This is a genomic window from Allobrachymonas sp., from assembly GCF_041912815.1.
Taxonomy (GTDB): Bacteria; Pseudomonadota; Gammaproteobacteria; order Burkholderiales; family Burkholderiaceae_C; genus Brachymonas.
The window spans coordinates 1-56280 of record NZ_JAYRLV010000015.1 but is presented as its reverse complement, the minus strand read 5'-3'; the positions used below and the strand labels follow the sequence as shown (position 1 = coordinate 56280).

Genomic DNA, 56280 nt, shown 5'->3' with positions numbered 1-56280 from the left:
GCCCGGCAGCATGACCCAGTAGTCGACGCCGTCGAGCGGGATGCGCAGCGCCAGCGTGCCGCCCGCCTCGCGCCGCCAGATGACATCTGCCCCCTGCACGGCAAGATGCCGGGAGACGGCACGCACCATGAGCCGCTCCAGCGGGGCGAGCTCGGTCCAGGAGGGATCTGTCTCGCGCGAGGCCACAGGCACGGATACCGGAGGCTGCTGGGCATTGAAGCGGGCGACAAAGGCGGCACGCTCCTGGGGAGGCAGGCCCACCAGACCGCTGCGCAGACCGTCGACGGTGTGCGCCAGCCCTGCAGCAACCTGGTCGAGCCGCGGCTTGAACAGCAGCTCGCGCACGAGCAGTCCGCCCACGATCTGCCCGAGCACGACGAGGGCCACGATGAGCAGCAGGTTGCGGCCCAGCAGGGTGCGGGGCAGGAGGCTCATGCGCGGGTGTCCGGCGCATCGGCGCCGTCGGGCACGAACATGTAGCCCGCCCCCCAGATGGTGCGGATGTGCTGCGGACGGGCAGGATCGGCTTCGATGAGCTTGCGCAGGCGCATGATCTGCACGTCGATGCTGCGATCGGTGGCGGCGTGTTCGGGGCCGCGTGCCAGGGCCATCAGGCGGTCGCGCCCGAGTGTACGGCGGGGGTGCTGCGCCAGTGTGCGCAGGAGGGCATATTCGGCGCTGGTGAGGGGAATGTCCTGGGGGTCGCCCGCGGGGGTGAGGCGCAGCAGGCGGCGGGCATCGAGATCGAGGGTGTAGCGCCCGAAGGTGAGGGTGCCCTGTGCGGGGGCGGCCCCTTCGTAGGCCCCGAGCAGGCGCTGGCGGCGCACCAGGGCCTGGATGCGGGCGAGGAGCTCGCGCGGCTCGAAGGGCTTGGGCAGGTAGTCGTCGGCACCCATTTCGAGGCCGATGATGCGGTCGAGCGGATCGCCCCGTGCGGTGAGCATGAGGATGGGGATGGTTTCGCCCTGGGCGCGCAGGCGGCGGCAGACGGACAGGCCGTCCTCGCCCGGCATCATCACGTCGAGCACGAGCACGTCGAAGCGTTCGCGGGCGAGCAGACGGTCGACGTCGGCCGCGCCGGCGACGGTGCGCACGGCACAGCCGTGGTCTCCCAGGTAGCGCTGCAGGAGCGCGCGGAGATCTGCCTCGTCGTCGGCGATCAGGATGCGGGCCAGGGCGTCGTTCATGGCGCCATGATAGCGGCGGGCTCGCCACAGGCGCCCTGCCCTCCGGCACGGACGGCGCCCGGATGATGACAAACCGTGACAGCGGGGGCCTGCCGTCACGTCCGCTCATGAAGCAGGGGGTGGCGCTCACGCGCTGCTCACATCTGGCTGCGACAGTGAGGGTGCGGACCGAGGGAGCCTCCATCAGGAGCTCTGCGGTCCGGTGGAGCGGCGGTTCCTGCCGGGCGATGGGCCACGACAGGAGGCGGCGGCTCCGTTCATCACGTCAGGCTGGGCGGCGGGTTGGCCGCCTCAAGGAGTTGATCATGTCGATGCGTCGTGCAATCCCGGTGGGAGTCATCATGGTGCTGGCCCTGGCGGCCAGTCAGGCAGAGGCCGCGCGGCTGCGCTATGCCCGCCCCAATGCGCAGGGCGGTGTGACAGCGGGCACGGTGTCGGGCTACAGCGGAGCGCGCGGCTCGATGGTGCGGGGTCGCGGCGTCACCACCAATAACGCGGGGGGCGCCACGGCCGTGAGCGGCATGGCAGTGCACGGTGCCCAGGGAGGCTATGGCGCACGGGCCGGCACCACCACGGTGGGGGCGGATGGCTCGGTCACCCACCGCAGCGGCCTGAGCGCGACGAGCGCCCAGGGCAGCACGGTGCAGAGCTCAGGCAGCGCCACGCGCAATGCGGACGGCACGGTCTCGCAGAGCCGCACCACCAACGCCACCAATGCCGTGACGGGCAAGACGGTGAACAGCAGCACCTCGTACAGCAACAGCACCGGGCTGACGCACAGCGCCACCTGCTACGACGCCTCGGGCGCCGTGACGGCCTGCCGCTGAGGCGGGGCAGATGGGAACCCGCTTGTTTTTTCAAGGAGCTGTCATGCCGTTCACGACACCGATATTTCTCTCTTCGACGCGGAGCCGGCTGATGCGGGCCGGGGTGGCGCTGGCCCTTGGGGCCACGGCGCTGCTGGCCGAGGCCCAGACACCTACGGCCGCGCCAGCCACCGCAGGAGCGCCGTCGGATGCACGCATCGCGCGCCTGCAGGGTGCCCTGCAGAAACGCTTTGCCGCCGCAGACGCCAACCACGACGGGCGCCTCACCCGCCAGGAGGCCGAGGGGCACATGCCCTGGGTGGCGAGCCACTTCGAAGCCATCGACACGGCGCACACGGGCAGCGTGAGCCTGCAGGACATCGAGGCCTACGCCGCACAGCAGATGGCCCGGCGCCGGGGCGGCAAGGCGGCCGGCGGCATGGGTCTGGCACCCTGAGGAGCCCGCCATGTTCCTGTGGCTGCTGCATGGCCCCATGCCTGCCGAAGCGATGCCGCCCCATGCGCGGCTCTGGCTGGCCGCCCTGCTGGCCACGGTGCTGGTGGCTGCCACGCTGGAGGGCGTGGTGCTGACGGTACGGCATCGGCACGGACGGGGGCCGGGCTATGACTGGCGCGCCTCGGCCGCCTCGCTGGCCGATCTGGTGGCGCGCCGCAGCGTGGATGCGCTGGGGCTGTCGCTGGCGACGCCGGTGCTGCTGTGGGCCTGGGCGCACCGGGTGCACACCTGGTCGATGGCGGGCCCCGGGGCCTGGATCGCCCTGCTGCTGGGCGAGGAGCTGTGCTACTACGTCTACCACCGCATGGCCCACCGGGTGCGGTGGTTCTGGGCGACGCATGCGGTGCATCACTCGTCTCCCACGCTCACGCTGGCGGCGGCGCTGCGGCTGGGGTGGACGGGCAAGCTCACGGGATCGGGACTGTTTTTTGCGCCGCTGCTGTGGCTGGGGTTTGCGCCGTGGGCGGTGTTCGGCATGGTGGCAGCCAACCTGCTCTACCAGTTCTGGCTGCACGCGCCCTGGATTCCGTCGCTGGGCCCGCTCGAATGGGTGTTCAACACCCCGACGCACCATGCGGTGCACCACGCCTGCAATCCGGAATACCTGGACTGCAACTATGGCGGGGTGCTGATCGTGTTCGACCGGCTCTTCGGCAGCTTTGTGGCGCGGCGGCCGGACGTGGTGCCCCGATTCGGGCTGACCGATCCGCTCGTGAGCCACAATCCGCTCATCATTGCCTTCCGCGAATGGGAGCGCCTGCTGCGCGACCTGCGGCATCCGCCAGCCGGACGCAGCCGCTGGGCCGTGCTGTTCGGCCCACCCGGCCCGGCGCCGCATCGCTGACCTTTTTCCACCGGGAGCACCTGCCATGCCATCTGCCGCATTCCGATTCCGCCCGGCTTCGGCCGCCCTGCTGCTGGCGCTGGGTCTGGGCGCCACCTGCTGCGGCACGGCCGTGCAGGCACAGGGGGCATGGGCCTCGGGCCTCGACGAGCAGGACGCCCTGCCCGGCTCCGCATCGGCCCTGCCGGCCGGTGTGCGCCGCCTGCCCGATGTGCCCTATGGCCCCGATGCCCGCCAGCGCATCGATGTGTACCTGCCCGCCCACCCCCATCCCGGCCGGACGCCGATGCTGGTGTTCGTGCATGGCGGGGCCTGGATGGCCGGCGACCGGGTACGTGCTGCCCGCCTGCCTGCCAAGCTCACGCACTGGGTGGCGGAACGCGGCTGGGCGATGGTGTCGGTCGGCTACCGGCTGGTGCCCCGGGTGACGGTGGCCGACCAGCTGCAGGACGTGGCCGCTGCCCTGGCACGGGCCCAGCGTGGAGCGGCGGACTGGGGAGCCGACCCGGACCGGGTGCTGCTCATGGGGCATTCGGCCGGTGCGCATCTGGCGGCGCTGCTCGCGGCCCAGCCCTCGGCGTTCCGGGCCATGGGAGTGCGCCGCTGGCGCGGCACGGTGCTGCTCGACAGTGCCGCGCTCGATCTGCCTGCCGTGATGGCGCAGCGCCACTGGCGTTTCTATGACCGAGTCTTCGGCGCCGATCCCCGGGACTGGCAGGCTCTGTCCCCCGCCGACCGGCTCGCCCCCGGCGCGTCCCCGATGCTGCTGGTGTGCTCGACCGTGCGGCCGGATGCTCCCTGCCGCGACGCACGCCGCATGGCGAAAGCTGCCCAGACCCGTGGCGTGCGGACCGAGGTGCTGCCGCAGCCGCTGTCGCACCGCGACATCAACGCCCTGCTGGGGCTGCCCGGCCCCTACACCGAGGCCGTGGACCGTTTTGCAGCCTCGCTCGGGCTGCGCTGACTCACGCCCCCGCCCCGTCAGAAGGCATGGGGGCTGTGAAGGTCGATTGATGCGGCGCAGCGGCCGGACGGGCATGGCCTCGCCACGCTCCGCCCCTCGCAGCCATGTCGGTTCTGACCTCCCCGATCAGGCCCCGGGCATCGTCGCCGCACCAGACGCGGCGGCAGCGGGTACGCCTGCGGTACCTGCAGCCTGCGCGGCGGCCGATTCTGCCTGCGGTGTGAGCGGCCCCCAGCCCCCGCCCAGCGCCGCAATGAGGGCCACGGCAGCGGTGTACTGGCTGTTGCGCACGCTCCAGAGGGTGTTCTCTGCCGTGAGCCGGGTGTTCTGCGCCGTGAGCACGGCCAGATAGCTCACCATGCCGTAGCGGTACTGGTGCTGGATCACGGTTTCGGCCTGCCGCGCAGCGGCCACGGCGGCGGCCTGCTGCTGTTCCTCCTCGGTGAGGATGCGCTGGGCGGCGAGATTGTCTTCGACGCCCTGCAGGGCCGACAGCACGGTCTGGCGATATGCGGCCACGCTCGCGTCGTAGGTCGCACCGGCATTGGCCACGGCCGCCCGGCGCTGGCCGCCGTCGATCAGCGAAGCCGCCAGCGCCGCCCCCAGCGACCACACATGCTGCGGCGCCGAGAGCAGCCCCGACAGGGCCGATCCGCTGAAGCCACTGCTGCCGCTGAGCGTGAGCGAAGGAAAGTACGCCGCCTCGGCCACTCCGATCTGCGCATTGGCAGCCGCCATGGTCCGCTCGGCTGCCGCAATGTCCGGCCGGCGCTGCAGCAGCGTGGACGGCAGCCCCGGCGGAATGTACGGCAGGGTGAGGGGGGCATGCGCGGCCGGCAGCGCGAACCCGGCCGGCGGCACCCCCAGCGTGGCCGCAATGGCATGCTCCAGCTGGGCGCGGGTGAGCTGTCTGGCGACCCATTGGGCCTGCTGCGACCGCACCTGGGCCTCGGCCTGCGCCACGGTGTCCGGGGCTACCACGCCGGCCTTGAGCTGGTGGCGCGTGAAGGTGAGCATGGCCTGCAGCGTGTCCACGCTCTGGCGGAGCTGCGCGAGCTGGCGGTCGGTGACCACAAGCTGCAGATAGGCGGTGGCCAGCTGGGCCTGCAGGCTCAGGCGTGCCCCGGCCAGCTGGGCCGCGCTGGCCTGCACCTTGCCACGCTGGCTCTCGATGCTGCGGCGCACGCTGCCCCACAGGTCCGGCTCCCAGCTTGCGCTCAGGCCGGTGGCATAGACGCTGGCGGTAGCTCCGCCGGGCGTGCTGTGGCTGCGCGCGGCCGAGCCCGACAGCCCGAGCGTGGGCCACAGCCCTCCCTGGGCCTGCTGCAGCAGCGCCTGCGCGGCCCGGTACTGCGCCTCGTACTCGGCGAGTGTCTGGTTGCCCTGCAGGAGCTGCTGCTCGAGCCGGTCGAGCGTGGCATCTCCGAACACGCGCCACCACTCACCGCGCGGGGCCGTATCGGCCGGAGTGGCCGGCACCCAGATGCCGGCATCGGTCAGCGCCCGGGCCGATGCAGCAGCCGCAGGCGCGGGCACATCTTCCCGGTAATGGTCGGACAGGGGGGCATCGGGCCGGTGGTAGTCGGGCCCCACGGCACAGCCGGCCAGAGCAGCCGCCAGGGCCACGCCCAGCGCCGTCAGGGCCCCAGGACGCAGCCGGGAACAACGGAAAAACGGATCAGACTCAGACGGACGCATGGGAGGAGGCCTCTTCGGCGGCAGGACCCGCGCGGCGGCGGGCGAGGCGAGCACGCACCGCCAGCCGCAGCCGGTCGAGATGGAGATAAACGATCGGGGTGGTGTAGAGCGTGAGCAGCTGGCTCAGGAGCAGCCCGCCCACAATGGCGATGCCGAGCGGCTGGCGCATCTCGGCCCCGTCCCCGCGTCCGAGTGCCAGCGGCAGCGCCCCCAGCAGCGCAGCGGAGGTGGTCATCATGATGGGGCGGAACCGCAGCAGGCATGCTTCCTGAATGGCCTCGCGCGGATCGAGCTGACGCTCGCGTTCGGCCGTGATGGCGAAGTCCACCATCATGATGGCGTTCTTCTTGACGATGCCGATGAGCAGCAGCACCCCGATGAGCGCGATCACGTCGAACTGGCTGCCGAAGGCCATGAGCGCCAGCAGCGCCCCCACCCCGGCCGAAGGCAGCGTGGACAGAATGGTGAGCGGATGCACCCAGCTCTCGTAGAGCATGCCCAGCACGATGTACACGGCCACCAGCGCCGCGAGAATGAGCATCGGCTGGCTGTCGAGCGAGCTCTGGAACGATTTGGCCGTCCCCTGGAAGCTGCCGTGGATCGCGCTCGGCAGCCCCACCGCCGCCACCGCGCGGTCCACCGCCGCCGTGGCCTGCGACAGCGACACGCCCTGCGGCAGGTTGAACGACAGGGTGCTCGCCGCGAACTGGCTCTGGTGGCTGACGGAGAGCGCGGTGTTGTCGGGCTGCCAGCGGGCAATGGCCGACAGTGGCAGCGGCTGGCCGGTGCGGCTGGTGAAGTAGATGTTCTCCAGCGCCTGCGGGCTCTGCCAGAACTCCGGCGCCACCTCCAGCACCACGTGGTACTGGTTGAGCGCGTTGTAGATGGTCGAGACCTGCCGCTGCCCGAAGGCGTCGTACAGAATGCTGTCGGCCTGCTGCTGGGTCACGCCCAGCCGCGCCATGCTGTCGTGGTCGAACACCAGCGTGGTCTGCAGGCCGCGCGCATCCTGGTCGGAGCTGAGATCCTTGAGCATGGGCACCGATTCGAGCGCATGCTGCACGCGCGGCGTCCAGTCGCGCAGCTCCTCCAGACTGTCGCCCTGCAGGGTGTACTGGTACTGGGCATTGGCCGGACGCCCGCCCATGCGGATGTCCTGCACCGACTGCAGAAAGAGCTGTGCCCCGGGCTCGTGCGCGAGCTTGCGCCGCAGCCGCGCGATCACCTCGTCGGCATTGACGCGGCGCTCGGCCAGCGGCTTGAGCCCCACGAACATGCGGGCCTCGTTGCGGTTGCCCCCGCCGGTGAAACCCACCACCGTGTCCACCGCCGGATCGGTGCGCACCTGGGCCATCACGCTCTGCAGCTTGCCGCGCATGGCCTGAAAGGAGATGTTCTGGTCCGCCTTGAGCGTGCCCATCAGGCGCCCCGTGTCCTGCTGCGGAAAGAAGCCCTTGGGCACCACCACGTACAGATAGCCGGTGAACACGATGGTGGCAGCCAGCAGCCCCAGCATGAACGCCCCATGCCCCAGCGCCCAGCCCAGCGAACGGCGGTAGCCGCGTTGCATGGCGTCGAGCGCGCGGCCGCTCCAGCGCAGCAGCAGATTCTCGCGCGGGGGCAGCTCTCCAGCCGCCGCACGAGGCCGCAGCCAGCGCGCGCACAGCATGGGCGTGGTGGTGAGCGACACCGCCAGCGACACCAGAATGGCCGTGGAAAGCGTGACCGCGAACTCGTGGAACAGCCGCCCCACGATGCCCCCCATGAGCAGAATGGGCGTGAACACCGCAATCAGCGACACGCTCATCGACAGCACCGTGAACCCTACCTCGCGCACCCCGGCAATGGCCGCCTCGAAGGGCTGCTCCCCCTGCTCCAGATGCCGCGCGATGTTCTCCAGCACCACGATGGCGTCATCCACCACGAAGCCCGTGGCAATCGTCAGCGCCATGAGGCTCAGGTTGTTGAGCGAGAAGCCGGCCAGATACATCACGGCAAAGGTGCCGATGAGCGACACCGGCACCGCAATCGCCGGAATGGCCGTAGCCCGCCCGTTGCGCAGGAACAGGTAGACCACCAGAATCACCAACCCCACCGAGATCAGGAGCGAACGCTCCACGTCGCTGAGCGCGGCCCGGATGGTGGGACTGCGGTCCATGACCACCTGCATGTGGATCGCGGCCGGAATCTCGGCCTGCAGCCGTGGCAGCGCGGCCTTGACCCGTTCGATGGTCGCGATGATGTTGGCCCCCGGCTGCCGGAACAGGATCAGCATCACGCCCGGCTCGCCGTTGACCAGCCCCGCGTTGCGCAGATCCACCACCCCGTCGCGCACCGCCGCCACGTCGGAGAGCCGCACGGCCCCGCCCTTGCTGTAGCCCACGATGAGTGGCAGATAGTCGGCCGCATGCGTGGCCTGGTCGTTGGCCTGCACCTGCCACAGGCGGTCGCCCCCCTGCACCACGCCCTTGGGCCGGTTCGCGTTGGTGCCCGCAATGGTCGTGCGCACCGACTCCAGGCTGATGCCGTAGCGCGAAAGCTGCAGCGGGTTGGTCTCGACCCGCACCGCCGGCTGAGCCCCCCCGCCCACGGTCACATCGCCGATGCCCTCGATCTGCAGCAGCTTCTGCCCGATGATGGTGTCGGCCGCGTCGTACATCTGCCCCGGCGTGAGCGACCGCGACGTGAGCCCGATGATCATGATCGGCGCATCGGCCGGATTGGCCTTGCGGTAGGTCGGGTTGCCCGGCATGCCCGTGGGCAGCAGGCCCCGCGCCGCGTTGATGGCCGCCTGCACATCGCGCGCCGCGCCGTTGATGTCGCGGCTCAGGTCGAACTGCAGCGTGACGCTGGAGCTGCCCAGCGTGCTGGTGGAGGTGATCTCGCTCACCCCGGCAATGCGCCCCAGCGCCCGCTCCAGCGGCGTGGCCACCGTGGCCGCCATGGTCTCGGGGCTCGCCCCCGGCAGGCTCGCCCGCACCTGGATGGTGGGGAAATCCACCTGCGGCAGCGGCGCCACCGGCAACAGCCGGAACGCCACCACCCCCGCCAGCACCACCGCCAGCGTGAGCAGCACGGTCGCCACCGGCCGGCGGATGAAAGTCTCGGACAGCATCAGCCCTCTCCCCGCCCGGCCGCTCCGCCCGGCGCCGTGCCGGAAGACGCACCCGCAGCCGCTGCGTCCGCACCGACACCAGCCCCAGTCACCCCTCCTGCCGCCGCCCTGCGGCGCAGCCGCGCACCGAGCCGGTCGAACCACAGGTAGATCACGGGCGTGGTAAAGAGCGTGAGCAGCTGGCTCATCAGCAGTCCCCCCACCATGGTCACGCCCAGCGGGTTGCGCAGCTCGCTGCCCATGCCCGAGCCCAGCAGCAGCGGCAGCGCCCCGAGCAGCGCCGCCAGCGTGGTCATCAGAATCGGGCGCAGCCGCAGCAGGCAGGCCTGGGTGATGGCCGCCTCGGGCGCAAGGCCCTGCTCGCGCTCGGCCTCCAGAGCAAAGTCCACCATCATGATCGCGTTCTTCTTGACGATGCCGATGAGCAGAATGATGCCGATGATGGCAATCACGCTCAGGTCATCGCCCGCCATGAGCAGCGCCAGCAGCGCCCCGATGCCCGCCGACGGCAGCGTCGAGAGAATCGTGATCGGGTGCACATAGCTCTCGTACAGCACCCCGAGCACGATGTACACCGTCACCACCGCCGCCAGAATCAGCCACAGCGTGCTCGTGAGCGAGGCCTGGAAGGCCATGGCCGCCCCCTGGAACCGCGTGTCGATGCCCACCGGCATGCCGATGGCCGACTCGGCCGATTCAATGGCGCGCACCGCCCCGCCCAGCGAGGCCCCGTGCGCCAGGTTGAAGGACACGGTCGCCACCGGAAACTGCCCCAGATGGTGCAGCGCCAGCGGTGCGCGGCGCGGCTCGATCGTCGCCACCGCATCGAGCGTCACCGGCGTGCCGCTGCCGCTGGCCACATAGATGCCCTTGAGCGAGGGCAGCCCCCCGTGCAGCGCCGGGTCGGCCTCCAGCACCACGCGGTACTGGTTGGTCTGTGTGAAGATGGTCGAGATCAGCCGCTGGCCAAAGGCGTCGTAGAGCGCATTGTCGATGGCCGCCGTGGTGATGCCGAGCCGCGAAGCCGCATCGCGGTTGATCCGCACATAGGCCTGCTGCCCATCGTCGGCCATGTCGCTCGTCACATCGGCCAGCTCCGGCAGCCGGCGCAGGCGCGCCACCAGCTGCGGCACCCACTGCGACAGCTCGGCCGCCTGGGGACTCTGCAGCGTGAACTGGTACTGCGTGCGCCCCACCGAGGTGTCGATGGTCAGATCCTGCACCGGCTGCAGGTACAGCGCGGGCGCGTCCGGCATGTCGGCCGCCATGCGCTGCAGCCGCGCCATGACGGTACGGATGTCGTCGCGCTCGCCCTTGGGCCTGAGCATGATCTGCAGCCGCCCCGCATTGAGCGTGGCGTTGGTGCCGTCCACCCCCACAAAGGACGTCACCCCCTGCACGGCCGGATCTTCCATCACCCGGCCGGCGAGCCGCTCCTGCAGCGTGGCCATGGCCCCGTAGGACACCGCTCCCGGCGCCTCCGTCACCCCCTGCAGCACGCCCGTGTCCTGCAGCGGAAAGAACCCCTTGGGCACCACCGCATACAGCACCACCGTGAGCACCATGGTGCCCACCGCCACCAGCAGCGTGAGCGGCTGATGGCGCAGCACCACTTCCAGCAGCCGCCCGTAGCCGGCAGCCAGCCGGTCGAACAGGTTCCCGGCCGCATGGTAGAAGCGGCTCTGCCGCTCGGCCGGCACATGCCGCAGCAGGCGCGCGCACATCATCGGCGTGAGCGTGAGCGACACCACCGCCGACACCAGAATCGTCACCGACAGCGTGATGGCAAACTCGCGGAACAGCCGCCCCACCACATCGCCCATGAACAGCAGCGGAATCAGCACCGCAATGAGCGACACCGTGAGCGAGATGATCGTGAAACCGATCTGCCCCGCCCCCTTGAGCGCGGCCTGCAGCGGCGTCTCTCCCGCCTCGATGTAGCGTGCAATGTTCTCGATCATCACGATCGCGTCATCGACCACGAACCCCGTGGCAATGGTGAGCGCCATGAGCGTGAGGTTGTTGATCGAGAAGCCCGCCAGATACATCACCCCCAGCGTGCCCACCAGCGACAGCGGCACCGCCACCGCCGGAATCACCGTCGCCGCCACACTGCGCAGGAACACGAAGATCACCCCCACCACCAGCACGATCGACAGCAGCAGCTCGAACTCGGTGTCCTCCACCGAAGCGCGGATGGTCTGGGTGCGGTCGCTGAGCACGCGCACCTGCACCGCCCCCGGCAGCGTGGCCTGCAGCTGCGGCAGCAGCGCCTTGATGCGGTCCGTCACCTCGATCACGTTCGCCCCGGGCTGCCGCTGCACGTTGAGAATGATGGCCGGCTGCTGCCCTGCCCAGGCCCCGAGCCGCACGTTCTCGGCCCCGTCGATCACCCGCGCCACATCGGAGAGCCGCGTCACGCTCCCGCCCGACCCGGCCGTGGCCCCCACCGCCTGTGTCGCCGTGCTGCTGGTGGTGGTGCCGGCGGTGCTGCTGCCGCCCGTCGTGGCGGTGGACGTGGTGGACGCACTCCCCACAATCAGCCCCCGGTAGTCGGCAGCCGAACGGAGCTGGTCGTTGGCGTCGATGGTCGACGCCTGGAACGCCCCGTCAAAACTCCCCTTGGGCGCATTCACATTGGCCGCCGCCACCGCCGTGCGCACATCGGCCAGCGTGAGCCCGCGCGCCGCCAGCGCCTGCGGACTGGCCTGCACCCGCACCGCCGGCCGCTGCCCGCCCGCAATGCTCACCAGCCCCACCCCCGACACCTGCGAGAGCTTCTGCGCCAGCCGCGTATCGGCCAGATCCTGCAGCTGCGTGAGCGGCAGCGTGGAGGAGGTCACCGCAATGCTGATGATGGGCGTATCGGCCGGATTGACCTTGTTGTAGATCGGCGGATTCGGCAGATCGCTCGGCAGCAGGGTATTGGCCGCATTGATCGCCGCCTGCACCTCCTGCTCGGCCACATCGAGCGAGAGATCGAGCCCGAACTGCAGCGTGATCACCGACGAGCCCCCCGAGCTGCTCGACGTCATCTGCGTGAGCCCCGGCATCTGCCCGAACTGCCGCTCCAGCGGCGCCGTGACCGACGACCCCATCACATCGGGGCTCGCCCCCGGATACAGCGTCACCACCTGGATGGTGGGATAGTCCACCTCCGGCAGGGCCGAAATCGGCAGCAGGCGCCAGGCCACCAGCCCGCTGAGCACAATGGCCAGCATCAGCAGCGTCGTGGCCACCGGCCGGAGAATGAAATGGCGGGAAGGATTCATGCCGCAGCCTCGCGCGGGTCAGTCAGAAGCAGTCTGAACATGCAGCTGCAGAAAAAGGGAGAAAGGAGCCACACGCCGGCACGGCCCCGGTCAGTGGCTCGCAGCCCGGCGGGCAGCCGAGGCCCCCGGCGCGGTTCCGGCAGCCGCCGCCCCTGAAGCCGAGGCTCCGCCCCCCGGCGCCGAAGCTGCGCTCCCGCGATGGCCGCCGCCATACCCGGCACGTCCAGCCCCCGAGAACGCCGCCGCCCGCTGCGCCGAACGGTCCACCCGCTGGATGCGGGCCCCGTCGCGCAGCTTGTCATGCCCATCAACCACCACCAGCTGTCCCGGCTGCAGCCCCTGGGCGATCACCGTATTCGTGCCCGACACCGGCCCGATCGTCACCGCCTGGACACTCACCGTGCCATCGGCATTGACCCGGTACACATAGCTCCCCACCTTGCCCATCTGGATCGCCGCCGTCGGCACCATCACCGCCTGTGGAATCGCGCCCAGATCGAGCCGCACATTGACGAACTGGTTGGGAAACAGCTGGTTGCCCACATTGTCGAACCGCGCCTTGAGACTCAGCGTCCCCGTGCTGGTGTTGATCTGGTTGTCCACCGCCAGCAGCGTGCCCTCGGCCAGCCGCTGGGTGTTGTCGCGGCTCCATGCCTCCGCTCGGAGACCCGGATGGGCCCCCCGCGCCTGCTGCAGCCGCTCCACGTCCGCCTCCGGCAGGGCAAACAGCACATGAATGGGCTGCGTCTGCGTGAGCGTCACCAGCCCGTTCGTGTCCGACGGCGTCACCATGTTGCCCGGATCCACCTGCCGCAGCCCGGCCCGGCCGGTCGCCGGTGCCACCACGCGCGTGTACGACAGGTTCACGCGCGCCGTCGCCACCGCTCCCTGATCGAGTCGCACCGTGCCCTCGTACTGCCGCACCAGCGACGCCTGCGTATCCACCTGCTGCGTGGCAATCGCATTGAGCGCCTGCAGCTCGCGGTAGCGCCGCAGATCATTGCGCGCATTGGCCAGCAGGGCCTGGTCGCGCTGCAGCTGCCCCTCGGCCTGCATGAGCGCAGCCTGCTGCGGCCTCGGATCGATCACCGCCAGCACCTGCCCCTTGCGCACCCAGTCCCCCTCGTGGAACAGCACCTGCTGCAACGGCCCCGTGATCTGCGCACGCACCACCGCACTGTTGCTGGCCGTCACCGTGCCCAGCGCCGAGAGCTGCTGGGGCGCATCGCCACGCACCACGGGCGCCACGCCCACCGCCACGGCCCCACTGCGGCCGCCCCCCTTGCCCCCGGACGCGGCCGACGCCGCTCCTTCGGCTCCCGAGGCAGCAGCCCGGTGCATCCACCACCAGCCCCCGCCGGCTGCCAGGGACAGCGCTGCCACCACGGCAGCCCTCGAGAAGCGGGAAAAACGCCTTGCGGCGACAGTCTCGGCCATGAAACGCTTTCTGAAAAATCGCAGCTCGCGCCCCTTCCGCACGAAGTGCGGCCCCGGAGCGCCATCCGGGCATCCATCGACACCCGCCACGCGCGGGGTTGGAACCCGCCGCCATCATAAAGTTCCCCACCCCTGCGCGCACCGTGCCGGTCATGCGCTGTCATCATTTTCTGCCAGCCCCATCGCTGGCCGCCGTCTGCGCTGGCTCAAGGTTCTGCCCGCTTCAGGCCGCCAACATTTGCGTATGGCCGTCAAAACTCTCTATAGTGTCCTGAGTTGACCCGCCGGCGCCCTCTCCGCCCGCCGCGCTCTCTGCACTTCCCTTTTCCAGGAGCCTTTCATGACACGCATCATCGACATCCAGTCCCCCGATGGCACCGGCACCTTCCATGGCTACCTCGCCACCCCGCCCAGCGGACGGGGTCCCGCCGTGGTCCTCTGCCAGGAAATCTTCGGCGTGAACGCCGCCATGCGCGCCCTAGCCGACCAGTTCGCCCGCGACGGATACGTGGCCGTGGTGCCCGACCTTTTCTGGCGCCTCGAACCCGATGTCGAGCTCGGCTACACCCCCGAGGACTGGGAACGCGCCATGGCCTTCATGCAGAACTTCGACCAGGACGTCGGGGCCCAGGACATCGCCGCCACCCTGCAGCAGGTTCGCGCCCTGCCGGAATGCGCCGGCCACCCGCAGGTCGGCGTGGTGGGCTACTGCCTCGGCGGCAAGATGGCCTATCTCGCTGCCTGCCGCACCGATGCCGCCGTCTCCGTCGGGTACTACGGCGTCGGCATCTCCAGCGCGCTCGACGAGCTGCCGCAGATGCACGGCCGCCTCGTGCTGCATCTGGCCGCACAGGACGAATTCAGCACCCCCGCCGAACAGCAGACCCTGCACGCCGCCACCGCAGGCAATCCCCAGGTCACCCTCTACGACTATCCCGGCATGCACCACGCCTTCGCCCGCCCGCGCGGCGACCACTACGATGCCGCCGCCGCCACCCTGGCCCACCAGCGCACGCTGGAGGCGCTCCGGCAGGCACTCGGGGCCTGATCCCTGGCACCGCTTGGCAGGCTGAAAACGGAAAATCGGAAAATCCTCGGCACTCCGCGCGCAGGCATTTGGCAAAAATGCAAATTACATATTCTGAATATGCGCCAATGCTATTATTTCTTTCCGTTTTCCGGCCCTGATGGAAGGTCATGTTCCAGGCCATGGGGGAGCCGGTATCCGACAGGGAGCCACCACAACCATGACTTTTCAACGACGCACATTCACCCTGGGCCTTGCGCTGACTGCCTTCAGCGTGCCCGGCTGGTCCACCGCCAGCGCCCTCAGTGACGCCATCAACAAATCCGGCCGCCAGCGGATGCTGACGCAGCGCTGTGCCAAGGCCTATCTGGCCCTGGCGCTGGGCGTGCCCGCCGCCAAACCCCGTGCGGTCCTGACACAGTCGGTGCAGCTGTTCGACCAGAGTCTGGCCGAGCTGCGCACCACGGCCGCTACCCCGGCCTTTGCCCAGGCCGTGCAGCAGATGGCTGCGGCATGGGTTCCCTACCGGGCTGCACTCACCAGCGCAGCGCCTTCCATCAATGGAGGCGCCAAGGTCGTCTCCCTGTCGGCTCCCGTCCTGGCTGCCGCCCAGCGCGCCACCCAGCTGCTCGAAGGCACGTCCACCTCGCCCATCGGCCGCCTGGTGAACATCTCCGGCCGCGAGCGGATGCTGTCCCAGCGCATGGCCATGCTGTATTACGCCTCCATGGCCAAGATCGGTGCCGCCCAGGCCCAGAACGAGATCAGCGTGGCCCGCAACGAGTACCTCAAGGCCTTCGACACCCTGCGCAACGCCCCGCAGGCCACCCCGCGCATCAAGCGCGAGCTGCAGATGGCCGCCACGCAGTGGCTGTTCTTCAACGCCGCCATCGACAGCATGAAGGACGGCCCCAACCCCCGTCACTACCAGGAAGTGTTCAGCACGAGCGAAAACATCCTCACCGTGCTCAACAACGCCACGGCCATGTACGCAGCCCTCGGCTGACCCGCCCTTCGGCACATCCCCTCGCTCACCCCGGCCATGGCCGGGGTTTTTCGTTACCATGGCTGCAGCCACTCCCCTTTTCTGCAGTCTTTTCCCTGTCCGAGGTTCCGCCATCATGTCCCGCATTGCCGCCCGCGACTACACTCCCGTTCCTCCCACCGACGTTGCATTCATCGGGCTGGGCGTCATGGGCTACCCCATGGCGGGCCACCTTGCCCGCGCCGGTCACCGCGTCACGGTCTACAACCGCACCGCAGCCAAGGCCCAGGCATGGAGCGCGGAATTCGGCGGCCGGCACGCCCCCACCCCGCGCGAGGCGGCCAGCGGCGCCCGCATCGTCTGCTGCTGTGTGGGCAACGACGACGACCTGCGCAGCGTGGTGCTCGGCCCTGACGGCGCCTTTGCCGGCATGGACGCCGGCGCCGTGTTCGTCGACCACACCACCGCCTCGGCCCGCGTCGCCCGCGAGCTCGACGCGGCTGCACGCGAAGAGCGGCTCCACTTCATGGATGCCCCCGTCTCCGGGGGACAGGCCGGAGCCGAAAACGGCCAGCTCACCGTGCTGTGCGGCGCGGAGCAGGCCACCTTCGATCAGGTCGTGCCCGTGCTCGGCGCCTATGCCAGGGCCTGCACCCTCATGGGCGGCACCGGCACCGGCCAGCTCGCCAAGATGGTCAACCAGATCTGCATCGCCGGACTGGTGCAGGGCCTGGCCGAGGCCATCGCCTTCGGCCAGAAGGCCGGCCTCGACATGGCCCTCGTGCTCTCGGCCATCGGACAGGGAGCCGCCCAGAGCTGGCAGCTCGACAACCGTGGCCAGACCATGGTCGAGGGCCGCTTCGACTTCGGCTTTGCCGTGGACTGGATGCGCAAGGACCTCGGCCTCGTGCTCGACGAGGCACGCCACAATGCCGCCCGCCTGCCCGTCACCGCCCTGGTCGACCAGTTCTATGCCGACGTACAGGCCGCCGGCGGAAACCGCTGGGACACATCCAGCCTCATCACGCGGCTCAAGTAGGCCCCTCACCCGCAGGCCTGCGCAAGCGGAGCGGGCGGGAGATAATCGGGGCTTGTCGACCCTGTCGACCCCACCTTCCGTATCTCCCGCACTCCATGATCCGCTATCTCACCGGCATCAACACCACCGGCACCCCCCACCTGGGCAACTACGTCGGTGCCATCCGCCCGGCCGTGCAGGCCAGCCTGCGCTCCGATGTGCGCAGCTACTATTTCCTGGCCGACTACCACGCCCTCATCAAATGCAGCGATCCGGTGCGCGTGCAGCGCTCCACCCTCGAAATCGCAGCCACCTGGCTCGCCTCGGGCCTGGATCCCGAACGCGTCACCTTCTACCGCCAGAGCGACATCCACGAAATCCCCGAGCTCAACTGGCTGCTCACCTGCGTCACCGGCAAGGGGCTGCTCAACCGCGCCCACGCCTACAAGGCCGCCGTCGACCGCAACACCGAAGCCGGTCAGGATGCCGATGACGGCGTCACCGCCGGCCTGTTCATGTACCCCGTGCTCATGGCCGCCGACATCCTCATGTTCAAGGCCCAGAAGGTCCCGGTCGGCCGCGACCAGATCCAGCATCTCGAAATGGCGCGCGACATCGCAGCCAGCTTCAACCACCTCTACGGCAAGGACCTTCTCGTTCTGCCCGAGGCCCAGGTCGACGAACAGGTCTCCGTGCTCCCCGGCCTCGATGGTCGCAAGATGAGCAAGAGCTACGACAACACCATCCCGCTGTTCGTGCCCCAGGAAGAGCTGCGCCGACGCATCCTCTCCATCGTGACCGACTCGCGTGCTCCGGGTGAACCCAAGGACACCGAAGGCTCTGCCCTGTTCCAGATCTACCGCGCCTTTGCCACCCCCGAAGAAACCGCCGCCTTCGCCGACGCCTATGCCCAGGGCATCGCCTGGGGCGAGGCCAAGCACGCCCTCTTCGAGCGCATCGACCGCGAAATCGCCCCCATGCGCGCACGCTACGCCGACCTGCTGGCCCATCCGGCCCAGGTCGAGGACATCCTGCAGGCCGGCGCCACCCGCGCCCGCGAGGAATCGGCTCCCTATCTGCGCGAGCTGCGCGCCGCAGCCGGCCTGCGCAGCCTCTCCGCACTGCACCAGTCCGCCCCGGTCCCGGTGGCCGATCCGTCTGCTGCCCCCGAGGCCCCCCCGGTCTTCAAGCAGTACCGCGAAAAGGACGGCCTCTTCTACTTCAAGATGACCAACGCCCGCGGAGACGTCCTGCTGCAGAGCAAGGGCTACGCCAACCCGCGCGATGCCGCTGCCGCCATCGCCCACCTCAAGTCCCACGGAGCCGCCGCCGTCGACACCCTGGCCGAACAGATCGAGCCCCCCCAGGACGGCATGCTCCACGCCGTGCGCCGCGCCCTCGACGTGCTCCTCACCCTGCAGGAATAAGCAGGAGGCAGGAGATACTCCTGCCACACGGAGCGCGCCATCACCGTCACCGGCGCGTTCCGCACCGCATGCAGAGACGCCCACCAACAGAAAACCCCGGCCACCTCACGGTGCCGGGGTTTTCTGCAGGGTCCGTCGCCCGGTCGATCAGGCGCGACGTGCCAGTTCTGCCGCCTTGCCGACATAGGTGGCCGGCGTCATCTCCAGCAGGCGCTCCTTCTCGGACTCGGGAATCTCCAGCCCACGAATCAGGGCATGCAGATCCTCAGGATGCACCGTCTTGCCGCGCGTCACGGCCTTGAGCTTTTCGTAGGCCCCCTGCACACCGTAGCGGCGCATCACGGTCTGGATCGGCTCGGCCAGCACTTCCCAGGCGTGGTCGAGATCTTCGGCAATGCGCTCTTCGTTGATCTGCAGCTTGCCCATGCCCGTCAGCAGCGACTGCTGGCCCAGAATCGCATAGCCCAGTGCCACGCCCATGTTGCGCAGCACGGTCGAATCCGTCAGGTCACGCTGCCAGCGGCTCACGGGCAGCTTTTCGCTCAAGTGCCGCAGCAGGGCATTGGCCAGACCGAAGTTCCCCTCGGCATTCTCGAAATCGATGGGGTTGACCTTGTGCGGCATGGTCGAGGAGCCGATTTCCCCTTCCTTGAGCCGCTGCTTGAAATACCCCAGGCTGATGTAGCCCCACACATCGCGGGAGAAGTCGACCAGGATCGTATTGGCCCGCGCCACGGCATCGAACAGCTCGGCCATGTAGTCGTGCGGCTCGATCTGGATGCTGTAGGGCTGGAACGTAAGCCCCAGACCCAGCGGCTCGGCGGTTTCCACCACTGCCTTGCTGAAGGATTCCCAGTCGATCTCGGGCGCAGCGCTCAGGTGGGCGTTGTAGTTGCCCACGGCACCGTTCATCTTGCCCAGCAGGGCCACGCCTGCAATGCGGGCACGCGCCTTCTCCAGTCGCACCAGCACGTTCGCCAGTTCCTTGCCCACCGTGGTCGGGCTGGCCGTCTGGCCATGCGTGCGGCTCAGCATGGACACGGCCGCAAACTGCTGGGCCATGCCGCGCAGCGTCGTGCAGATCGCATCGATGCCGGGCAAGAGCACCTGCTCGCGGCACATCTTGAGCTGCAGGGCGTGGCTGGTGTTGTTGATGTCCTCGCTCGTGCAGGCAAAGTGGACAAACTCGGAGGCGTTCTGCAGCTCGGAACGGCCGTCGAACTTGCTCTTGATCCAGTACTCGACCGCCTTCACGTCATGGTTGGTGGTCTTCTCGATGTCCTTGATGGCCTTGGCATCCTCCAGGGAGAAATTCTTGACCAGCTCCAGCAGATACTTGCGTGCCCCGGGCGTCAGGGGCTTGAACTGCTCCATGCCCGCATCGCTGAGGGCCATGAACCAAGCCACTTCGACCTGCACGCGGCAGCGCATGTAGCCGTATTCGCTCATGCTGGCGCGCAGAGGGCGCAACTTGGCCGCATACCGCCCATCCAGCGGAGAAATGGCGGTGAGTGGGGTAAGTTCGAGAGGTGTAGAAGTCATTCGCTGATTGTAATTTGTTGCATTCGCTCACGCTTTGTTTTGTCTTTGTTTTGTGCCACATGTCCTGTCGACCTCCCCCGAATGGCCGAACCTTACCGTTGCATGCACGCCGCATCGCACCTGGCCTCCTTCGCAGACAGGCAGCGCATCCCCCGGCAACTCCCGATTCCGACCCGGCGGGCTGCATTCCTGCGTGCCTTCCCGGCATTTACACTTCTTCCTGCCCCCTTTCAGCCGACCCCGATACAATCGTTTACTCCTCATCAGGCAGCTCTCCGGTTCGTTTTCGCATGAAGCTCTACGGTTCCACCACCAGTCCCTATGTCCGCAAGGTACGCGCCGTCCTGGCCGAAAAGAAGCTGGAATACCAGTTCGTACCCGAAAACGTCTGGGCGGCGGATACCCAGATCACCTCGCTCAATCCGCTGGGCAAGATCCCCGTGCTCGAACTCAAGGCCGGTGACATGGTCTACGACTCGCGCGTCATCGTCGAATACCTCGACACCCTGAGCCCCGTAGGCAAGCTCATCCCGTCCGTGGCGCGCGACCGGCTCGAAGTCAAGGTCTGGGAAGCCCTGGCCGATGGCGTCCTGGATGCGGCCGTCGCCGCCCGTCTCGAAGCCACATGGGAAGGCCGCAGCACCCTGCAGCGCTGTCAGCCCTGGATCGAGCGCCAGATGCACAAGGTGGATGCCGGTCTGGCCGAAATGGCCCGTCTCCTCGCCGACAAGCCCTACTGCATCGGCGGCGTGCACCCCACCCTGGCCGACATCGCCGTCGGCTGTGCACTGGGCTGGCTGAGCTTCCGCTTCCCAGATCTGGACTGGCGCAGCCGGCATCCCACCCTGACCCAGCTGCTGACCAAGCTCGAACAGCGTCCGAGCTTCGTCGACACCATGCCCGGCTGAGCGTCGCCCCCTCCCGCCAGCTTCCGTTCCGCCTGGGGCGCCCTCCGGCCTTGTCAGGAGACAAGTGGGTACACTAGGGACACTTTTCGTGTTCCGCTGCTGGTGTTGCCATGGCCTCCCCCTCTCCCACGTCGATCCGCATCTGGGATCTTCCCACCCGCCTGTTCCACTGGACGCTCGCCGCTGTGGTGTGCGCCCTGCTGGTCACGGGCATGACCGCAGGAGACTGGATGGAATGGCATATGCGCCTGGGAGAAGCCGCCTTGGCCCTGCTGCTGTTCCGGCTCTGCTGGGGACTGGTCGGCGGGCGGTGGTCGCGCTTTTCCAGCTTCCTCTACAGCCCCGCCCATCTGCTGCGCTATCTGCGAGGCCACAAGACTCCGCTCGATGAAGTCGGCCACAGCCCTGCAGGCGCCCTCTCGACCTTTGCCCTGCTGCTGGCCCTGCTGGCTCAGGGCATTCTGGGTCTGTTCTCCAACGATGACATCGCATTTGCCGGCCCCCTGTCGCACCTGCTCTCCGATGGCCTCGTCGATCGCCTCACCGGCTGGCACAAGCTGGGCAAATATGTCATTCTTGCGCTGATCCTGCTGCATCTTGCCGCCATCGTCTGGTATAGCCTCGTGCGACATCGCCCCCTGGTCTCCGCCATGCTGACCGGAAACAAGTCCCTCCCGCCCTCCACTCCGGCGAGCCAGGATGGCCCGGCACGCTGGCTGCTGGCCCTGGTGATCGCTGCAGCCTGCGCAGGACTCCTGTGGTGGATCCACGGGCTCGGCGCCCCCATTCCTCCCGCAGGCGGCAACGGATTCTGATCCGCACTCCTCCGCTCTCTGCTTTCCTCTGCCATGCCGGATTCTGCCCCGCCCCCTCCCCAGGTGCACATTCTCCGCGCCGACACACCCACCCTGCTCACCGAGGCACGGCAGCTGTTCGTCGAGTACGCCGCCAGCCTGCCCATCGACCTGGAGTTCCAGCAATTCGAGCAGGAGCTGGCTTCCCTCCCGGGCGACTATGCCGACCCCGTCCGGGGGGCCCTGCTTCTGGCCACCATCGATGACGCCATAGCTGGCTGCTGCGCTCTGCGCGCCCTGCCCGACACCGACTACGACGATGCCGCCGAAATGAAGCGGCTCTACGTGCGCCCCCAGTTCCGCCGCTTTGGCCTGGGCAGAGCCCTCACGGAAGCCACGCTCGATGCCGCCCGCCTGCTGGGTTACCAGCATGTGCTGCTCGACACGCTCGACGACATGGAAGCCGCCCGCACCCTGTACGACGAACTGGGCTTTGTCGCAATCCCCCCGTATTACTACAACCCTCATGCCGGAGCCCACTATCTCATGGCATCGTTGCGGCACTGAATGAAGGCTGCAGCCACCCGCAGGCCCCTCCTTTCCCACGGCTCGCCTTGACGTCAGCTGCCTGGAGCAGGCTCAGTCCCTGCGCCGGATTCCCCGCAGACGGTGACGCAGCCATGCATCCAGCCATCGCCCGCTCCGTGGCGTTTGTTGCGTCCCCAAGTTACGCCGTCCAGCCCTGCACACAGAGGCATGGTTTCTGCACCACTGCGCTCGTGGCACGCCACCCGGGCGTGCACGTGAGTTACCGGATTCGAACCGTGAACATGGGATTTCTTTGTCCTGGGCCATCCACAGCACGCAGCCCAAAGACTGGCTCCTGAAGGCACTGGTCGGCCACTGCACTCTTGACCGCATCGAGCACCCATCTGCCGAGGCGAAACCCGACGGAGTGCACACCGTCACTGCACCTGCTGCCGCATCCATGCCGCCTCGTCTTGGTCACAGGCGCTTCGTGGTTTCATGCCCACTTACCCTGCTCGGGCAGCGCTTTCTCTGCGGCTCCTGTTCATCGGCCCACGATTTACGCGCCCCGATTCCTTTCCGCACTCGGTCGCCCCATGCAGTTGCGCTTCACTTTGCGCACTGTGACCAGCTCGCAGCGGGACTTGCACCCGCAGGTATGCGCCCATGCTGGGCGCACCATAAAAAAACCCACCTGAAAAATCAGGTGGGTTTGAATTGGTTGCGCGAGAAGGATTTGAACCTCCGACCTTTGGGTTATGAGCCCAACGAGCTACCAGACTGCTCCATCGCGCGTCAGAAATGAAATTATAGCACCGTTTACTCGGCCTTGTCAGCAGCTTCTTCAGCTTTTTCTTCGACTTCGGCACGATCCACCAGCTCGATGTAGGCCATCGGGGCATTGTCGCCCACGCGGAAGCCCATCTTCAGGATGCGGGTGTAGCCGCCCGGACGGGTGGCAAAGCGGGGGCCGAGCTCGCCGAAGAGCTTGACCACGCTGTCGCGGTCGCGCAGGCGATCGAAGGCCAGGCGCTTGTTGGCCACGGTGTTGGTCTTGGCAAGGGTGATCATGGGCTCGATCACCTTGCGCAGTTCCTTGGCCTTGGGCAGCGTCGTCTTGATGGCTTCGTGCGCGATGAGGGAATTCATCATGTTGCGCAGCATCGCCTGACGGTGGCTGGAGGTACGGTTGAGTTTGCGGAGCTTGAGTCCGTGACGCATGGTGCTGTTCCTTTCTTTATCAAAAACCGGCAGCCGTATCAGGTACTGCCGGGAGCACGCTATGGGCCATAGGCCCGGTTAAAAAACGATCAGCGCTTCTCAAGGCCGGCAGGAGGCCAGTTCTCGAGCTTCATGCCCAGCGTGAGACCACGCGAGGCCAGCACTTCCTTGATCTCGTTGAGCGACTTGCGGCCGAGATTCGGCGTCTTGAGCAGTTCGTTCTCGGTACGCTGGATGAGATCGCCGATATAGTAGATGTTTTCGGCCTTGAGGCAGTTGGCAGAACGCACCGTGAGTTCGAGTTCGTCGACAGGGCGCAACAGAACCGGATCGAACTGTGCCGCACTGCGGGAGGCGGGCTGGTCGAATGCATCGAGTGCACCGCCTTCGAGCTGCGCAAACACGGCGAGCTGTTCCACCAGGATCTTGGCGGAAGAACGCACGGCATCCTCGGCCGAAATGGCGCCGTTGGTCTCGATGTCGATGACCAGCTTGTCCAGATCGGTACGCTGCTCGACACGGGCGCTCTCGACGGCATAGCTCACACGACGCACGGGGGAGAAAGAAGCATCGAGCACAATGCGGCCGATGAACTTGAACGCCTCGTCGCCATAGCGGCGCATGTTGCCGGGCACATAGCCACGACCCTTCTCGATCTTGAGCTGCATGTCGATCTTGCCGCCCTGCGACAGGGTGCAGATGACATGCTCGGGATTGATGATCTCGACATCGTGCGGAATCTGGATGTCCGCAGCAGTCACGACACCCTCGGTATCCTTGCGCAGGCTCAGAGTCACCTCATCGCGGTTGTGCAGCTTGAACACGACGCCCTTGAGGTTGAGCAGGATGTTGACCACATCTTCCTGCACGCCGTCAATGGAGGCATACTCGTGCAGAACTCCGGCGATGGTCACCTCGGTGACGGCATAGCCGATCATGGAAGACAGCAACACGCGACGCAGGGCATTGCCCAGCGTATGGCCATAGCCACGCTCGAAAGGCTCCAGCGTCACCTTGGCGCGATTGCCGCCCAGCTGCTCCACATGGATGTTCTTGGGTTTCAACAGATTGGTTTGCATTCCGACTTCCTCTCAATACCCCCGGCTCGTTACACCGGTAAGGCTGGTGAAGCCCCTGACGCATGCAAATGGCGTCAGGAACCGAAACAATATGATGCGTCTGCCAGCTCTGGGAGCGCCGAAGCCCAAACGCGGAAATACGGCTGACGCCGTATTTCCTGGAATTAACGAGAATACAATTCGACGATCAGCGATTCGTTCACATCTGCTGCGAACTCGTCACGATCCGGCGTCTTCTTGAACACGCCTTCTGCCTTCTCGGCATTCACTTCCACCCAGCCCGGGAAACCGACTTGACCGGCCAGCTGCAGGGCCTCGACCACGCGGTTTTGCTTGGCGGACTTCTCGCGCACGGCGATCACGTCACCAGGCTTGACCTGGTAGGAAGGGATGTTGACCTGCTGACCGTTGACCAGGATGGCCTTGTGGGAAACCAGCTGGCGCGCTTCGGCACGGGTGGAACCGAAACCCATGCGGAAGACCACGTTGTCCAGACGCGATTCGAGCAGGAACAGCAGGTTGGCACCGGTGTTGCCACGGCGACGCTCGGCCTCGGCAAAATAGCGGCGGAACTGACGCTCCAGAACGCCGTACATGCGCTTGACCTTCTGCTTCTCGCGCAGCTGCAGACCGAAGTCGGACGTACGCTGGCCGGAGATGCGGCCATGCTGACCGGGTTTGACTTCAAATTTGCTCTTGTCGCTGATGGAGCGGCGTGCGCTCTTCAGGAACAGGTCGGTGCCTTCACGGCGTGCGAGTTTTGCTTTGGGGCCAAGATAACGTGCCACGGTGTTTTTCCTTGTGAATGACTGCTGCTTTCAGAAAAAGCAGGAGCCGCCAACCCTGAATAGCGTTGGCGGCAGTGGGCTTGGTAAAAAAATCAGATGCGACGGCGCTTTTGCGGGCGGCAGCCGTTGTGCGGCACGGGCGTCACGTCGGAAATGGACGTGATTTTAATGCCAAGTGCAGCCAGTGCGCGCACCGAGGATTCGCGACCGGGGCCGGGACCCTTGATCTCGACTTCGAGGTTCTTGATGCCCTGCTCGACGGCAGCGCGGCCAGCCACTTCGGAAGCCACCTGAGCAGCAAACGGAGTGGACTTGCGGGAACCCTTGAAGCCTTGACCACCGGAAGAAGCCCAGGACAGTGCGTTGCCCTGACGGTCGGTGATGGTGATGATGGTGTTGTTGAACGACGCATGCACGTGGGCAATGCCGTCGGCAATGTTCTTGCGGACTTTCTTGCGGACGCGGGATGCTGCGTTGTTGGACGGTTTAGCCATGATGATTCTTCAGCCTTCTCGATTATTTCTTCAGGGACTGGGCAGCCTTGCGCGGACCCTTGCGCGTACGCGCATTGGTGCGGGTGCGCTGACCGCGCACCGGCAGGCCACGGCGATGACGGAAGCCGCGGTAGCAGCCAATGTCCATCAGGCGCTTGATGTTCATCGTGGTCTCGCGACGCAGGTCACCTTCGAGGGTGTAGTGCGCGAGAGCGTCGCGAATCTTTTCGAGATCGCCGTCGGTCAGGTCCTTGACCTTCTTGGAATAGGCGATGCCACAGGCGTCGCAGATGTCGCGGGCGCGGGTACGACCGATGCCATAAATGGCGGTCAGGCCGATCTCAGCGTGCTGTTGCGGCGGAATGTTGATACCAGCAATACGTGCCATGGGATTCCTCTGTTACTGTGATCAGCCTTGACGCTGTTTGTGACGCGGGTCGGTGCAGATGACGCGCACCACGCCCTTGCGGCGAATGATCTTGCAGTTGCGGCAAATTTTCTTTACCGAAGCCGAGACTTTCATGTTTCTCTCCTCAAACTCTTGCTTACTTGGCGCGGAACACAATGCGCGCTTTGGATAAATCGTAGGGCGTCAGCTCCACGGTGACCTTGTCGCCAGGCAGGATGCGGATGTAGTGCATACGCATCTTCCCGGAGATGTGACCGAGCACCATGTGCCCGTTTTCAAGCTTGACGCGGAAGGTGGCATTCGGGAGATTCTCTGCGACCTCTCCCTGCATCTGAATGACATCGTCCTTTGCCATTTCTCAGCGCCCTCCTCCGGTCTTGAAATTGGCCTTCTTGAGCAGGGCGTCGTACTGCTGGGTCATCATGTAGTTCTGCACCTGGGCCATGAAGTCCATGGTGACGACCACGATGATCAGCAGCGAGGTGCCGCCGAAGTAGAAGGGCACGTTGTATTTCAAAATCAGGAATTCAGGCAGCAGGCACACCAGGGTGATGTAGACCGCCCCTACCAGCGTCAGACGCAGCAGGATCTTGTCGATGTAGCGTGCCGTGTGATCGCCCGGACGGATGCCCGGCACGAAGGCTCCACTCTTCTTGAGATTGTCTGCAGTCTCGCGACTGTTGAAGACGAGTCCCGTGTAGAAGAAGCAGAAGAACACGATGGCTGCAGCGTAGAGCGCGATGTAGATCGGCTGGCCTGGAGTCAGCGAAGCGGCGATGTTCTTGAGCCAGCGCATGCGGTCGCCGCTGCTGAACCAGTTCACCACCGTAGCCGGCAGCAGGATGATCGACGATGCGAAGATCGGGGGGATCACACCGGCCATGTTGAGCTTGAGGGGCAGATAGGACGACTGTCCTCCGTACACCTTGTTGCCCACCTGGCGGCGCGCATAGTTGATCAGGATCTTGCGCTGACCGCGCTCGACGAACACCACGAAGTACGTCACCAGCGCCACCACCACGAGGATGAACAGTGCCACGACGATGCTCATGGAGTTGGTCCGCACGAGCTCGAGCAGACCGGCGATGGCATGCGGCAGACCCGCAGCGATGCCGGCGAAGATCAGGATGGAGATCCCGTTGCCGAGACCGCGCTCCGTGATCTGCTCGCCCAGCCACATCAGGAACAGGGTGCCGGCCGTCAGGCTGACCACCGTCGTGAGACGGAAGGTCATTCCGGGATCGAGCACCAGGCCCTGGGCATTCTCCAGTGCCACGGCGATGCCGAAGGACTGGAAGACGGCCAAGAACAGCGTTCCGTAGCGGGTGTACTGGGTGATCTTGCGCTGACCGGCCTGGCCTTCCTTCTTGATCTGCTCGAAGCTGGGCACGACGTAGGTCATCAGCTGCATGATGATCGATGCCGAGATGTACGGCATGATCCCCAGAGCAAAGACCGTGAAGCGCGACAGCGCACCGCCCGAGAACATGTTGAACAGGTTCAGGATGCCGCCCTGCTGCCCCTGGAACAGCTGATGCAGCTGGTTGGGGTCGATGCCAGGCACCGGGATGTGCGCTCCGATCCGGTAGACGACCAGAGCCATCAGCAGGAACACCAGACGGCGACGCAGGTCGCCGTACTTGGGTGAGCTTGCCGTGTTTGCCAGACTTGTTGCCACGTTGTGCGCCCTTGTGTTCCGTCAGTCCAATCAGGCCAGGCTGCCGCCAGCAGCCTCGATGGCTGCCTTGGCGCCTGCGGTTGCACCGATGCCGGTGAGCTTGACCGCACGGGTCAGCTCGCCGCTCTTGACGACCTTGACGACCTTGGTCATCTGGCTGATGAAGCCGGCCTGCTTAAGAGCAGCCAGATCGACTTCATCCAGCCCGAGCTGATTGAGTTCGTTGAGGTTGATCTCGGCGTTGTACTTGAGCAGATGCGATTTGAAGCCGCGCTTGGGCATGCGGCGCTGCATCGGCATCTGGCCCCCTTCGAAGCCGACCTTGTGGTAACCACCGGAACGGGACTTCTGGCCCTTGTGACCACGACCTGCAGTCTTGCCCAGGCCCGAACCAATGCCGCGACCGACGCGACGCTTGGCGTGCTTGGCACCTTCCGCAGGCTTGATGTTGTTGAGTTCCATCTTCAGACCTCAGAGGATTTTGACCAGGTAGCTGATCTTGTTGATCATGCCGCGCACGGCAGGAGTGTCCTGCAGTTCGCTGACGCTGTTGAGTTTGCGCAGGCCCAGGCCACGCACGGTGGCACGGTGGCTTTCCTTGCAGCCGATGGGGCTGCGAACCAGCTGGAGCTTGACGGTTTGCTTGTCGGACATGCTGTTCTTCCTCAGGCGGCGAAGAGGTCTTCCACGCTCTTGCCACGCTTGGCGGCCACCTCGGCAGGGGTGGAGGCATTGCGCAGCGCGTCGAAGGTGGCGCGGACCATGTTGTAGGGGTTGGAAGACCCGTGGCTCTTGGCCACGATGTCGGTGATGCCCATCACTTCGAAGACGGCGCGCATCGGGCCGCCGGCGATGATGCCGGTACCCTTGGGAGCGGGAGCCATCATGACGCGTGCGGCACCATGGTGCCCCATCACTTCGTGATGAATGGTGCCGTTCTTGAGGGACACCTTCACCATGTTGTGGCGGGCTTCTTCCATGGCCTTCTGCACGGCAGCGGGCACTTCCTTGGACTTGCCCTTGCCCATGCCGACACCACCGTCGCCGTCGCCCACCACGGTGAGCGCTGCGAACCCGAGGATACGACCACCCTTGACGACCTTGGTGACGCGGTTGACCGCGATCATCTTCTCGCGAAGGCCGTCGTCGCGTGCGTCGTCTTGCGATTTAGCTTGTACTTTTGCCATTTTTGATTCCAATCTGCTTAGAACTGCAAGCCAGCTTCGCGGGCGGCGTCAGCCAGGGCCTTGACACGGCCGTGGTAGGCAAAGCCAGCGCGGTCGAAGGCGACCTTCTCGATGCCGGCAGCCTTGGCCTTCTCGGCAATGCGCTTGCCGATCAGGGTTGCTGCAGCGACGTTGCCGCCCTTGCCGGAGGTGCCGAGTTCCTTGCGGATGTCGGCTTCGGCAGTGGAAGCGGAGGCCAGCACCTTCGTGCCACAGCCAGAGATCACGGCTGCGTACATGTGCAGGTTGGTGCGGTTCACGGTCAGGCGGGGCACACCCTGACCCGCGATGCGGATGCGGGTCTGGCGTGCACGGCGAATACGTTGTGCTTTCTTGTTCAACATGATGCCGTTCCTTATTTCTTCTTGGTCTCTTTGATGATGACCTTCTCGTCGGCGTAGCGCACGCCCTTGCCCTTGTAAGGCTCGGGAGGACGGGTGGCACGCACTTCGGCAGCCACCTGGCCCACGCGCTGACGGTCAGCACCCTTGATGACGACTTCGGTCGGCGTCGGGGTCACGACGGTGATGCCTTCGGGCATTTCCATGACCACCGGATGCGAGTAACCGACGTTCAGATTGAGTTTGTTGCCCTGAACGGAGGCCTTGTAGCCCACGCCGATGAGGGACAGCTTCTTCTCGAAGCCCTTGCTCACGCCGATCACCATGTTGCTCACGAGCTGGCGCAGCGTGCCGGACATGGCGTTGGCTTCACGGGATTCGTCGGCGGGGACGAAGGACAGCTTGCCGTCCTGGGATTCGACCTTGACCAGGGGATTGGCCACAGCAGACAGCATGCCGCCGGAACCCTTGACCTGGATGCTTTCCGCGGTGATGGACACATCGACGCCCTGCGGAATGGCGACGGGGAGTTTACCTACACGGGACATTTGACATTCTCCTCGCTTCGATTACGCCACGTAGCACAGGACTTCGCCGCCCACGCCGCTGGCGCGAGCCTTGCGGTCGGTCATCACACCCTTGGGGGTAGTGACGATGGCGACGCCGAGGCCATTCATGACCTGCGGCAGAGTCTTGCTGCTCTTGTACACGCGCAGGCCGGGACGGCTGACGCGCTCGATGCGCTCGATGACGGGGCGACCGGCGTAGTACTTGAGGGCAATTTCCAGAACGGACTTGCCTTCTTCGGTCTTGACTTCAAAACCGTCGATGTAGCCTTCGTCCTTCAGGACCTGGACGATCGCGGTCTTCACCTTGGAAGCCGGCACCGTCACGGTAGCCTTGCTGACCATCTGCGCGTTGCGGATGCGGGTCAGCAGATCGGCGATGGGATCGCTCATGCTCATTGTTGATTCTCCTGCCGATTACCAGCTAGCCTTGGTGACACCGGGGATGCCACCGGCGAACGCCATTTCACGGATCTTGGAACGGCCGAGGCCGAACTGGCGGAAGGTGCCGCGCGGACGGCCGGTCAGCTCGCAGCGGTTGCGCTGGCGGACGGGGCTGGCATTGCGGGGCAGTTTCTGGAGGGCCAGAAGGGCGGCATCGCGCTCTTCGTCGCTCTTGGAGACATCCTTGAAGATGGCCTTGAGCTCGGCATGCTTCTTGGCGTACTTGGCCACCATTTTTTCGCGCTTGAGTTCGCGTTGGATCAAAGCTAATTTAGCCACAAAGCACCTCAGTTCTTGAACGGGAAACGGAAACCGGCGAGCAGTGCCTTGCACTCTTCATCGGTCTTGGCCGTCGTGGTGATGCTGATATTGAGACCGCGCAGGGCATCGACCTTGTCGTACTCAATTTCGGGGAAAATGATCTGTTCCTTGACGCCGACGTTGTAGTTGCCACGGCCATCGAAGGAACGGCCGGAGATACCACGGAAGTCGCGCACGCGGGGCAGTGCCACGGTGACGAAGCGATCCAGGAATTCGTACATCCGCACGCCACGCAGGGTGACCATGCAGCCCAGGGGCTGGCCTTCACGGATCTTGAAGCCTGCGATGGCCTTCTTGGCCTTGGTGACGACAGGCTTCTGACCGGCGATCTTGGTCAGGTCGGCCACGGCGTTGTCCATGACCTTCTTGTCGGCAACGGCTTCACCGACACCCATGTTCAGGGTGATCTTGGTGATGCGCGGCACTTGCATGGGAGACTTGTAACCAAATTTCTTGGTCAGCTCGGCCACGACTTTTTCGCGATAGTGTTGCTGCAGACGTGCCATGTTCATGCCACCTTGATTTCTTCGCCACTGGACTTGAAGACACGCACGCGGCTGCCGTCTTCCAGGGTCTTGATGCCGACGCGGTCAGCCTTGCCGGTTGCCGCATTGAAAATTGCCACGTTGGACTGATGGATGGGCATGGTCTTTTCCACGATGCCGCCCTGCTCGCCCTTCATGGGGTTGGGCTTGACGTGCTTCTTGACCATGTTGACACCTTCCACCAGCAGGTGGGAGTCATCCTTGCGCTGCGCGACGACGCCACGCTTGCCCTTGTCGCGACCGGTGAGGACGATGACCTCGTCGCCTTTGCGAATCTTGTTCATGCCTCTTCTCCTTACAGCACTTCGGGAGCGAGCGACACGATCTTCATGAAGCGCTCGGTACGCAGTTCACGCGTCACGGGGCCGAAGATGCGGGTGCCGATGGGCTCCAGCTTGCTATTGAGCAACACGGCGGCGTTGCCATCGAACTTGATCAGGGAGCCATCGCCACGGCGGATGCCCTTGGCAGTGCGGACAACCACGGCGCTGTAGATCTCGCCCTTCTTGACGCGACCACGCGGCGCAGCTTCCTTGACGCTGACCTTGATAATGTCGCCGACGCTAGCGTAACGACGCTTGGAGCCGCCCAGCACCTTGATGCACAGGACAGACTTGGCGCCCGTATTGTCGGCAACCTCTAGACGAGATTCTGTTTGGATCATTTTGAGTTCCCAACTTGTACTTCGAAGCACACCGAGACGGTGCACACCAAAAGCCAGTCTTGGGCCCGTCATCCACGCACATGCAGAACGCACGACGCTTCAGTTGGGCAGACATATCGCACCTGAAATGATGCGAAGCTTTGCATTGTCGCCGATGCAAGGGACAAAGTCAATATCCAGACGAAGCGGGGTGCCCTGGATGCCGCGTGTGTGCAACAGTCGTTGCGCCGCACGGCAGCACCGGCTGTGCGGCTCGCAGGAACAGGGAAGCAGGGGCGCTGCATAATCGATCCCCAATGGCCTGCGCGCAGGCCCTTTCCCTCTCTTTTCTGCTGCCGGTGCCGGTCGGTGCCGGGGCTCTGTCTTCAGGATCATCTCCATGCACGCCTCCGCCTTTGCGCATCCCCAGCTTCGTCTTGTGTTCATCGGGGGCGGGAACATGGCCTCCGCCATTCTGGGAGGGCTGATCAAGGAAGGGCTGCGCCCGGACCAGGTGACGGTAGTGGCCCCGACGGAGACGACGCGCGCCCGACTGTCGGCGCAGTTCGGGGTGCATACGCTGGGCGCTGCGGGGCCGGAGCTGGCCGGTGCCGATGTGGTGGTGTGGGCAGTGAAGCCGCAGGTGTTTCACGAGGCGTCGCTGCCGGTGGTGCCGCACACGCCGGGCGCCCTGCATCTGAGCGTGGCGGCTGGCATCACCACCGAGACCCTGGCGCGCTGGCTGGGAACCGACCGCGTGGTGCGCTGCATGCCCAATACGCCATCCCTCATCGGGCAGGGCATGTCGGGCCTGTACGCGGCACCGGGAGCCACCGCCGCCGATCGGGAGCTGACGGATGCCCTGCTCCACCCCACAGGCAAGCTGCTGTGGGTGAAGGAGGAAGCGCAGCTGGATGCGGTGACGGCCATTTCCGGATCGGGGCCTGCCTATGTGTTCTACTGGATTGAGGCCCTGATTCAGGGGGGCGTGGAGCTGGGGCTGAGCGAGGCCGAGAGCCGCGAGCTGGCCGCGCAGACGCTGGCGGGCGCTGCAGCCCTGGTGCAGGCATCGGACGAGGCGCCCGAAGTGCTGCGGGCCCGTGTGACCAGCAAGGGGGGCACGACCCATGAGGCCATCACCAGCATGCAGCAGCACCAGGTGGGCGAACACATCGTGGAGGCCATGCGTGCGTGCTGGCGCCGCGCGCGTGAAATGGCCGCCCAGTACCGCTGAGTCTTCCCGAGATGCGCTCGCTGCAGCCCGATGAAACCGCTGTGCCCGAGGAGGTGCAGCCCAGGGGACTGGAATGCCGAATTCCGCCTCCGGTGGTGGACGGGCTGTGCGCGGCCCTCATGTACGGCGCAGCACGCGGCACTCCTGCCTGGGAATGGCACCTGCCCGTTGCGTGGCGCATCACGCTGGCGCTGTGCGCAGCGGCCTGTGGCATGGGGATGGCGCTGTCCGGGCTGGGAATGTTCCGCAAGCTGCGCACCACGCCGGATCCGCTGCATCCTGCGCGGGCGAGCCGGCTGGCACAGGACGGGGTGTACCGGCACACGCGCAATCCCATGTATCTGGGCATGGCGCTGGTGCTGCTGGGCTGGGGGTGCTGGCTGGCACACCCACTGGCCCTGCTGTGCGTGCCGCTGGCCATGGCCTATCTGCAGCGTTTCCAGATCCGGCCCGAGGAGCGGTTGCTGCACAGCCGCTTTGGGGAAGCATACGCGCGCTACTGCCGCCGGGTGAGGCGCTGGCTGTGAGCGCGGCACTGCCTCACGGGGTGGTGGAGTCGGAGGTGACGGGAGTGGTGACGGCTGCGCCCGCGACGGGGGGGGCGGAGGCCGCCGAGGCGGCTGCATCGGGGGTGCGACGCGCAGCCGCAGGGCTGTCGATGGTGCCGCCGTTGAGGGCCGATTCGTTCACGATTTCGAACACTTTCACGACCTTGAGCACACCGTTGACATCGCGCACGGTGCTGGTGGCCAGATCTGCCTCGCGTGGCGTGACGATGCCCATGAGGTAGACGGTACTGAGTTCGGTGACGACCTTGATGGCGCCGGACTGCAGGCTCCTGGTACCCAGCAGGGCCGACTTGACGCGGCCGGTGGTGAGGCTGTCCGAGGTACGCTGCGACAGGCTGGCCGCCGGGCCGACGGTGAGCTCGTTGACCACATTGCGCACGTTGGGCACGGTTCGGGCCACGGCTTCGGCCTGCTGGCGATCGGCTTCGGTGGGCACCTGTCCGGTGAGCAGCAGGATGCGGTTGTAGCTGACGGGGTCGAGATGGCCGCGCTCCTGCAGGGCGCTGGCCATGCGGTTCTTGGCCCGGAGCTCGATTCCCTCGTCGTCGAGCTGGGCGCCCGAGGTGCGCCGGTCCACTGCCAGCATGGCACCTCCGGCTGCACCGCCAACGAGCAGGGGAGCGCAGGCCGTGAGAGTGCTGCCCAGAACCAGGGTGGCGCACAGGGCTCGCAGGGGGAACGAGGCAGGGAAACGGGGCATGACAGGAACTCCTGGGACAGTGAGGCACAACACAGAGCCGGGGCAGGCACGTCCGGATGGCGTCGCCCTGCCCGATGGAACGCATGCCATCATAACGAGGCGTCGAAGGCGGCTTGTAACCATTCCCACTGCAGGTGGCCGGCTGCATCGGGCTGCCCCGCCATGACATCGAAGCGGCAGGCTGGAAGACGTGCACAGGACGCCAGGAAATGCTGGGCGGCCAGAATGAGGCGCCGCTGCTTGATGGGGCCGATGCTGGCGGCTGCTCCGCCATGGAGACCGTCGTGCCGGAGGCGTACCTCGACGAACACCAGCGTGCCGTCGGGGGCGCGCATAATGGCGTCGATTTCGCCGCCACCCCGCCCGGGGGTGCGGTAGTTGCGCTGCACGAGACGCAGGCCCCGCCGCTCCAGCCAGGCGACGGCCTGGGCTTCGGCTGCGTCTCCCTGGGCACGCGTGTCCGTGCGTGCCGTGCGCCCGCGTCCTGCTGCTCCGCCGAAAAGGAATCCCATTGCCGTCCGTCGCTCCTACCCTGACTGCCGATTTCGGCCCGCTGCTGCAGGCCGTGCCGGGCGCTGCTGCGCACCAATCATATCCGGCAGGCACCCTGTATCTGGTCGCCACCCCGATCGGCAACCTGGCCGACATCACGGTACGGGCACTGCAGGTGCTGCAGATGGTGGATGCGGTGGCCTGCGAGGACACCCGGCACACCCAGGCCATGCTGCGAGCCTATGGCCTGGCCCGGCCGCAGCCCCAGCTGCTTGCGCTGCACCAGCACAACGAGGAGACGGCGGCGCAGGGCGTGGTGGCGCGGCTGCGGCAGGGGGAACGGATTGCGTATGTGAGCGATGCCGGCACGCCCGCCGTGAGCGATCCCGGCGCCCGGCTGGTGCAGGCCGTGCGCGAGGCTGGCCTGCGGGTGATGCCGCTGCCCGGTGCGAGCAGCGTGCTCACGGCGCTGTGTGCGTCGGGGGCAGATACCACCCAGCTCAGCAATGGCGTGGCAGGACTGGAAGGAGGCTGGGTGTTTGCCGGATTCCTGCCCGGCAAGGGCGGGGAGCGTGCCCAGGCGCTGCAGGCCCTGCAGGCGGAGCGGCGCACGGTGGTGCTGCTCGAAGCTCCGCACCGCATTGCCGCCCTGTGCCGGGAGCTGGCCGTGCTGGGCACACGCCCCGTCACGCTGGCCCGTGAGCTGACCAAGCAGTTCGAGACCATCGTGACCCTGCCTGCGGATGAGGCGGATGCCTGGATCGGCGGTGCGCCGGAGCGCGCACGCGGCGAATTCGTCGTGGTCGTGCATGCCCTGCCTGCCGAATCCCGGAACGACGCTGCCCTGCCCGAGCCCGCCCTGCGCGCGTTGCGCCTGCTGCTTGCCGAGCTGCCCACACGGGCGGCGGTGCGTCTGGCGGCGGAACTGACCGGTGCCTCGCGCAACGCACTCTATGCCCAGGCGCTGGCATGGAAGCAGGAAGGCACCGGGGCCGAAGACGCCACCTGAAACGCACCCGCAACGACAGCAGTGCGACCTCGCCGGATGAAGCAGACGCCAGGAGGCTGCTGCAGGAAGGCACCTCTGCCGTCGCACCCCGCCCTGCACGGACGGGAGCGATGGAGGACAATACTTTCAGCTCTGCAGGCTGCGCCGTCTGAAACCGGACACTGCATGTCTGCAGCAACCACTTGGCACCTCTGTAACACCTCCCATCTGTGAACGGATGCTGTCTCTTTCCTGATAATGGAGCCCTGGAGCGCGCCAGTACCGGAAATGCATGCAATGGCATGCCCCATCCGACTGCCGAGCAGCCATGGGTCCTGTCGCCTGGCGGAACCTGCACCGAACGGAGAATAAAAATTGTCGCCTTCTTCCCACGCCGTCCTGCCGCCTGAGGCGCCCCAACCTGTCAAGGGCGGCGTCGAGCCCCTGATTGTGCGCGGTCCGCGCCGGCCCGATCTGATGCGGCACGAGATGCTGCCTGATGTCTTCGAGGCCACGGCGCAGCGGCTGCCGCACAAGGTGGCGCTGATCGATGGCGCAAGCGGCAACACCCTGACCTACGCGCAGCTCGACCATGCGGCCGACCTGGTGGCCCACCACCTCATGACCCACGGGGTGCGCCCCGGCCAGATCGTGGGCCTGTGGCTGCCACGCGGGCTGGAGCTGCTGGTGATGCAGCTCGGCATCACCAAGGCAGGGGCAGCCTGGCTGCCCTTCGATGCCGATGTGCCGACCGACCGCATTGCCGTGTGTCTCAAAGACGCCAGCGCGGCCGGGCTGGTGTGCCACAGCGACTGGGCCGAAGGTCTGGCCCAGGAACCCTATGTCACCTGGCGGCACGGAGAGCTGCTGGCCGAGGCGGAAGGCCCGCTGACGCGGCGCGCGGAGCTGGCTCCGCACCACCCGGCCTATGTGATCTACACCAGTGGCTCGACGGGCAAGCCCAAGGGCATCGTGATCGAGCACGCCAACATCACCCACTTCCTGCGCAGCGAGAACGAGGTGCTGGGCGTGACCGAGAACGACCGGGTGTACCAGGGGTTCTCGGTGGCCTTCGACATGTCGTTCGAGGAAATCTGGATCAGCTATCTGGTGGGCGCCACGCTGTGGGTAGCCCCCAAGGCCCTGGTGAGCGACCCGGATGCGCTGCCGCGTGCCCTGCAGGACAACGGCATCACCGTGCTGCATGCCGTGCCCACGCTCCTGGCGCTGTTCAGCACCGAGGTGCCCGGCCTGCGCATCATCAATCTGGGCGGCGAAATGTGCCCCGATGCCCTGGTGGCGCGCTTCGACCGCCCCGGCCTGCAGATCTTCAACACCTACGGCCCGACCGAGGCCACGGTGTCTGCCAGCCTGGCCCTGCTCACCCGCGACAGGCCGGTGACCATCGGCTGGCCGCTGCCCAACTACGGCATGCTGGTGCTTGACGAGCAGCAGAAGCCCGTGCCGCCCGGCGAAACCGGGGAGCTGTGCATCATCGGCCCCGGCGTGGCGCAGGGCTACCTGGGCCGGCCCGAGCTGACGGCCGAGAAGTTCCTGCCCAACCCCTGGGCCGCTCACGAGAGCGAGCACCGCCTCTACCGCACGGGCGACCTGGCGCGCATTCAGGACGACGGCGCCGTGCAGTGTCTGGGACGCGCGGACGATCAGGTCAAGATCCGGGGATTCCGGGTGGAGCTCGGCGAGATCGAGGCAGCCCTGTGCGAACAGGCCGGCGTGGGCACGGCCGCCGTGCTGGTGCGCAAGATCAACGACATCGACCAGCTCGTGGCCTGGATCGCTCCCGAGCAGAATCTGGACGACGCCGGGCAGCCTCTGCCGCCGCCTGCAGCCAGCCAGCTGCGCGAGGCGCTCAAGGCGCGTCTGCCGTCGTACATGGTGCCGGTGCGCTACGAATTCGTGGATGTGCTCCCGCGCCTGCTCTCGGGCAAGATCGACCGCAAGGCACTCAAGGCCATCGAACTCGCTCCGGCGCAGGACAGCGTTGACTCCGACACTCCCGACAACGATGCCGAGCGCCTGCTCTTCGACGTGCTCAAGGGCATGTTCCCCGGCGAGGCCCTGCGCCGCGATGCCGACTTCTTCAGCGACCTGGGCGGGCACTCGCTCTTTGCGGCGCGGCTGGTGTCGCTGCTGCGCGCCGATGCGCGGCTCGCCTCCATGACGGTGCAGGACGTGTACCGCAACCGCCGCCTCGGCAAGATCGCCGACGCCATGCTCGAACACATGCTCGGCGCGCAGGAAACCAGCGCCCCGTTCGAGCCCTCGCCGCACAACACCCTGTGGCGCCGCCTGCGCTGCGGCGTGTTCCAGGCCATGGCGCTGCCGGTGCTGGTCTTCATCTCGGTGATGCAGTGGCTTGCCCCCTTCTTCACGTACCACATCTTCACCGGCAGCCCCGGTGACAGCATCTGGCGCGCCATGCTGTACTCGCTCGGCGTGTTCGTGCTGGTGCACCTGGCCAGCCTGCTGCTGGCGGTGATCGGACGGCGCTACGTGCTCGGCCGCGTGCGACCGGGCCGCTACCCGCTGTGGGGGTGGATGTACTTCCGGTGGTGGCTCTCCGACCGCATGGTCAACGCAGCCCCGCTGTACCTGCTCAACGGCTCGATCCTGATGAACTTCTACCTCAGGGCCGTGGGCGTGCAGCTCGGTCGTGACGTGGCACCGGGCGGCGTGCTGGTGCGCGTGCCCTCGCTCATCTCCATCGGGGATGGCGTGAGCATCGGCGCAGCCGTGAACTTCGAGAATGCCCGGGTCGAACGCGGCGAACTGGTGTTCGGGCGCATCGACATCGGCGCCGAAAGCAGCGTGGGCTCGTACTGCGTGCTCGAAGGCAACACCCGCATGGGCGAATACTCCAAGCTCGAAGGCCAGTCGGCCCTGGCCGACGGACAGTCCGTACCCTCGGGCGAGAGCTGGCTCGGCAGCCCCGCCGCGCGCGTGGGCAGCTACGACCGCAGCCACCTGCCGGCCCGCCCGCCCTACACCTTCAGCCAGGCGGTGTTCGAGACCTGCTTCTACGGCGTCAACACCTTCCTCATCGGCATGATCTTCTTCATGCCGCTGTTCCCGACCTTCATGTTCGTGGACTGGCTGCTGCCCGAGAGCCCCTTCAGCAGCTTCTGGGCCCAGGCCCTGCACTACTCGACCCTGGCCATTCCGGCCTCGGCCATCCTGATCGTGTTCACGGCCCTGCTGTCGGCCACCGTGCGGTGGCTGGCCATTCCGCAGATGGAGCCGGGCCGCTACCCGGTGCACGGCTCCACCTACTACCGCAAGTGGATCATCAACCAGATCCAGGACACCAGCCTGCAGACCCTGCACTCGGTCTATGCCACCGTGTTCGCTCCCTCGTGGTACCGCCTGCTCGGCGCCAAGGTCGGCAAGCGTGCCGAAATCTCCACCGCCATGGGCGTGGTGCCCGACATGCTCACGCTCGGCGACGAAACCTTCATCGCCGACGCGGTGATGCTCGGCGACGACGATGTCGAAGGCGGCTGGATGACCCTGCGCCGCACCACCGTGGGCCACCGCAGCTTCGTCGGCAACGGCGCCTATGTGCCCGATGGCTCCGTCATCCCGCCCAACGTGCTCATCGGGGTGCAGTCGCGCGCTCCCGAAAGCGCCCGCATGAAACCGGGCGACACCTGGTTCGGCACCCCGCCGATCCAGCTCCCGGCCCGCGAGGTCGTGACCGGCTTCGACGAGGACACCACCTTCCACCCCGGATTCGCCCGTATGACCGGACGCACGCTCGTCGAGAGCTTCCGCATCGTGGTGCCGCTCGCCTACAGCGTGGGCGTGGGCTATGCCATCGTCAACAGCGTGATGCCCTACGTCGGCAACGAAGACTGGGCCGGCATGTTCTGGCACCTGGCCATGTCCGGCGCCCTCTACGGACTCGGCTCGATGGTCTTCGTGCTGCTGCTCAAGTGGATCTTCATTGGCCGCTACAAGCCCTCGGCCCACCCCATGTGGACCCCCTTCGTGTGGTTCAGCGAAGCCGTGACCAACATGTACGAATCCATGGCCGTCATGAGCTTCCTCAACTACCTGCGCGGCACCCCCATGCTGCCCTGGGCCCTGCGCCTGTACGGCGCCAAGGTCGGCAAGTACGTCTACCTCGACACCACCGACATGACCGAGTACGACTGCGTCACCGTGGGCGACCACGCCGAACTCAACAACCTGTGCGGCCCGCAGACCCACCTGTTCGAGGACCGCATCATGAAGATCGGCAACGTCGTCATCGAACGCGGCGCCAACATCCGTGCCCGCTGCACCGTGCTGTATGACGCCACGCTGGGCGAGGGCGCCATGCTCGGCCCGCTGACCCTGGTCATGAAGGGCGAGAACATCCCGCCCAACAGCGACTGGTGCGGCTCGCCCGCAGCACCGTGGAAAGCCGCCGCCGAGCAGTGATCCCGCATCCCGGCGCCCGACTCCCAGCGCACACCGTGCAGGACATGCACGACGTGCCCTGGATCGCACAGGGGGAGTGCACCCTCACGCCCCCGGGCCAGCCCCCTGTGCACGTGCGCTACGGGTGGCTCCCCTGCCCTCCTGCCACCCAGGCCTGCGACCGCGCCCGGCTGCTGCGCCACGTCGCACAAGGGTGGTGCGGGTACGCCATCGACACCGAGGCCCTGCCCCCCGAAGGCATCGGCTGGAGCTATGCCGGACAACTCGCCCTGATCGCCATGGCCGACCGGGGTGCCCTGGGCGTGGACGCCACCCGTGCCGACTGGCTCGACCCCAGTGCCTGGCATGCCGTGCTGCGACTCTACGACGGCGCGCCCCCGCCGCCATCGGCCAGCGCCCGCACCTGTGCCCAGGCCTGGACCCGCCTCGAAGCCGCCGACAAGTGCCTGCGCACCGGCCTGCGCGAAGCCACCCCTTCCACCCACGCCGCCCGCACCAGCTGCCTCTTCTACCCCCTCCCCACCCCGCCTGACCTGCCGGAGCTGGTGGCATGGGGAGCTTGGCGGGGGTAGGGGGCGCACATTTTCGGGTCCACTTACTTCACCAGCTCCATCAGCCTGTCGAAGCTGTCCACCACCTCATAGCTGATGTGTGCAGCACCGGCATGCTGGTTGATTTTGTCGAAAAATTTGCGTGCGCATTGAATCTTGGTTCTTTCGATCTCACGCAGCTCCATGGAAGACATGGAGCCCTTGGTTTCTGCCACAAAATAAATGTGCTTGACTGTTCCCTCCCTGAAGGAGATGGCCCAATCCGGGTTGTAGTTTCCTACGGGCGTAGGAATCAGAAAACCACGCGGCAGCTTGGCATACACCACCACGTCGCTGCTGGTGTCCAGCTCCGTCACGAATCGACGTTCCACAAGAGAATCGGTCAGCACATAGTCGTAGATGTGATGCCGCAGTTTTTCTCCAGCCTTGTTGAAGTCCTGATGACTCTGGCTGGCGGTGAAAATATCCAGGTCATACTTGTCCTCCACCTCGTCATAGGCCAAATGCTCGACGATGACCGTGGCCTTTTGCTCGTTGATCAGGCGAATGGCTTCGGCAATGAAATTCTCCGGATTGGTTCTGAACTGCGCAAACACTGCGGCGTTCATGCCTTTCAGAATTTCAGCAATCGTGCGGCGAGTCAGCTGCGTGCCCTCAGCCAGCTTGCCGATCAGGTCGTACCTGACGGCCGAGTGCGCCGACACATAGTTGCTCTCGGTTTCCGAAGCCTTGAGCCTGAACGCATCTCCCGCTTGCAGGCCTTCGTAGGTAATGGACTCGGCCTGCTCGCCGCGCTGGATCGTATATTGCAGCGGCGTAACGCGCAGGCCAGCGTCCCTGTCGTTGAGCACCGCCACCGCCTTCTGGACCAGCTCGGACTCCTTGAAGCTGACGCTGTACGCCGCCTTGCGATTGATGCGGTTCCACAGGGCCCGGAACTCCTGCCGATCAAAGTTGGCGTTGAGCGGATTCCTTTTGGGACGGCGGTCGTCGCCGATCTCGGGCAGCTGGCTGACACTGAACACACTGTCGATCAGCTGGTAGACCTGGGCTGCATAGGGCCTGAGCTCTGGCGGCAGCTCGGCCAGGGCATCCGTCTGCTTCGCAGCGTGATACGTGCCCGTGATGTGGTCGGCATCGTCCGTGTAGTCGTTCTTGAGCAGGTACCTGTAGATATGCCTGGCCAGCTGCGGGGTGACCTCCACGTTGCCTGTGGCTGTCTTCAGGATCTTGCCGGTAAAGAAGGCCTCGTCGGCCACCTGCGGGCGGGCAGAAAGCGATTCGGCAATGTCTTTCTGCAGCGCCGCAACAAAGTCCCCGTAACTCTCGCTCGCCACCACCGTCAGCACATTCACGTCATGGACCGTCACGGGATCGTCCATGCGTTCACCCTGCTGGTTGACAGAAATGCGCAGCCCCCGCCCCACCTCCTGACGGCGAGAGATCGTGTTGTCGCTGTGCTTGAGCGCACAGATCACGAACACGTTGGGGTTGTCCCAGCCTTCGCGCAGCGCCGAATGCGAGAAGATGAAGCGCACCGGTTCATCCAGCGACAGCAAACGCTCCTTGTTCTTCAGTATCAGGTCGTATGCCTCCACGTCGTTGGACAGGCCCGCATTCTCGCCGCGCTTCTCGATGTCGGGATTGACTTCCCGCCTCGTCTTCTTGTCGATGGAAAAGTACCCGCTGTGGGTCTTCTCGGCCGTGATGCCCCTGAGGTACTGGACATATGGCGTCTCATCCAGGTCCAGCATCTCGTTGAGGTACAGGTTGTATTCCTCTTCGAAGATGCGCGCATAGTCGCCCTTGGTGTCGGGCTGCGCATAGTCGCGGTACTTGGCCACCTCGTCGATGAAGTACAGCGTCAGGACCTTCACGCCCTGCTGGAACAGAGCCTGCTCCTTGTCGAAGTGGGCCTTGATGGCCTCGCGGATCTGGATGCGGCGCAACGCCGCCTCGGTCACGTCACCGGTGACATCTCCCACCCGCAGCTGCACCCCGTTCGTGAAGCTCAGGGTGTCCGTATGGGCGTTGATGTCGGACACCACGAAGCCCTCGCGGTACTGGTCCAACTGGTGAGACAGGTCATACAGGTTGTCCCCCCTGGACAGCAGCTTCACAACCCGCTTGATGCGCCCCCCTGCCAGCCTGCGCTCGAACTCGACGCGTGCCTCGGGAGGCTTCTTGCTCGAAATCTCGACGGACTGCAGATACAGGTAGCCTGCGGTGCCGGCCAGCCCCTTTACCGAGATGCCCCGTGCAGCGATCTTTTTCACCAGCTTCTGGTTGTAGGCATCCAGCGCGTCCAGGCGGTGAATCTTGTGGTGCGTGGTTCTGTGCGTGGCCGAGTAGCGCAGCACCATCAGGGCATGGAACTCTTCCAGAGACTTCAGGGTCTGTGCGCCTTCCATTCTCTGCGGCTCGTCCAGAATCAGGATCGGCCTGTTGGCCCGGATGACATCGATCGGGCGGCGGGACTGGAAATCATCCAGCACCTCATAGATGCGGCGATTGTCCTTGCCCTTGGCATTGAACGCCTGCACGTTGATGACCATGATGTTGATGCCCGCGTCCGATGCAAAGCTCTCCAAATGATGCAGCTGCCGGGAGTTGTAGATGAAGAAGCGCGCCTTCTTCTGGTAGGACTCCAGAAAGTGCTCGGCGGTGATCTCCAGCGACTTGGCCACCCCTTCCCGAATGGCGATGCTCGGCACGACAATGATGAACTTGCCCCAGCCGTAGCGGCGGTTGAGCTCGAAAATCGTCTTGATGTAGCAGTACGTCTTGCCCGTGCCCGTTTCCATCTCGATATCGAGGTGCACCCTGGAAATGGCCCTGGCCACCTCCGTGTACTGCCTTGTCGCAGGCACCCGCTCACGCTTGGCGTTCAGGGTAAAGAAGCCATCCAGCGTGCCCGACACGGGCAGATTCTGCCCGCGCTGCACCTCCTGGATGTTGTGCAGCACCTGCTGATCCGTCAGTGCCAGATCTGCGTTCCTGAAGCCATCCTCGCTGGTGACCGTGCTGCCCAGCATACCGCCACAGGCGACATGCCCCGGATCCACGCGGTAGCTGACAGCCTCCGCCGATGCGGGCGGCTGCCCCGTAAAGCAGTCCACCACGGCCTGCACCGCAGCCGACTGGTAGGCCTGGGTCTTGAACTTGAGTTTCATGGTTTCCCCTCACAACCTCTCAGCGGCCCTGAAATCCAAAAAGCAAATAACCATATGATTTCATTGAATATATTTGGAAATCCATCAGCAATCTCCCATTGCCCCGGATTTGTGGAGCCTGAAAACTCCACTACACAGCTTGTGGAGCCCAAAACATAAAACAGACTCCACAAATCCCGTTGTCACTCACCCAGGCTCCACAAGATGCTCAGAAGACATCACGCCCCTCGGCCAGGTTGACCAGGCGGGGGAAGCACAGAGTCGCGGGTCGTCGACCGCTGCCCGCCTCCAGCTCCCGCAAGATCCCGGCGTCCTTCATCTGCCGCAAGAGGCCGGGCGTTGTCTTTTCGTGGATACCGAAGTCCCGATGCAGTTGAGCTGTCAGGTCGGACGAACGGAAGATCGGCTTGCTGAAAATGGCGTCCAGCACATGCACGGTGTATTGCGAATGCGTAGCCGCCTGAATAGCCAGCTTCATATCTTCATACAACGCTTGAATGGCGGTCACACGGGCACTGTTCTGCCCGGCCTGCGTCACGATCGCCTGCAAAAAGAAGGCGATCCAGTCGTTCCAGTCGCCATCGACCGAGATGGCCTTGAGTCTCTCGTAGTAGTCTTCCCGATGGTTCTCCAGATACTCCGACAGATAGAACATGGGTTGCGACAAGGCCTTCTTCTGATACAGAAACAGGGGGATCAGAATGCGTCCAATCCGTCCGTTGCCGTCCTTGAATGGATGCAGCAGTTCAAACTGCGCATGCACCACAGCTGTCTGCAACAAAAAATCCACATCCGCGCCATCCACGTAGCGCTCCCAAGCCTGCAAGTGGTCAGGCAGCTGGATCGGATTGGGTGGCACAAACGTGGCTTGCTCCATGGCGCAGCCGTACTTGCCAATCCAGTTCTGATCCCGCCGAAACTCGCCGGGCGTCTTATCCTGGCCGCGCACGCTGTTCATCAGAATCCGGTGCAACTCGCGCACAAAACTCAACCGGATGGGATACTCCTGCAAATGGTCACGGGCGACGTACAGCGCCTGACGGTAGTTGGAAATTTCCTGAATATCCTGAAACTTCTCGCCCTCTTTCAACATGCCGGCCTCTTGCTCCAGCACCTCGTCTACCGTGGCCTGCGTGCCCTCGATCTTGCTGGAGAGCACAGCCTCCTGCGTGGTCAAAGGCGAGAGCATCACCGCTGGGTTGGGGATGCCCTGCAACAGGCCATCGTAACGCGCCAGCGCGGCATTGGCCTGCCCCACCAGGGGCAATAGCCGTTGATAGTCCAACGCCGTCAAAGGCAAGGTGTCTGGTACGTAAGGTTGCATGCCCGGCTCCTCAGATGCACTTGACTTCGGTGGCTGGCGACAGCAGCCTGAAGATTTGCTCCACGTTGATCTTGACCGCACTGTCCTTGAAGCCCGCGTCGCGGAACACCACGCGCAGCGGCTGCACCCTGGCCAGCTCCTTCACGAAGTCCTCATCCACCCCACCGTCCGCATCGAAGCAGGCGACCAGTGCATTGCCGTCCACCAGAAACACCTCCCTGCCCTGCAGGGTCTGCCTGGCAATGGGCAACGCAAGGTCCACGCCCCAGTCGAGCATCACCTGGAACAGCAGGTCTTCGGGCGTGCGGTCGGGTTTGATGTTGTCTGCGAACAGGTCAATGTTGTTCTTGTTCAGTGCATCGGGCGTGTAGAACACATCGGCCATGTTGGAGGTGTCGATCTTAAGGACGCGGAAACCTAAGTCTGCCCTTGCTGCCGCAGCTGGATAATCGTGTTTTATTTTACTTCCTGCTCGCTTAATTCGCTCTTTTCCAACATCAGAAATCGTTTTGAAGTTAACCTTAAATGCATTGCTTTCTGGGGCGCAGGCCTCGTCTAGCTGAACCATTATAAATTTACGCCCACCATCATCTTCTGAATTAATCTGCATTGTGGCGTGCGCAGTAGTTGCCGACCCCGAAAAAAAGTCCAAAACGATATCTTCCCTATCTGTTGCAACTTGCAAAAGTCTTTTTATTAATCGAACTGGCTTTGGGGTGTCAAACACTGCCGACTCTGGAAATAGTTCGTTGATCTCTTTTTTGGCCTCCTGATTATGACCAACCTCTGAATATTTCCAGATAGTCTGGCAAGCAGTTCCTTGTTTTACTTCGGATAGAAACCTCTTGATGGCCGGCACATTATTTCCATCTGGACCAAACCAAATTCGATTATCTTCAACCAACCTCTGAAGGACAGGTAGGGTGTAGAGCCAGCACCTTCCATTTGGCGGAACATGTTTCTTTCCATTCGGTGCGATCAACTCATAAAACTGTGCTTTTGTTCCGTGACCACCTTGCGCCGTTGCATCAGCTGGTTTCCATACGCCTCTGGAATCGTTATCTGGATTCTTATAGCGTGCATTCATCTCATCGGACCGCTCAAGCAAATTCGGGTACCAATTATTCTTATCCTTAGCATAAGCCAGAATAAAGTCATGCGACTCCGAAAACCACTTCACCGCATTCTGTGGGCTGTATCGCTTCTCCCAAACAATCGTACTGACGAAATTCTCTTCGCCATATATTTCATCGCAAATACGCTTTAAGCTTGCTTGCTCATTCTCATCAATTGAAATGAAAATAGCCCCATCATTCCTCAACAGATTTCTTGCAAGTCGCAAGCGGGAGTACATCATAGAGAGCCAGTCAGAATGAAACCTTCCGTTTGACTCTGGGTTTGCAACTAGCCTTTTCCCAGTCAAATCCTTTTGATTGGAGTTGACTAGAAATTCTTCGTAACTCTGGGAAAAGTCATCTTCATAGATGAAGTCGTTTCCGGTGTTATACGGCGGATCGATGTAGATCAGCTTGACCTTCCCGAGGTACGTTTCCTGCAACAGCTTCAACGCATCCAGGTTATCGCCCTCAATGAACAGGTTTTGCGTCGTATCGAAATCCACGCTTTCTTCGCGGCAGGGGCGCAGCGTCTTGGCTATGGGCGCATTGGCCGTGAGCAGCGCCTCGCGCTTGCCGGGCCAGTTCAGCTGGTAACGCTCCTGGGGGCCTTCGACGATCGACTCCGCCAGCTCTTGCCGCAGCTGGTCAAAGTCCACTGCCAGCTTCACATGGCCATCTGGCCCCCGGGCCTCGGTGACGCAGCCCGGGAACAGATCGCGCATGCGGGCGATGTGGTCCTGCGTGAGGTTGGGGGAGTGCATTTTCATTTTTTCCATGGTGCTGTTCCGTTATTCCGCATCCCTGGCGGCTTGCTTGAGCTCGGCAAACTTGGCGGCCATGGTGGGGTTGCCGCGCGTGAGTTTCTTGATGGTGACGTCCTGTGCCTTGTCGTTGGCCAGGCGCAGGTTGCGGTCGGCGCCCTGCAGGGCTTCTTTGGTCTTTTGCAGGTGGTCGATGGATTTGTCGATTTCATCGATGGCGGTCTGGAAGCGCCGTGACGCCAGGTCGTAGTTCTTGCCGAATGCGCTCTTGAAGCTCTCCAGCTGGTTCTCGAAGTTCGTGATGTCGATGTTCTGGGACTTCACCAGGGCCAGCTCGGTCTTGTACTTGAGCGAGTTCAGCGCGGCATTGCGCAGCAGGGTGATGATGGGGATGAAGAACTGCGGACGCACCACGTACATCTTGGGGTAGCGGTGCGACACGTCGATGATGCCGGTGTTGTAGAGCTCGCTCTCGGGTTCCAGCAGCGAGACCAGCACGGCGTATTCGCAGCCTTTTTCGGTGCGGTCCTTGTCCAGCTCCTTGAAGAAGTCTTCGTTCTTCTTCCGGGTCACGGTGGTGTCGCTTTCGTTTTTCATCTCGAACATGATCGAGACGATTTCGGTGCCCGCCGGGTCCGCGTCCCTGAAGATGTAGTCGCCCTTGCTGCCGCTGCTGGCGTCGTTGTCCTTTTCGAAGTAGGCGCACGGGAAGGCGGTGGCGCGGAGGCGGTTGAACTCGGTTTCGCAGTGCTGCTCCAGGGTTTCGCCGACCATTTTGGTGGAGAGCTTGGCCTTGAGGTCCTTGAGGCGTTCGATGGCGTCTTCGCGCTCCTTGATCTGGAGCTCGTATTTCTCTTTGAGGGACTGCTCGGCCAGGCGCTTTTCGAGCTGAGCCTGCTCAAAGCGGCTTTTGAACTCGTCCCGCTGTTTTTCCACCGTGCCCAATGCCTGGGTGACGGCCAGTTGCTGGTCTCTGGTGGCGGCGTCCAGCTGGGCCTGCAGGGCCTGGATTCTGGCCGCGCTGGCGGCTGCGGCCTGCTGCAGCTCGGCCATGCGCTGGGCCTGCGCCAGTGCGGCTGCGGCTTCGTGGTCGCGCTGGACCTGCGCCAACTGGTGGGCGAGCGCGTCGCGTTCTTTCTCGGCACTGCCCAGTGCCCGGGCCACTGCCAGCTGCTGCTCCTGGCTGGCGGAGGCCACCTTGGCCTGCAGGGTCTGGATGGCGGCATCCTTGGCTGCGGCCGCTTGTTGCAGCTCGGCGGCGAATTGTGCCCTGATGAGATCGACCGCACTTTGCTTGTCCTTTTCGGCCAGCTCCAGCCTTTCGTGCAGCTGCTGCTCAAACGCATCGTCACGCACCTGCCGCAGGATATCGGCGTAGCCGGCCTCGTCGATCTTGAAGGCTTTGTGGCAGTGGGGGCAGATGATGTCATTCATGGGTGTTTTTCCTCCGGAACCTCGTGCGGCACAGGGCCGCGCATCCGGTCGATTTTGTCATGCGGATGGCAGCCGGAGGAAGCGGCGTCTGGCCGGACTGCCGAGGGGCAACCGGGCGAGCGTGCCTTCAGGACATCACGGTGACGGTGCCTGTGGGGATGGCGGGGGTGAGCTGGGGGTGGGTTGCCGGGACGCAGCTCCACTGCTGGGTGCCGGGGAAAAAGTCGCCATGCAGGTGATGGCGATGGAAACGCAGGATCAGAACCACAGACGCAGGCCGATGAGCCAGCGGGTGTCGCCGGTGGGTTCTCCGGCGGTGCGGGCCATGTCGGCGGTGCGGCCGGAGAGGAGGCGGCGCTCGACGCCGATGTAGGGGGCCCACTGGCGGCCGAATGCGTAGCGCAGGCGCAGGCCGGCGGTGGTGGAGGACAGCCCACTGCCGATGCCGTTGGCGGGATCGTCGCGGCCGTAGAGGGCCACTTCGACCCGGGGCTGGAGGACGAGGCGCTGGGTGAGGCGCAGATCGTAGTCGGCCGACAGGCGCAGGGCGGTGCGGCCGGCATCGCCGAGGTAGGCGGTGGCGTCGACTTCGACCCAGTAGGGCGTGACGCCCTGCACGCCCAGGGCCAGCCAGGCGCGGCTGGTGCCGCCCGAGAAGGTGTCGGCGCGCAGGCCGGTCTGCAGATCCCAGAAGGGGGCGATGGCGTGGCTCCAGAGGGCTTCGGTGCGGGATTCGTGCAGGCGGCTGTGGGCGATTTCGCCTTCGGCCTTGAGGAGGGCGCGGTCGTAGGCGGTGCCGTAGCTGAGCTGCATGTCGTAGGCGCCGAAGGTGCCGGCAGGGCTGTGGCCGCGTTCGAGGCGGTCGATCATCCATGTGCCGAAGGGGTGGGTGTCGTCGAGGTGCAGGGGCGGAACTCCCGGCAGGGCGTAGGGACCGATGCCGCGCCGATAGCCGTCCGCGTAGGCATGGGGGTCGCGCGCATCGGCGGGTGCGGCGCCACTCTGGGCGTCCATGGAGGCGCCGTGGGAGTGGACGGGTGCAGCGGAGGGAGCGGTGGATGGCGCAGGTCCAGAATGTGCGGAATGCCCCGCCGGGACGGAAGCAGCGGGTGCGGAGGGCGCAGTCTGCGCAGCCGGCATGGAGGGCAGCAGGGGCGCCTGAGGCTGCACAGGCACAGAGGCATGCGTATGCCCCTGTGCCGCGTTCTGCACCGCTGCGTGGTCATGCCCGTGGTGTGCCAGAAGAGCATGGGAAGATGCCACAGGCTGCCATGAGGAGGAGGCAGCCGAGGACGGCTCGGTGTGCTCGGTGTGCTCGGTGTGCTCGGTGTGCTCGGTGTGCTCGGTGTGCTCGGTGTGCTCGGTGTGCTCGGTGTGCTCGGTGTGCTCGGTGTGCTCGGTGTGCTCGGTGTGCTCGGTGTGCTCGGTGGGCTCGGTGTGCTCGGTGGAGAGGCTGGCGGGCAAGGTCTGGGCCTGTGCCGTGGGACTCCAGGCGACCAGGGTGCAGAGCAGCATGGCGAGAGCGGTGCCGGCCAGCGGGCGGGGGCAGGAGGGAATGGACTGCGCGGACATGGGGTTCTTCCTTGGGGAGACAGCACGGCGCGCGGGATGCGCGTGGCAAGAGGCCGGGCGAGGCCGTGAAGGCCGGGCGAGGCCGTGAAGGCCGGGCGGGCTGGTTTCGGCTCAGTGGATGACGACTTCGCGGAACATGCCCATTTCCATGTGGAACATGAGGTGGCAGTGCCACACCCAGCGCCCGGCCGCATCGGCGGTCATGAGGTAGCTGACGCGCTGGGCCGGCTGCACGGGCAGGGTGTGCTTGCGTGCCAGGAAGCGGCCGTCGGGGGTTTCGAGCTCCTGCCACAGGCCGTGCATGTGCATGGGGTGGGTCATCATGGTGTCGTTGTGCAGGATGATGCGCACGCGCTCGCCCAAGCCGAAGTGCACTGGCGTGCTCTGGCCGAATTCGAGGCCGTCGAACTGCCAGGCGTAGCGCTCCATGTTGCCCGTGAGGTGGAATTCGAGCTCGCGCTCGGGGCCGCGCGGGTCGAGCGGGCCGCCGAGGGTGTGAAGATCGGCGAGCGTGAGGGTGCGGCGGCCGGTGTGGCGCAGGCCGACGCCGGGGTCGTCGAGGTTGGTGCGCGGCATGTCCACCCGCATGTCGGTGCCCGGGCCGTATTCGCTGCGGGCGTGGTGCACAGTGCGGCTGGGCACGGCCAGGGCGGCCTGAGGGGGCGTGCTGCGGGAAGTACCTGCCCCTGCTTCGGGCGCATGGGCGTGGGCGTTGGCATGGGCGTGTCCGCTCATGCTGCCGCCGCTGCCGTCCATGGACATGGAGGACATGTCCATGCCGGACGCGGAAGCGGCACCGGCCGGGAGCTGGCTGCCGTGGGCGTGGGACGTGCCGGAGGGGGCATCGCCGTGGGCCATGTCGCCCATCATGTCGCGCATGGTCAGGGGCTCGAAGGGATCGGGGGCGGGCACGGGTGCCGCGAGTCCGGGCCGCACGGCGAGCGTGCCGCGCACATGGCCGGCGCGTGCCATGGTCTGGGCATAGAGGGTGCAGGCGTCGTCGCGGGGCGTGACGAGCACGTCGTAGGTTTCACCGGGGCCGAAGCGGAATTCGTCCACCGAGACGGGTTCCACCCGCACGCCGTCGGCCGCCACCACGCGCAGGGACAGGCCGGGGATGCGCACGTCATAGAAGGTGTGGGCTGCTGCGTTGATGCAGCGCAGGCGCACGGTCTGCCCCTTGCGGAACAGGCCGGTCCAGTTGTCGCCCGAGGGCAGCCCGTTCATGAGACAGGTGAGCGCGGGGCCCGAGACATCGGCCAGGTCGGCGGGGCTCATGCGCATGGCGTTCCACATGCGGCGCATGGCCACGGCCTTGTCGAGCCCGTAGTGGGCCACATCGCGGGCGAACTGTGCCGCTGTGGGCTGGCGGTCGTTGTAGTAGCTGCCCTGCTGGCGCAGGCGCATGAGCACGCGCATGGGATCGGTGTCGGTCCAGTCGGAGAGCTGGACGACGTGGTCGCAGTCAGCCCGGATGTCGTCGGCCGGATCGGCGGGGTCGATGACGATGGCGCCGTGCATGCCGGTGAGCTCCTGCATGCCCGAGTGCGAGTGGTACCAGTAGGTGCCGTGCTGGCGCACGCGGAAGCGGTAGGTGAAGGTCTGCCCGGGCGCGATGCCGGCAAAGCTCACTCCGGGAACACCGTCCATCTGGTAGGGGAGCTGGATGCCGTGCCAGTGGATGGAGGTGGTCTCGCGCAGGCGGTTGGTGACGCGGATCGTCACGGTGTCGCCCTCGCGCCAGCGCAGCACGGGGCCGGGAAACGAGCCGTTGATGACAGTGGCCACGCGCGGGGTGCCGGTGAAGTCGACGGCAGCCTCGGACACCACCAGATCGAACTCCGTGCCGCGCAGCTCCGGAGGCGTGCCGCACCGGGCACGCGGCATGGAGGCCGGTGCGGCGGCGTGCGCCATGCCGGACGCGCCCAGCCCCAGCAGCCCCCCGCCTGCGGCCATGCCCAGAAGCAGGCGGCGGCGGGAGAAGTCGGGAGGCAGAAGGAGCGGAGAGGACGGCATGGGAAACTCGCAGGCAGGCCCGAACCCGGGCAGGAGAAAAAAGGCAGCCCCATTGTGGCGAGCGGCCCCCCACGGAAAGCCGACAGCCGGATGACAAATCGGTAAGGAAGCCGGCATGCCGGGCCGAATTGGGCGACACTCTGCTGCCGGGCGTCGCCCCACGCGCGTTCCGCATCGCACATGAAGGTATTGCTGATCGAAGACGAAATCAAACTGGCCGCCTACATCCGCGACGGCCTGGCCAGCGAGGGCTGCGTGGTCGACGTGGCCCACGATGGCGTGGACGGCCTGCACCTCGCGCTGGAGGGCAGCCACGAGGTGATCGTGCTCGACCGCATGCTGCCCGGCATCGACGGCATGAGTCTGCTCGCGGCCCTGCGCTCGCGCCGGCGCACGCCGGTGCTCATGCTCACGGCCCACGGCCGCGTGGAGGACCGGGTGAGCGGCCTGCAGGCAGGGGCCGACGACTATCTGGTCAAGCCCTTTGCGCTCTCGGAGCTGGTGGCGCGGCTGCAGGCGCTGGTGCGCCGCTCCCAGGTGGGCACCCCCGCAGGGGCCGAGCCCATGCGGCTGCATCTGGCCGATCTGGAGGTCGACCTGATGCGCCGCCGTGCCATGCGGGCCGGCCGACGCCTGGAGCTGACGGCCAAGGAGTTTGTACTGCTGGTGCTGTTCATGCGCCGGGCAGGGCAGGTGCTCTCGCGCACCGAGCTGGCCCAGCAGGTGTGGGACATGCATTTCGACAGCGACACCAACGTGGTCGAGGTGGCCATCCGCCGCCTGCGCACCAAGCTGGATGTGCCCTTTCCCACGCCCTTGCTGCACACCGTGCGCGGCATGGGCTATGTGCTCGAAGAACGCAGCCCATGACCGCCGGCCCCGACACGCATCTCCCGGCTCCTGCCGCCCTGCCCGACGCAGCCCCATGCCCGGCTGCTGCGCCGGCGGCCTGGTCGCTGGAGCGCCGGCAGTGGCTGGGCATGGGGCTGCTCACGCTGGTGGGGCTGGTGCTGGTGTCGCTGGGGGTGTATGGGCTCACGGCCTCGCATCTGGCGCAGCGCCGGCAGGAATCGCTGCAGGCCATGTCCCGGCTGGTGGTGCACCTACTCACCGAACGCGCCGCCAGCCATGACCCGCACACGCTGGGCATGCGGCTCGACGACCACTTCTCCGGGCATGCCGACCTGTCGCTGCGCATTCTGGGCCCCGACGGGACGGTGCGCTACCACACCCCCCATGAGATGGCTGCCACCGAGGCGGACACGCTCGCATTCCGCATCGCCCCGGAGGTGCCGGCCTTCGGCGGGCTGCAGGCCCGCCTGTCGCTCGACACCACGCCGGACCGGCAGCTGCTGCAGCACCTGGCCTGGACGCTGGCTGTGAGCTCGCTGCTGGGCGCGGGCCTGCTCGCTCTGGGCGGCCTGCTGCTGATCCGGCGCGGCATCCGCCCGGTGGCCGACCTCTCGCGCCAGATCCGCCAGCTCGGCACCTCGGATCTGGGCCTGCGGCTCGACGACTCGCTCCAGCCGCGCGAGCTGCGCCCGCTGGTGGCGGACTTCAACGCCCTGCTCGACCGCATCGAGCGCGCCCACACCCAGCTCGAAGGCTTCAACGCCGACGTGGCCCACGAGCTCAACACCCCGCTGGCCACCCTGCGTGCGAGCCACGAGGTGGCCCTGCGCCGCTACCGCGACGACCCGGCCCTGCTCGACCTGTTCGGCTCGAACCTGGAGGAGCTGCAGCGCATGGCGGGCATGGTGCGCGACATGCTGTTTCTCGCCCAGGTCGACCACGGCGCCCTGGCCCGGCGCAGCCCGGTGCCGAGCCTGCGTGCGCTCATCGCCTCGGTGGTGGACTACCACGACGCCCTCCTCGACGAGGCCGGACTCACCGTGGAAGTCGAAGGCGACGGCAGCGGCGCGCTGGACGCCCCCCTGCTGCAGCGCGCGCTCTCCAACCTGCTGGGCAATGCCTGCCGCTACGCCGACCGGGGCTCGACCATCCGCATCGCAGTGGGGCACCCGGCGCCCGGCCGCCTCTCGCTGGCGGTGGCCAACCGGGGGCCGGGCATCGACGCATCCCGGCTCGCGCGCATTTTTGATCGCTTCTACCGGGCCGACGACCCGGCCCGCTCGCACGCGCGGCACCACCACGGACTCGGGCTGAGCATCGTGGCGGCGGTGGCGCGCATGCATGGCGGCACGGTGCACGCCACCAGTGCGCCACACGGCACCTGCATCACCATGGAGCTGATTCTGGAGCCTGCGGCCTGCACAGGGCCATGTGCTGGCGCCGATAATGCAGGCATCCGGCCCCCGCCGGCCCCTGCCTCCCCGATTCCGGAGCCCTCGGCCGCGCGCACCGGGAACCGATACGGGGAGAATGACCTGCATGAACCATGACTACGATCTGATCGTCATCGGCGCGGGCTCGGGCGGCATTGCCGCCGCGCGCCGCGCGAGCGCACTGGGTGCCCGCGTCCTGATTGCCGAAAGCGGCCGCGTGGGCGGCACCTGCGTGATGCGCGGCTGCGTACCGAAGAAACTGATGGTCTACGCCGCCGAATTTGCCGACGCCTTTGCCGCCGCACGCGGCTACGGCTGGCAGTTCGAGGGCACGCCGCGCTTCGACATGGCGCAGTGGACCGCCACCAAGTCCGGCGAGATCACGCGCCTCGAAGACATCTACCGCACCCTGCTCGACACCTCCGGCGTCACGCTGGAAGAGGGACACGCCCGCATCGTGGCCCCGCACACCGTGCAGGTGGGTGCGGCCACGCACACCGCAGCCCGCATTCTGGTGGCCACGGGCAGCACCCCACGCCGCGACACCCTGCCCGGCATCGACCAGGCGCTCACCTCCGACGACATGCTCGCCCTGCACGAGGTGCCGGAGAGCCTGCTCATCGTGGGCGGCGGCTACATCGCCATGGAGTTTGCCAGCATCATGACGCGGCTCGGCTCCCGCGTGCAGGTGGCCTGCCGCGACACGCTGCCGCTGCGCGGCTTCGACCACGACCTGCGCACCCGCGTGGCCACCGCCCTGCAGGCGCACGGCGTGACGCTGCACACGGGCCAGCCGCTCGAACGCCTCGACCCCGGCACCGACGCCAGCGGCGGCTGCACCCTGCTGCGCGGCGACGGCTCCCGCATCACCGCAGCCGCCGTGCTCAACGCCACCGGGCGCCGCCCGCAGGTGCAGGACCTGGGGCTGGAGCAGGTGGGCATTCCCCTCACCCCCCATGGCGCCATTGCCGTCGATGCCTGGAGCCGCACGACCTGCGACCACGTCTGGGCCATCGGCGACGTGACGCACCGCGTCAACCTCACGCCAGTGGCCATTGCCGAGGGCCGTGCCTTTGCCGACACCGAGTTCGGCGCCCAGCCCCGGCACGTGGACCATGCGCTCGTGGCCATGGCGGTGTTCACCCAGCCGGCCGTGGGCACGGTGGGCCTCACCGAGGAAGCGGCCGCCGCACGCGGCCCGGTTGACGTGTACGAAACCGACTTCCGCCCGATGAAGGAAGCCTTCATCCACGGATCGGGGCGCGCCTACATGAAGCTGCTGGTCGATCCACCCAGCAGCCGGGTGCTCGGCGCCCATATGGTGGGCACGGGCGCGGCGGACATCATCCAGCTCGTGGCCGTGGCCCTGTCCTGCGGGGCAACCAAGGCCGACTTCGACCGCACCATTGCGGTCCACCCCACCATCGCCGAGGAATTCGTGCTCATGCGCGAACCCACCCGCACGGTCGGCGGCAGCCCCGACGCGGGCTGACCTTCGGCCCCCACGGCCCGGGGGCGCCCCACGGTCCCGTTCTGGCCCGGGCCGCCCTGTGTCCCTGTGTATTACGTACCTGACGCTGCAGGCGCCGGCACCGAAGCCGCTGCACGGGCAGAGGCCGGGGCAGCCGTCCCGGACACAGGAGCGACCGTGCCCGTCGCCGCCGCAGAAGCCGCAGAAGCCGCAGAAGCCGCAGAAGCCGCAGAAGCCGCAGAAGCCGCAGAAGCCGCAGAAGCCGCAGAAGCCGCAGAAGCCGCAGAAGCCGCAGAAGCCGCAGAAGCCGCAGAAGCCGCAGAAG

General features: G+C 65.9%; 53 protein-coding genes and 1 tRNA gene (1 of these 54 only partly in view). 19 read left to right on the top strand and 35 right to left on the bottom strand.

Annotated features, from left to right (window positions below; genetic code table 11):
• Positions 1-435 carry the start of an ATP-binding protein gene (locus tag ACE3P9_RS10500; protein ID WP_374493999.1) on the bottom strand. 966 nt of this gene lie to the left of the window's left edge, so the window shows 435 of its 1401 coding nt (coding positions 1-435); the start codon lies at positions 433-435; its stop codon lies off the left edge, out of view.
• Positions 432-1187 (bottom strand): response regulator, encoded by a 756-nt coding sequence (locus ACE3P9_RS10495; RefSeq protein WP_374493997.1) that lies wholly within the window; start codon positions 1185-1187, stop codon positions 432-434. Before ACE3P9_RS10495 ends, ACE3P9_RS10500 begins: the two co-directional genes overlap by 4 nt.
• A 305-nt stretch (positions 1188-1492) precedes the next feature.
• Between ACE3P9_RS10495 and ACE3P9_RS10490 the strand changes: the two genes are divergently transcribed.
• From ACE3P9_RS10490 to ACE3P9_RS10475, 4 genes are read left to right on the top strand one after another with little or no spacing between them, the layout of a single operon-like run.
• Positions 1493-2014 carry a hypothetical protein gene (locus tag ACE3P9_RS10490; RefSeq protein WP_374493994.1) on the top strand — a complete coding sequence of 174 codons (522 nt, stop codon included), beginning with the start codon at positions 1493-1495 and terminating at the stop codon, positions 2012-2014.
• Between the two features lie 43 nt (positions 2015-2057).
• Positions 2058-2450: a hypothetical protein gene (locus ACE3P9_RS10485; protein WP_374493992.1), complete on the top strand. Its 393-nt coding sequence runs from the start codon at positions 2058-2060 to the stop codon at positions 2448-2450.
• A gap of 10 nt (positions 2451-2460) precedes the next feature.
• Positions 2461-3354 carry a sterol desaturase family protein gene (locus ACE3P9_RS10480; protein WP_374493990.1) on the top strand — a complete coding sequence of 298 codons (894 nt, stop codon included), beginning with the start codon at positions 2461-2463 and terminating at the stop codon, positions 3352-3354.
• A 25-nt stretch (positions 3355-3379) separates the two neighbouring features.
• Positions 3380-4318: an alpha/beta hydrolase gene (locus ACE3P9_RS10475; protein WP_374493987.1), complete on the top strand. Its 939-nt coding sequence runs from the start codon at positions 3380-3382 to the stop codon at positions 4316-4318.
• 126 nt (positions 4319-4444) lie between these two features.
• Here the strand turns inward: ACE3P9_RS10475 and ACE3P9_RS10470 are convergent, their stop codons facing one another.
• The 4 genes from ACE3P9_RS10470 to ACE3P9_RS10455 form a co-directional block, all read right to left on the bottom strand.
• Positions 4445-6016, bottom strand: coding sequence for an efflux transporter outer membrane subunit (locus ACE3P9_RS10470; RefSeq protein WP_374493984.1), 1572 nt, complete (start codon positions 6014-6016; stop codon positions 4445-4447).
• A complete protein-coding gene (locus ACE3P9_RS10465) occupies positions 6003-9134 on the bottom strand; it encodes a multidrug efflux RND transporter permease subunit (protein WP_374494006.1) in 3132 nt (1043 codons plus the stop codon). The genes ACE3P9_RS10470 and ACE3P9_RS10465 overlap by 14 nt, the downstream gene beginning before the upstream one ends.
• A complete protein-coding gene (locus tag ACE3P9_RS10460; protein WP_374493982.1) occupies positions 9131-12403 on the bottom strand; it encodes an efflux RND transporter permease subunit in 3273 nt (1090 codons plus the stop codon). Before ACE3P9_RS10460 ends, ACE3P9_RS10465 begins: the two co-directional genes overlap by 4 nt.
• Before the next feature lie 90 nt (positions 12404-12493).
• Positions 12494-13840 (bottom strand): MdtA/MuxA family multidrug efflux RND transporter periplasmic adaptor subunit, encoded by a 1347-nt coding sequence (locus ACE3P9_RS10455; RefSeq protein WP_374493981.1) that lies wholly within the window; start codon positions 13838-13840, stop codon positions 12494-12496.
• A gap of 340 nt (positions 13841-14180) precedes the next feature.
• Here ACE3P9_RS10455 and ACE3P9_RS10450 point away from each other — a divergent pair, with 340 nt between their 5' ends.
• The 4 genes from ACE3P9_RS10450 (at position 14181) to ACE3P9_RS10435 (ending at position 18297) form a co-directional block, all read left to right on the top strand.
• Positions 14181-14888 (top strand): dienelactone hydrolase family protein, encoded by a 708-nt coding sequence (locus ACE3P9_RS10450; RefSeq protein WP_374493979.1) that lies wholly within the window; start codon positions 14181-14183, stop codon positions 14886-14888.
• Positions 14889-15087: 199 nt separating this feature from the next.
• A complete protein-coding gene (locus tag ACE3P9_RS10445; protein ID WP_374493977.1) occupies positions 15088-15873 on the top strand; it encodes a type IV pili methyl-accepting chemotaxis transducer N-terminal domain-containing protein in 786 nt (261 codons plus the stop codon).
• 115 nt (positions 15874-15988) lie between these two features.
• A complete protein-coding gene (locus tag ACE3P9_RS10440; protein WP_374493974.1) occupies positions 15989-16891 on the top strand; it encodes an NAD(P)-dependent oxidoreductase in 903 nt (300 codons plus the stop codon).
• 95 nt (positions 16892-16986) lie between these two features.
• Positions 16987-18297 carry a tryptophan--tRNA ligase gene (locus ACE3P9_RS10435; RefSeq protein WP_374493972.1) on the top strand — a complete coding sequence of 437 codons (1311 nt, stop codon included), beginning with the start codon at positions 16987-16989 and terminating at the stop codon, positions 18295-18297.
• A gap of 147 nt (positions 18298-18444) precedes the next feature.
• Here ACE3P9_RS10435 and purB read toward each other — a convergent pair whose 3' ends face one another.
• Positions 18445-19839 carry an adenylosuccinate lyase gene (purB, locus tag ACE3P9_RS10430; RefSeq protein WP_374493970.1) on the bottom strand — a complete coding sequence of 465 codons (1395 nt, stop codon included), beginning with the start codon at positions 19837-19839 and terminating at the stop codon, positions 18445-18447.
• 290 nt (positions 19840-20129) lie between these two features.
• On the opposite strand from purB, the gene ACE3P9_RS10425 reads away from it, so the two are divergent.
• The 3 genes from ACE3P9_RS10425 to ACE3P9_RS10415 all read left to right on the top strand — a co-directional run bounded on the left by ACE3P9_RS10425 (position 20130) and on the right by ACE3P9_RS10415 (position 22108).
• Complete coding sequence (locus ACE3P9_RS10425; RefSeq protein ID WP_374493969.1) at positions 20130-20747, top strand: glutathione S-transferase family protein; 618 nt, start codon at positions 20130-20132, stop codon at positions 20745-20747.
• Positions 20748-20857: 110 nt separating this feature from the next.
• On the top strand, positions 20858-21562 hold the full coding sequence (locus tag ACE3P9_RS10420; RefSeq protein ID WP_374493967.1) for a cytochrome b/b6 domain-containing protein: 705 nt from the start codon (positions 20858-20860) through the stop codon (positions 21560-21562).
• Between the two features lie 33 nt (positions 21563-21595).
• Positions 21596-22108, top strand: a complete 513-nt coding sequence (locus tag ACE3P9_RS10415) for a GNAT family N-acetyltransferase (RefSeq protein WP_374493965.1) — start codon at positions 21596-21598, stop codon at positions 22106-22108.
• Between the two features lie 679 nt (positions 22109-22787).
• Here the strand turns inward: ACE3P9_RS10415 and ACE3P9_RS10410 are convergent.
• The 19 genes from ACE3P9_RS10410 to rplN all read right to left on the bottom strand — a co-directional run bounded on the left by ACE3P9_RS10410 (position 22788) and on the right by rplN (position 31845).
• A tRNA-Met gene (locus tag ACE3P9_RS10410) sits at positions 22788-22864 on the bottom strand.
• A gap of 24 nt (positions 22865-22888) precedes the next feature.
• On the bottom strand, positions 22889-23290 hold the full coding sequence (gene rplQ, locus ACE3P9_RS10405; protein WP_374493964.1) for a 50S ribosomal protein L17: 402 nt from the start codon (positions 23288-23290) through the stop codon (positions 22889-22891).
• 89 nt (positions 23291-23379) lie between these two features.
• Entirely contained in the window at positions 23380-24369 is a 990-nt protein-coding gene (locus tag ACE3P9_RS10400) for a DNA-directed RNA polymerase subunit alpha (protein WP_374493962.1), read from the bottom strand.
• A gap of 164 nt (positions 24370-24533) precedes the next feature.
• Entirely contained in the window at positions 24534-25157 is a 624-nt protein-coding gene (gene rpsD, locus ACE3P9_RS10395) for a 30S ribosomal protein S4 (RefSeq protein WP_374493960.1), read from the bottom strand.
• A 92-nt stretch (positions 25158-25249) separates the two neighbouring features.
• Positions 25250-25651 carry a 30S ribosomal protein S11 gene (gene rpsK, locus ACE3P9_RS10390; protein WP_374493958.1) on the bottom strand — a complete coding sequence of 134 codons (402 nt, stop codon included), beginning with the start codon at positions 25649-25651 and terminating at the stop codon, positions 25250-25252.
• A 22-nt stretch (positions 25652-25673) separates the two neighbouring features.
• Positions 25674-26039 carry a 30S ribosomal protein S13 gene (gene rpsM, locus ACE3P9_RS10385; protein WP_374493956.1) on the bottom strand — a complete coding sequence of 122 codons (366 nt, stop codon included), beginning with the start codon at positions 26037-26039 and terminating at the stop codon, positions 25674-25676.
• 21 nt (positions 26040-26060) lie between these two features.
• Entirely contained in the window at positions 26061-26174 is a 114-nt protein-coding gene (gene rpmJ, locus ACE3P9_RS10380; protein WP_012348927.1) for a 50S ribosomal protein L36, read from the bottom strand.
• 22 nt (positions 26175-26196) lie between these two features.
• Positions 26197-26415 (bottom strand): translation initiation factor IF-1, encoded by a 219-nt coding sequence (gene infA / locus ACE3P9_RS10375; RefSeq protein WP_374493952.1) that lies wholly within the window; start codon positions 26413-26415, stop codon positions 26197-26199.
• Positions 26416-26418: 3 nt separating this feature from the next.
• Positions 26419-27738 (bottom strand): preprotein translocase subunit SecY, encoded by a 1320-nt coding sequence (secY, locus tag ACE3P9_RS10370; protein ID WP_374493950.1) that lies wholly within the window; start codon positions 27736-27738, stop codon positions 26419-26421.
• A gap of 30 nt (positions 27739-27768) precedes the next feature.
• The gene (rplO, locus tag ACE3P9_RS10365; protein ID WP_374493948.1) at positions 27769-28200 is read right to left on the bottom strand and encodes a 50S ribosomal protein L15; all 432 of its coding nucleotides are present in this window, start codon (positions 28198-28200) and stop codon (positions 27769-27771) included.
• Between the two features lie 9 nt (positions 28201-28209).
• A complete protein-coding gene (gene rpmD, locus ACE3P9_RS10360; protein WP_374493946.1) occupies positions 28210-28392 on the bottom strand; it encodes a 50S ribosomal protein L30 in 183 nt (60 codons plus the stop codon).
• Between the two features lie 11 nt (positions 28393-28403).
• Entirely contained in the window at positions 28404-28925 is a 522-nt protein-coding gene (gene rpsE, locus ACE3P9_RS10355; RefSeq protein WP_374493944.1) for a 30S ribosomal protein S5, read from the bottom strand.
• 17 nt (positions 28926-28942) lie between these two features.
• Positions 28943-29308 carry a 50S ribosomal protein L18 gene (gene rplR, locus ACE3P9_RS10350; RefSeq protein WP_374493943.1) on the bottom strand — a complete coding sequence of 122 codons (366 nt, stop codon included), beginning with the start codon at positions 29306-29308 and terminating at the stop codon, positions 28943-28945.
• Positions 29309-29319: 11 nt separating this feature from the next.
• Positions 29320-29853, bottom strand: coding sequence for a 50S ribosomal protein L6 (gene rplF, locus ACE3P9_RS10345; RefSeq protein WP_374493942.1), 534 nt, complete (start codon positions 29851-29853; stop codon positions 29320-29322).
• A 21-nt stretch (positions 29854-29874) separates the two neighbouring features.
• Positions 29875-30270: a 30S ribosomal protein S8 gene (rpsH, locus tag ACE3P9_RS10340; RefSeq protein WP_374493941.1), complete on the bottom strand. Its 396-nt coding sequence runs from the start codon at positions 30268-30270 to the stop codon at positions 29875-29877.
• A gap of 18 nt (positions 30271-30288) precedes the next feature.
• On the bottom strand, positions 30289-30594 hold the full coding sequence (gene rpsN / locus ACE3P9_RS10335) for a 30S ribosomal protein S14 (protein WP_374493940.1): 306 nt from the start codon (positions 30592-30594) through the stop codon (positions 30289-30291).
• 8 nt (positions 30595-30602) lie between these two features.
• Positions 30603-31142, bottom strand: coding sequence for a 50S ribosomal protein L5 (gene rplE / locus ACE3P9_RS10330; protein WP_374494004.1), 540 nt, complete (start codon positions 31140-31142; stop codon positions 30603-30605).
• A 2-nt stretch (positions 31143-31144) separates the two neighbouring features.
• A complete protein-coding gene (rplX, locus tag ACE3P9_RS10325) occupies positions 31145-31465 on the bottom strand; it encodes a 50S ribosomal protein L24 (RefSeq protein WP_374493939.1) in 321 nt (106 codons plus the stop codon).
• An 11-nt stretch (positions 31466-31476) separates the two neighbouring features.
• Entirely contained in the window at positions 31477-31845 is a 369-nt protein-coding gene (gene rplN / locus ACE3P9_RS10320) for a 50S ribosomal protein L14 (protein ID WP_374493937.1), read from the bottom strand.
• Positions 31846-32224: 379 nt separating this feature from the next.
• On the opposite strand from rplN, the gene proC reads away from it, so the two are divergent.
• Together proC and ACE3P9_RS10310 are read left to right on the top strand one after the other, a co-directional pair.
• Positions 32225-33058, top strand: coding sequence for a pyrroline-5-carboxylate reductase (gene proC, locus ACE3P9_RS10315; RefSeq protein ID WP_374493935.1), 834 nt, complete (start codon positions 32225-32227; stop codon positions 33056-33058).
• An 11-nt stretch (positions 33059-33069) separates the two neighbouring features.
• Positions 33070-33585, top strand: coding sequence for an isoprenylcysteine carboxylmethyltransferase family protein (locus tag ACE3P9_RS10310; RefSeq protein WP_374493933.1), 516 nt, complete (start codon positions 33070-33072; stop codon positions 33583-33585).
• Between the two features lie 13 nt (positions 33586-33598).
• On the opposite strand, the gene ACE3P9_RS10305 is transcribed toward ACE3P9_RS10310, so the two are convergent.
• On the bottom strand, positions 33599-34327 hold the full coding sequence (locus ACE3P9_RS10305) for a BON domain-containing protein (RefSeq protein ID WP_374493931.1): 729 nt from the start codon (positions 34325-34327) through the stop codon (positions 33599-33601).
• 89 nt (positions 34328-34416) lie between these two features.
• Positions 34417-34839 (bottom strand): YraN family protein, encoded by a 423-nt coding sequence (locus tag ACE3P9_RS10300; RefSeq protein ID WP_374493929.1) that lies wholly within the window; start codon positions 34837-34839, stop codon positions 34417-34419.
• A 20-nt stretch (positions 34840-34859) separates the two neighbouring features.
• Between ACE3P9_RS10300 and rsmI the strand changes: the two genes are divergently transcribed.
• From rsmI to ACE3P9_RS10285, 3 genes are all read left to right on the top strand, one after another.
• Positions 34860-35828 carry a 16S rRNA (cytidine(1402)-2'-O)-methyltransferase gene (gene rsmI, locus ACE3P9_RS10295; RefSeq protein WP_374494003.1) on the top strand — a complete coding sequence of 323 codons (969 nt, stop codon included), beginning with the start codon at positions 34860-34862 and terminating at the stop codon, positions 35826-35828.
• 354 nt (positions 35829-36182) lie between these two features.
• A complete protein-coding gene (locus ACE3P9_RS10290; protein WP_374493927.1) occupies positions 36183-40250 on the top strand; it encodes a Pls/PosA family non-ribosomal peptide synthetase in 4068 nt (1355 codons plus the stop codon).
• A gap of 44 nt (positions 40251-40294) precedes the next feature.
• Positions 40295-40822 (top strand): hypothetical protein, encoded by a 528-nt coding sequence (locus tag ACE3P9_RS10285; protein WP_374493925.1) that lies wholly within the window; start codon positions 40295-40297, stop codon positions 40820-40822.
• Between the two features lie 23 nt (positions 40823-40845).
• Here ACE3P9_RS10285 and ACE3P9_RS10280 read toward each other — a convergent pair whose 3' ends face one another.
• From ACE3P9_RS10280 to ACE3P9_RS10250, 7 genes are all read right to left on the bottom strand, one after another.
• Complete coding sequence (locus tag ACE3P9_RS10280; protein WP_374493923.1) at positions 40846-43974, bottom strand: type III restriction-modification system endonuclease; 3129 nt, start codon at positions 43972-43974, stop codon at positions 40846-40848.
• 208 nt (positions 43975-44182) lie between these two features.
• Positions 44183-45298, bottom strand: coding sequence for a Fic family protein (locus ACE3P9_RS10275; protein WP_374493921.1), 1116 nt, complete (start codon positions 45296-45298; stop codon positions 44183-44185).
• A gap of 10 nt (positions 45299-45308) precedes the next feature.
• On the bottom strand, positions 45309-47192 hold the full coding sequence (locus ACE3P9_RS10270; protein ID WP_374493918.1) for a site-specific DNA-methyltransferase: 1884 nt from the start codon (positions 47190-47192) through the stop codon (positions 45309-45311).
• Positions 47193-47204: 12 nt separating this feature from the next.
• Positions 47205-48611, bottom strand: coding sequence for a DUF2130 domain-containing protein (locus tag ACE3P9_RS10265; RefSeq protein WP_374493916.1), 1407 nt, complete (start codon positions 48609-48611; stop codon positions 47205-47207).
• A 127-nt stretch (positions 48612-48738) separates the two neighbouring features.
• Positions 48739-48879 carry a hypothetical protein gene (locus ACE3P9_RS10260; protein WP_374493914.1) on the bottom strand — a complete coding sequence of 47 codons (141 nt, stop codon included), beginning with the start codon at positions 48877-48879 and terminating at the stop codon, positions 48739-48741.
• Entirely contained in the window at positions 48870-50183 is a 1314-nt protein-coding gene (locus ACE3P9_RS10255; RefSeq protein WP_374493912.1) for a copper resistance protein B, read from the bottom strand. The genes ACE3P9_RS10260 and ACE3P9_RS10255 overlap by 10 nt, the downstream gene beginning before the upstream one ends.
• 111 nt (positions 50184-50294) lie before the next feature.
• Positions 50295-52199 carry a copper resistance system multicopper oxidase gene (locus tag ACE3P9_RS10250; RefSeq protein WP_374493910.1) on the bottom strand — a complete coding sequence of 635 codons (1905 nt, stop codon included), beginning with the start codon at positions 52197-52199 and terminating at the stop codon, positions 50295-50297.
• Positions 52200-52379: 180 nt separating this feature from the next.
• On the opposite strand from ACE3P9_RS10250, the gene ACE3P9_RS10245 reads away from it, so the two are divergent.
• The 3 genes from ACE3P9_RS10245 to gorA are packed head-to-tail and all read left to right on the top strand — an operon-like array spanning position 52380 to position 55976.
• Positions 52380-53069 (top strand): heavy metal response regulator transcription factor, encoded by a 690-nt coding sequence (locus ACE3P9_RS10245; protein WP_374493909.1) that lies wholly within the window; start codon positions 52380-52382, stop codon positions 53067-53069.
• Positions 53066-54601, top strand: a complete 1536-nt coding sequence (locus ACE3P9_RS10240) for a heavy metal sensor histidine kinase (RefSeq protein ID WP_374493906.1) — start codon at positions 53066-53068, stop codon at positions 54599-54601. Before ACE3P9_RS10245 ends, ACE3P9_RS10240 begins: the two co-directional genes overlap by 4 nt.
• Entirely contained in the window at positions 54591-55976 is a 1386-nt protein-coding gene (gene gorA / locus ACE3P9_RS10235) for a glutathione-disulfide reductase (protein ID WP_374493905.1), read from the top strand. The genes ACE3P9_RS10240 and gorA overlap by 11 nt, the downstream gene beginning before the upstream one ends.
• Positions 55977-56280: the final 304 nt, after the last annotated feature.

Bases quoted from the DNA above. Each gene is read 5' to 3' on its own strand.
- ACE3P9_RS10495 (WP_374493997.1), bottom strand. From the start codon at position 1,187: ATGAACGACGCCCTGGCCCGCATCCTGATCGCCGACGACGAGGCAGAT.
- ACE3P9_RS10490 (WP_374493994.1), top strand. From the start codon at position 1,493: ATGTCGATGCGTCGTGCAATCCCGGTGGGAGTCATCATGGTGCTGGCC.
- ACE3P9_RS10485 (WP_374493992.1), top strand. From the start codon at position 2,058: ATGCCGTTCACGACACCGATATTTCTCTCTTCGACGCGGAGCCGGCTG.
- ACE3P9_RS10480 (WP_374493990.1), top strand. From the start codon at position 2,461: ATGTTCCTGTGGCTGCTGCATGGCCCCATGCCTGCCGAAGCGATGCCG.
- ACE3P9_RS10475 (WP_374493987.1), top strand. From the start codon at position 3,380: ATGCCATCTGCCGCATTCCGATTCCGCCCGGCTTCGGCCGCCCTGCTG.
- ACE3P9_RS10470 (WP_374493984.1), bottom strand. From the start codon at position 6,016: ATGCGTCCGTCTGAGTCTGATCCGTTTTTCCGTTGTTCCCGGCTGCGT.
- ACE3P9_RS10460 (WP_374493982.1), bottom strand. From the start codon at position 12,403: ATGAATCCTTCCCGCCATTTCATTCTCCGGCCGGTGGCCACGACGCTG.
- ACE3P9_RS10455 (WP_374493981.1), bottom strand. From the start codon at position 13,840: ATGGCCGAGACTGTCGCCGCAAGGCGTTTTTCCCGCTTCTCGAGGGCT.
- ACE3P9_RS10450 (WP_374493979.1), top strand. From the start codon at position 14,181: ATGACACGCATCATCGACATCCAGTCCCCCGATGGCACCGGCACCTTC.
- ACE3P9_RS10445 (WP_374493977.1), top strand. From the start codon at position 15,088: ATGACTTTTCAACGACGCACATTCACCCTGGGCCTTGCGCTGACTGCC.
- ACE3P9_RS10440 (WP_374493974.1), top strand. From the start codon at position 15,989: ATGTCCCGCATTGCCGCCCGCGACTACACTCCCGTTCCTCCCACCGAC.
- ACE3P9_RS10435 (WP_374493972.1), top strand. From the start codon at position 16,987: ATGATCCGCTATCTCACCGGCATCAACACCACCGGCACCCCCCACCTG.
- purB (WP_374493970.1), bottom strand. From the start codon at position 19,839: ATGACTTCTACACCTCTCGAACTTACCCCACTCACCGCCATTTCTCCG.
- ACE3P9_RS10425 (WP_374493969.1), top strand. From the start codon at position 20,130: ATGAAGCTCTACGGTTCCACCACCAGTCCCTATGTCCGCAAGGTACGC.
- ACE3P9_RS10420 (WP_374493967.1), top strand. From the start codon at position 20,858: ATGGCCTCCCCCTCTCCCACGTCGATCCGCATCTGGGATCTTCCCACC.
- ACE3P9_RS10415 (WP_374493965.1), top strand. From the start codon at position 21,596: ATGCCGGATTCTGCCCCGCCCCCTCCCCAGGTGCACATTCTCCGCGCC.
- rplQ (WP_374493964.1), bottom strand. From the start codon at position 23,290: ATGCGTCACGGACTCAAGCTCCGCAAACTCAACCGTACCTCCAGCCAC.
- ACE3P9_RS10400 (WP_374493962.1), bottom strand. From the start codon at position 24,369: ATGCAAACCAATCTGTTGAAACCCAAGAACATCCATGTGGAGCAGCTG.
- rpsK (WP_374493958.1), bottom strand. From the start codon at position 25,651: ATGGCTAAACCGTCCAACAACGCAGCATCCCGCGTCCGCAAGAAAGTC.
- rpsM (WP_374493956.1), bottom strand. From the start codon at position 26,039: ATGGCACGTATTGCTGGTATCAACATTCCGCCGCAACAGCACGCTGAG.
- rpmJ (WP_012348927.1), bottom strand. From the start codon at position 26,174: ATGAAAGTCTCGGCTTCGGTAAAGAAAATTTGCCGCAACTGCAAGATC.
- infA (WP_374493952.1), bottom strand. From the start codon at position 26,415: ATGGCAAAGGACGATGTCATTCAGATGCAGGGAGAGGTCGCAGAGAAT.
- rplO (WP_374493948.1), bottom strand. From the start codon at position 28,200: ATGGAACTCAACAACATCAAGCCTGCGGAAGGTGCCAAGCACGCCAAG.
- rpmD (WP_374493946.1), bottom strand. From the start codon at position 28,392: ATGTCCGACAAGCAAACCGTCAAGCTCCAGCTGGTTCGCAGCCCCATC.
- rpsE (WP_374493944.1), bottom strand. From the start codon at position 28,925: ATGGCAAAAGTACAAGCTAAATCGCAAGACGACGCACGCGACGACGGC.
- rplR (WP_374493943.1), bottom strand. From the start codon at position 29,308: ATGTTGAACAAGAAAGCACAACGTATTCGCCGTGCACGCCAGACCCGC.
- rplF (WP_374493942.1), bottom strand. From the start codon at position 29,853: ATGTCCCGTGTAGGTAAACTCCCCGTCGCCATTCCGCAGGGCGTCGAT.
- rpsH (WP_374493941.1), bottom strand. From the start codon at position 30,270: ATGAGCATGAGCGATCCCATCGCCGATCTGCTGACCCGCATCCGCAAC.
- rplE (WP_374494004.1), bottom strand. From the start codon at position 31,142: ATGGCACGTCTGCAGCAACACTATCGCGAAAAAGTCGTGGCCGAGCTG.
- rplX (WP_374493939.1), bottom strand. From the start codon at position 31,465: ATGAACAAGATTCGCAAAGGCGACGAGGTCATCGTCCTCACCGGTCGC.
- rplN (WP_374493937.1), bottom strand. From the start codon at position 31,845: ATGATCCAAACAGAATCTCGTCTAGAGGTTGCCGACAATACGGGCGCC.
- proC (WP_374493935.1), top strand. From the start codon at position 32,225: ATGCACGCCTCCGCCTTTGCGCATCCCCAGCTTCGTCTTGTGTTCATC.
- ACE3P9_RS10310 (WP_374493933.1), top strand. From the start codon at position 33,070: ATGCGCTCGCTGCAGCCCGATGAAACCGCTGTGCCCGAGGAGGTGCAG.
- ACE3P9_RS10305 (WP_374493931.1), bottom strand. From the start codon at position 34,327: ATGCCCCGTTTCCCTGCCTCGTTCCCCCTGCGAGCCCTGTGCGCCACC.
- ACE3P9_RS10300 (WP_374493929.1), bottom strand. From the start codon at position 34,839: ATGGGATTCCTTTTCGGCGGAGCAGCAGGACGCGGGCGCACGGCACGC.
- ACE3P9_RS10285 (WP_374493925.1), top strand. From the start codon at position 40,295: ATGCACGACGTGCCCTGGATCGCACAGGGGGAGTGCACCCTCACGCCC.
- ACE3P9_RS10280 (WP_374493923.1), bottom strand. From the start codon at position 43,974: ATGAAACTCAAGTTCAAGACCCAGGCCTACCAGTCGGCTGCGGTGCAG.
- ACE3P9_RS10275 (WP_374493921.1), bottom strand. From the start codon at position 45,298: ATGCAACCTTACGTACCAGACACCTTGCCTTTGACGGCGTTGGACTAT.
- ACE3P9_RS10270 (WP_374493918.1), bottom strand. From the start codon at position 47,192: ATGGAAAAAATGAAAATGCACTCCCCCAACCTCACGCAGGACCACATC.
- ACE3P9_RS10265 (WP_374493916.1), bottom strand. From the start codon at position 48,611: ATGAATGACATCATCTGCCCCCACTGCCACAAAGCCTTCAAGATCGAC.
- ACE3P9_RS10255 (WP_374493912.1), bottom strand. From the start codon at position 50,183: ATGTCCGCGCAGTCCATTCCCTCCTGCCCCCGCCCGCTGGCCGGCACC.
- ACE3P9_RS10250 (WP_374493910.1), bottom strand. From the start codon at position 52,199: ATGCCGTCCTCTCCGCTCCTTCTGCCTCCCGACTTCTCCCGCCGCCGC.
- ACE3P9_RS10245 (WP_374493909.1), top strand. From the start codon at position 52,380: ATGAAGGTATTGCTGATCGAAGACGAAATCAAACTGGCCGCCTACATC.
- ACE3P9_RS10240 (WP_374493906.1), top strand. From the start codon at position 53,066: ATGACCGCCGGCCCCGACACGCATCTCCCGGCTCCTGCCGCCCTGCCC.
- gorA (WP_374493905.1), top strand. From the start codon at position 54,591: ATGAACCATGACTACGATCTGATCGTCATCGGCGCGGGCTCGGGCGGC.